Source organism: Streptomyces sp. NPDC005435 (genome assembly GCF_040703155.1).
In the GTDB taxonomy this organism is placed as follows: domain Bacteria; phylum Actinomycetota; class Actinomycetes; order Streptomycetales; family Streptomycetaceae; genus Streptomyces.
In genome coordinates, this window is record NZ_JBEXEQ010000002.1 from 228,534 (window position 1) to 285,255 (window position 56,722).

Here is a 56,722-nt window from a genome sequence, read left to right on the forward strand (position 1 = left end):
GACTGGGAGCTGGTCAGGGCCGAACTCCTCGGCGTGGACGAGACGACCGAGAGCGCGGTGGAACAGCTCGCGCTCGACTTCGTCAAGAGCCACGCCGAGTCCACCTCGGACGCCGCCCACGTCCTGGCCACCGCGTACGAGGTGTACGCGTACCTCTTCCGCGACGAGCACCTCGCCGGCCTCGGCCTGCCGCAGATCACCGCCGACCACCTGCGGATGCTCCGCGAGGCGGCCACGCTCATGGCGCTCAACAAGGTCGAGCTGGACGGGCACATCTCCAACGTCGGCCCGTGCTGGTTCTTCCCCGCAGCCACCTCGGTCGTCTTCGACCTGGACGACGAGATGGGCGGGATGCTCGACGAGGTCTACCACGGTGGCTGGTTCAACGAGCACCGCCGGATCGAGTCCATCAAGGCCCATGCCGCGCTCGGCGGACGCCTGGTGCACGGCTGCCAGTCCGTGCCGGACCAGACCGGCGGCGTCGTCGCGCCCTACGGCGCCTCGATGGCCAACTTCCGCGACGACCTCGCCGCGTTCAAGGCGGGCTGGATCGAGCGTGTCTACGCCCACCGTGTGAGCCCCGCCGCGTAACCCACCACCCGATCAGGCTCCGGGGCGGGCCGGTATCCCTCGCCCGCCCCGGACGCCACCGTCTCTCCGGAGCCCTCCCGTGACCACGAACCCCAGCGCCGAACTCTTCGAGAACCTGCTCGCCGTGACCGGCCAGACCACCGCCGTACGAGAGGAGGTACGCGTGTGGGCGATGTCCGGAGTCGAGCGCGTGGCCTTCCCCGACGGCTCGACGGCCATCTTCAAGTACGCCAAGAAGCCCTTCGACGGCGAGGACCGGGCCCTCCGCCTGGCCCACGTCGTCGGCGTCCCCGTCCCCCAGGTACACGCCTCCGTCGCCCTGGACGGCTGGCTCGGCATGCTCATGGACGACCTCGGCCCCACGGACCGCGCGGCCGACGACCTCGACGGCGTCGCCGCGGCTGTGGTCCTGCACGGCACCGGTACGGCTTCCGCCCTGCCCGTCCTCGACCAGGACCGGCTGCGGACACTCCCGGTCCGGGCGCTGGAGCACCTGGAACGGCTGCGCAAGGCCGACCGGTGGCAGGAGGCCGATGACGTCGAGGACGCACTCGACCGTATCGTCCGGGCCGCCGGGGCCCGCTCGTCCGGAGCGACGCTGGAACCGTTCGGCTGGGTGCACTCCGAGTTCCACCCCACCAGCCTCCACATCGCTGAGCGCGGCTGGCGGCTGCTCGACTTCGCCCGCACCTTCACCGGCCCCGGCCTGCTCGATCTCGCCAGCTGGCACGGCACCATCGAACCCCCGCACCCCGTGCGCCTGCGCGTCTTCCTGGAGCAGTACGTCACCGCCGGCGGCACCCCCGACACCCTCGTCCCACGCGGCGGGCTCGCCGCCGAGAACTGGGCCCTGGGCTGGCACCGCATGTGGGCGGTCGAGTGGTTCATGGAGCAGTCCGTCCGCTGGATCAACGACCCGGCCACTGATCCCGCCTACGTCAAGGTCGTCCGCCGCCACCTCACCGACGTCCTCCACCTCCTGGAGATCTGACGTGCTCGCCCCGGCATCCCCATGGCACGCGCACGCCCTCCAGCGCACCGCCGCCGGACTCGCCGAACCCCTCGCCGTACCCGCGCGGATGGAGTGGACCACGAGACCCGGCCAAGGGCCGGGCGCCGATGTCCTCGGGGCCGACCTGCGCGGCAAGCGGCTCCTGGAACTCGGCTGCGGCCCCGGCCACAACGCCGCCCACCTCGCCACCCGGCACGGTGCTCACGTCATCGGCGTCGACCTGGTCGGGCTCCAGGTCCGCCGCGCCCGTTCCCACTACGGACGGCTGAACAACCTCACCTTCGTCGCCGGCCACGCCCTGCAGTATCTGCGAGCCTCCGACGAGCAGTTCGACGCGATCTACTCCGTCTTCGGCGCCGTAGGACTCGTCGCCCCCGGGCTCCTGCTGCCTACCGTCGCCCAGCACCTCACACCCGGACGAGTACTCGCCTTCTCCGTCCCCCACCCGCAGCGCGGTGGGCGATCCCCGTCCGGTGATGACCGGCCCCGCCGCGACTTCGTCAGCCTCCCGGACCGGACACGGCTTCCCGTCGCCCGCTGGGAGTTCGCCACCGACCGATGGGAGCGGCACCTCGGCCAGGCGGGTTTCCGGCTCACCTGGGCCCAGGAGTTTCACGACTCCCGCATGGGCCACTGGCCCACCACCCTGCTGATCCGCGCTCGCAGACTCTGACAGTCATCCGCCCGGCTTCCCTTGGAGGAACCGATGCGTCCGCCCTACCTGCTCCTCGACATCGACGGCGTCCTCATACCGTTTCCCGACGCGGACGGCTCGACCCCGGCCACCCACAATCGCCACGACGTCGTCCCCACCGGTCGGAGCGCCGACAACCCGGTCACTGTCTGGCTCGACGCCGCTCATGGCCCGCTGCTCATGGACGTGATCCGGAGCGGCCTTGTGACCCCTGTCTGGTGCACCAGTTGGCGCCAGGACGCCGCCACCCTCATCGGGCCGCTCCTCGGCCTGCCGCCCCTGCCGTATGTCCACTTGCCGCGCCCGCAGATCGCGACCAGCCACCCCGATGGCTACCTGTGGAAGCGCGATCACGTCAACACCTGGCTCGGCGATGCGGACGTCGTCTGGATCGACGACGACTTCACCGCCCTTGACCACGAGTGGGCGCACATGCGCGACGCCCGAGGTGAGGCGACCTTGCTGATACAGCCCGATCCGTATGTCGGGCTGCGGGCGGAACACCTGGCCGAGGTCCGGGCGTGGACCGAGCGTCGGGCCGGTGCGCCTGCCGCGGTGAGTGGAATCCGGGCGGAGTGACATGAGAAAAGACCGCACCCGGACCGCCGGAACGTCCGCCGTGGGCGGACTCTGGCGGGCCGGGTGCGGCCTGGGGGAGACGCTGCAACCAAGGGAATCGCAGGTCAAGCGGCATGACCGGACGTCACGCCTTCTTGGTCTCCCAGAAGATCTTGGCGACCTGGTCGATGTAGTCCAGCGCCTTCTGGCCCGTCGCCGGGTCGGTGGAGGCCTTGGCGGCGGACAGCGACTTCACGGCCTCGTTCAGGAGGTTCTGCAGCTCGGGGTAGCTGTCGAAGTGCGGCGGCTTGAAGTAGTCGCTCCAGAGCACGTCCAGGTGGTGCTTCGCGAGCTCGGCGCGCTGCTCCTTGATCACCGTCGCGCGGATCTGGAAGTGGGGGTCGTCGTTGGCGGCCATCTTGTCCTGGATGGCCTTCACCGACTCCGCCTCGATGCGGGCCTGAGCCGGGTCGTACACGCCGCAGGGCAGGTCGCAGTGAGCGCTCACCGTGACCGTGGGGGCAAACAGGCGGGAAAGCATGGAGCGTTCCTTCCTCGTGATCGTCTTCTCAGGTGGGACATTACTCCCTGAGGGACTGGTTTTCCCGAGTGCCCCCCAGGGCTTAGGACAAAAGTCCGGGGTCAGACTGAGACTGTGGAGGAACGGACCGGGGAGGTGCCGGGGATGCCGGAGCTGTCGCAGGAGAGCGAGCGGGGCAGGGTGTTGCCGCCGTTCGGGCTGGCCGAGGTCACGGGGCCGTCCATGGTGCCCACGCTGCACCACGGGGACCGGCTGCTGCTGCGGTACGGCGTTCAGGTCAGGCCCGGGGACGTGGTCGTGCTGCGGCACCCCTTCCAGCAGGACCTGCTGGTGGTGAAGCGGGCCGCCGAGCGGCGTGAGGGCGGCTGGTGGGTGCTCGGCGACAACCCGTACGCGGGCGGCGACAGCACCGATTACGGCGTCGTACCCGAGGAACTGATCCTGGGCCGGGCCTGGCTGCGCTACCGCCCGCTCGGTACTCAGCGTTCGCCGCTCGCGCTGGCGCGCTGGCTGTTCTCGGCCGCCAGGCCGCTGCTGTCGGACCGGTCGGCGGCCAGGCGCTTGCGGGCGCGGTAGGCGGCGACGTTGGCGCGGGTGGCGCAGCGGTCGGAGCAGTAGCGCCGGGAGCGGTTGGTCGAGGTGTCCAGGTAGGCGTTGCGGCAGGGCGCGGCCTGGCACAGGCCGAGGCGGTCCACGCCGTACTCGGTGAGGTGGAAGGCGAGGCCCATCGCGGCGATGGCGGCGTAGCCCGCGGTCGCGTTGGAGGGGTGGTCGGCCAGGTGCATGTGCCACAGGGGGCGGCCGTCGTCGTCGCGCTGGTCGTGGCCGGAGATCTGCGGGCTGACCGGGAACTCCAGGAGCAGGGAGTTCAGCAGGTCGACGGCGAGGGTCTCGTCGTTCTGGTCGGCCGCCTCGAAGACCCCGCGCAGCCGGGCCCGTACCGAGCGGAAGCGGGTGACGTCGGCGTCGGTGGCGCGCCGGGCCGCCTGGGCGCCCGCGCCGAAGAGGTCGCGGACGGCCTCGACGGAGGTCAGGGAGTCCTTGCCCCGCGCCGGCTCCTCGCTGTTGACGAGGCGTACGGCGTAGTCCGAGTAATAGGCCAGTTCCACTAGTAATCCTTACGCGGGCGCTCTATGGTCATGTCGGCGGGCGGGTAACAGACGATCGCCCGTCCAGGGTATTACGTCTGATGCGGGAGGGACGGGGAATCATGACCAGTGGCATCGGCACGGACTGGGCGGCCTGGCAGGAGAGCTGGGACCGGCAGCAGGAGTGGTACCTGCCGGACCGCGAGGAGCGGTTCCGCGTCATGCTCGACATGGTCGAGGCGTTCGCCGGACCCGCCCCGCGCGTGCTCGACCTCGCGTGCGGCACGGGCACCATCACCGCCCGGCTGCTCGACCGCCTCCCCGGCGCCACCAGCACCGGCGTCGACCTCGACCCGGCCCTGCTCACCATCGCCCGCGGCACCTTCGCGGGCGACGACCGGGTCACGCTCGTGGAGGCCGACCTCAAGGACCCCGAGTGGACGTCGGCGCTGCCGTACGACTCCTACGACGCGGTCCTGACCGCCACCGCGCTGCACTGGCTGCGCCTCGACGACCTCACCACCCTCTACGGCCGGCTCGCGCAGCTGACCCGGGACGGCGGGGTCTTCATGAACGCCGACCACATGCCCGACGCGACCACGCCCCGCATCAACGCGGCCGAACGCGCCCAGCGGCACGCCCGGATGGAGGAGGCACGGCGGGCGGGTGCCCTGGACTGGGCGAACTGGTGGCGGTTCGCCGCCGAGGACCCGGTGCTCGCGGCCCCGACCGCCCGCCGCTTCGAGATCTACGGCGAACACGCCGACGGCGAGACCCCGTCCGCCGCCTGGCATGCGTCCGCCCTGCGCGAAAAGGGGTTCGCGGAGGCCCGGCCGGTGTGGTGCTCGCCGTCGGACACCCTGCTCCTCGCGCTGAAATAGTCAGACTTAATTGCCGGAGGAATTCCCGGAGACGCCGGAAACGGCGGACGGTGCCCCCTTTCGCGCGCATCGCGTGAATTCGGGAGCACCGTCCGCCGTTTTTCAAGGAACCTTCGTCAGAGGACCTTCGAAAGGAATGACTTCGTCCGGTCGTGCTGCGGATTCGTCAGTACCTCGCGCGGGTGACCCGCCTCGACCACGACGCCGTCGTCCATGAAGACCAGCGAATCGCCGACCTCACGGGCGAAGCCCATCTCGTGCGTGACGACGATCATCGTCATGCCGTCCTCCGCGAGGTCGCGCATCACGTCGAGGACCTCGCCGACCAGCTCCGGGTCGAGCGCCGAGGTGGGCTCGTCGAAGAGCATCAGCTTGGGCTGCATCGCCAGGGCGCGGGCGATGGCGACGCGCTGCTGCTGGCCGCCGGAGAGCTGGGCCGGGTAGTGGCCCTTGCGGCTGCCGAGCCCCACGCGGTCCAGGAGCTGCTCGGCGCGCTCGCGGGCCACGGCCTTGCTCTCGCGCTTGACCTGGAGCGGCGCCTCCATGACGTTCTCCAGTGCCGTCATGTGCGGGAAGAGGTTGAAGCGCTGGAAGACCATGCCTATCTCCCGCCGCTGCGCCGCGACCTCCTTCTCCTTCAGCTCGTAGAGCTTGTCGCCCTTCTGGCGGTAGCCGACCAGCTGGCCGTCGACGGAGAGCCGTCCGGCGGTGATCTTCTCCAGGTGGTTGATGCACCGCAGGAAGGTGGACTTGCCGGAGCCGGACGGGCCGATCAGGCAGAACACCTCGCGCGGGTTCACCTCCAGGTCGATGCCCTTGAGGATGTGCGCGGGCCCGAACGACTTGTGCACGCCCTCGGCCCTGACCATCGGACCGCCGCTCGTGCTCGGCGCGAAGTCCTTGGAGAGCTTGCTCATCGGGCCACCTCCGGGCGGCGGAAGGAGACGAACAGGCGGAGGTTCTTCCGCAGCCGCTCCAGCGGCGTCGGCGGCAGGGTCCGCGTCGAGCCCCGGGCGAAGCGCCGTTCGACGTAGTACTGCACGATGCTGAAGATCGTGGTCAGGAACAGGTACCAGATGCAGGCGACGAAGTACATCTCGACGACCGCCAGCGAGGTGCTGGAGATGTCCGTGGAGTTCTTGATCAGCTCCGGCAGCTGTACCGCGTAGGCCAGCGACGAGGTCTTCAGCATGTTGATGAACTCGTTGCCGGTCGGCGGCACGATGACGCGCATGGCCTGCGGCAGGATCACCCGGCGCAGCGTCTTGCCCTGGGTCATGCCCAGCGCGTGCGACGCCTCGGTCTGGCCCTCGTCGACGGACTGGATGCCGGCGCGGACGATCTCCGACATGTACGCGGCCTCGTTCAGACCGAGCCCCAGCAGGGCGGTCAGGATCGGCGTCATGACGTCGTTCATCTCGTTCTTGTAGAACCCGAGGTTGAGCACCGGGAAGACGAGCGAGATGTTGTACCAGAGCAGCAGCTGGACCAGGACCGGCGTGCCGCGGAAGAGCCAGATGTAGCACCAGGCCACGGTGCTGGTGACCGGGTTCGACGACAGCCGCATGACGGCGAGCACCACGCCGAGGACGACGCCGAGCACCATGGCCAGCACGGATATGTACAGCGTCGTCCAGGCGCCCGAGACGATGTCCGGGTCGAAGATGTAGTCCGGGATGACGCCGTAGTTGATCTTCGCGTTGGAGAAGGCGATCCCGATCATCGCCAGGACGGCGAGGACCAGGACGCCGGAGACCCAGCGCCCCCAGTGGCGTACGGGGATGGCCTTGATCTGCTCCGGCGGCACCGAGGGCGCCGGAGACTTGTCGACCGTGTCAGTCACAGCGACTGCCTTTCGTGATGCGCGAGGTTCAGGAGCCGCCGTTGATCTTCGCCTCGGTCACCGCACCGGCCGTGACATTCCACTTCTGCAGGATCTTCGTGTAGTCGCCGTTCTTGATGATGGCGTCCAGTGCGGCCTGCAGGGCGTCGCGCAGCTGGGTGTCGTCCTTCGCCACGGCGATGCCGTACGGACCGGCCTCGATCTGGTCGCCGACGACCTCGAAGTCCTTGCCGCCGCCGGAGGTCTTCGCGTTGTACGCGGCCACCGGGAAGTCGTTGAGGTCGGCGGCGGACGCCCCCTGCTTCAGGCGCAGCAGGGCCTCGGGGTCGGTGCCGAAGGTCTGCAGTTCGATCGGCTTCTTGCCGTCCTTCTTACACTTCTTGATCTGCTCGCGGGCGATGCCCTCGGACGTGGTGCCCTTCTGCAGGGCCACGACCTTGCCGCACAGGTCGTCCAGCGACTTGATGCCCTTCGGGTTGCCCTTCTGGACCAGGATCGAGGTGCCGGCGGTGAAGTAGTCGACGAAGTCGACGCCCTTGCCGACCTTCTTGCCGTTGCTGGAGTCGACACCGTTCTGGCGGTCCTTGGTGTCGTTCATCGCCGACATGATCACCTGGTAGCGCTTGGCCTGCTGGCCCACGATCAGGTTGTCGAACTTGTTGTTCTGGAACTCGAAGGTGACGCCGAGCTGCTTGCCGAGGGCGGCCGCGATGTCCGGGTCGATGCCGGCGGGCTTGCCGCTCTGCATGAACTCGACCGGCGAGTACGCGATGTCGGAGCCGACCTTGATGACGCCCGCCTTGCGGATGTCGGCGGGGAGCTTGCCGGCGAGCGGGGCGGAGGCGTTCGACGTGTCGGTGCCGCTGCCGGTCTTGTCCGTGTGGTCACCGCAGCCGGTGAGCAGCAGGGTGCCCGCGACCGCGATCGCACCGCCCGCTGCGATCCGGGTGCGAGTGGTCGTGCGACGGGTGGAGCTTGCGGTCATCGTGGGTTCCTCCGGCGGATGGGAAGAGGTCCGATGGGACGACGACAACACACACCTTCGTGTGTCGCGACCTCATGGGTTTACGGCATCCTGCCATTCGGACTGGGCCATTCAGGGCCGTCACAATGTCAAAATCGGATAACGGGTGATCCCGAACCGCATCAGGTCGGTACAACCCCGCTGCACCCCCGCCGGAGAATCTGCGGAAATTCGCTCACCAGGCCGGAAAATCGTCGACATGTCTCACGATTCGGATGGCCGGACCGCGTGCATTCGGGGCATTCGCGCACCGGGGGAAGTGGAGGCCGGGGCGCCGCTTCCGGGCAGTTGCCGGGGGCCGTCACGGCGGCGTGGAGCGGTTCGGCGGCGCTTCGGTGGCGGTTCGGCGGCGGTTCAAGGGTGGCTGGTTGGCGCGGCCACGCCATGTGACCTTGCGCCCAATGGACTCGTGGTCGGACCGTCCGTCCGGTAAGAAGGTTCTTTACACCCCTCATCCGGGGCTCAGGGCGCGTGTGCGGCGCGCCCGTCGCGTATGTGCTCCCGCTTCACCTTCGACGAGCCGTACGCGGTGCCCGCCCGCTCCTCACCCGGAGCGGCCGACCCTCAAACCATGCATACCTAAGGGGTAAGACAAAGTGGCAGCGGAGATCGTCAATCCTCGCAGCGACAGCGGTACCGGACCGGAGGGCGGGGCCGAGCCCCTGGACTCCTTCGATCCGGCGTTCGCGCTGCATCGTGGCGGCAAGATGGCCGTGCGGGCCACCGTGCCGATCCGCGACAAGGACGACCTTTCCCTCGCGTACACGCCCGGTGTGGCGCGCGTGTGCACCGCGATCGCTCAACAGCCCGAGCTCGTCAACGACTACACCTGGAAGTCCTCGGTCGTCGCCGTCGTCACCGACGGCACCGCCGTGCTCGGCCTCGGGGACATCGGTCCCGAGGCGTCCCTGCCCGTCATGGAGGGCAAGGCGATCCTGTTCAAGCAGTTCGGCGGGGTCGACGCGGTGCCGATCGCGCTCGCCTGCACCGACGTGGACGAGATCGTCGAGACCGTCGTCCGGCTCGCCCCCTCCTTCGGCGGGGTGAACCTGGAGGACATCTCGGCCCCCCGGTGCTTCGAGATCGAACGGCGCCTCCAGGAACGGCTGGACATCCCGGTCTTCCACGACGACCAGCACGGCACGGCCGTCGTGACCCTCGCGGCGCTCAGGAACGCGGCCCGGCTCAGCGGCCGGGAGATCGGGCAGCTGCGCGCCGTCATCTCCGGCGCCGGAGCGGCCGGGGTCGCCATCGCCCGGATGCTGGTCGAGGCCGGCATCGGGGACGTGGCGGTCGCCGACCGCAAGGGCGTCGTCTCGGCGGAGCGCACCGATCTGACCGACGTCAAGCGGGAGGTGGCCGGCTTCACCAACAAGGCGGGCATCAACGGCTCGCTGGAGGACGCGCTCGTCGGCGCCGACGTCTTCATCGGCGTCTCCGGCGGTACGGTCCCCGAGGAGGCCGTCGCCTCCATGGCCGAGGGAGCCTTCGTGTTCGCGATGGCCAACCCGAACCCGGAGGTGCACCCGGAGGTGGCGCACAAGTACGCGGCGGTCGTCGCGACCGGGCGCTCGGACTTCCCCAACCAGATCAACAACGTGCTCGCCTTCCCGGGCATCTTCGCCGGGGCGCTCCAGGTGCGGGCGAGCCGGATCACCGAGGGCATGAAGATCGCCGCCGCGGAGGCGCTGGCCGCCGTCGTCGGCGACGACCTCGCCCCCGACTACGTGGTCCCCTCGCCCTTCGACGAGCGGGTCGCCCCCGCCGTGACGGCGGCCGTCGCGGCGGCCGCCCGCGCGGAGGGCGTGGCCCGGCGCTGACGTCCACGGGCGCGGCGGCGATGTCTGCGGGCGCGGCGACGATGCCTGTGGGTCTGATGCCGAGCGGCTTGGTGCCGAGCGGCCCTGTGCCGTAGCGCATGTGTGCCGTGCTGAACGGCCTCGCCCTTTCCGGGCGGGGCCGTTCAGTCGTTCTGGCGCCTTGGTGCGCGGGGCGCGTTGCGCCGCACGGGTGCCGGAGGCAAGAGGGCGTGTGTCACACCGTCCGCCGGTTCCGCCCGGGGCGGGACGGAACCTATCGTCGGGCCCATGTTCGCTGTCTACGCCGCCCGGATCGACCGTGACCAGCCGCTGTCCGGCCTTGAGTTGGGGGAGCGCCCGGCTCCCGGGGCCCGGCCCGGCTGGAGCACCGTCGACGTCCGCGCCGCCTCCCTCAACCACCATGACCTCTGGTCCCTGCGGGGCGTCGGGCTCCCCGAGGAACGGCTGCCGATGATCCTCGGCTGCGACGCCGCCGGGGTCGACGCGGACGGCAACGAGGTCGTCCTGCACTCCGTCATCGGGCAGACCGGCCATGGAGTCGGCCCCCGCGAACCCCGCTCCATCCTCACCGAGCGCTACCCGGGCACCTTCGCCGAGCAGGTCGCCGTGCCCACCTGGAATCTGCTGCCCAAGCCGGAGGGCATGTCCTTCGCCGAGGCCGCCTGTCTGCCGACGGCCTGGCTGACCGCGTACCGGATGCTGTTCACCAACGCCGGGGTACGGCCCGGCGACTCGGTCCTCGTACAGGGCGCGGGCGGCGGGGTCGCCACCGCCGCGATCATGCTCGGCAAGGCGGCCGGGCTGCGCGTCTTCGCCACGAGCCGGGACGAGGCGAAGCGCAAGCGGGCCCTGGAACTCGGTGCCGTCGAGGCGGTGGAGCCGGGGGCGCGGCTGCCGCAGCGGGTCGACGCCGTGATCGAGACCGTGGGCGCGGCCACCTGGTCCCACTCGGTGAAGTCGCTACGGCCCGGCGGCACGCTGGTCATCTCCGGCGCGACCAGCGGCGACCGGCCCTCGCACGCCGAACTGACCCGCATCTTCTTCCTGGAGCTGAAGGTCGTCGGCTCCACCATGGGCACCAAGGACGAGCTGGAGGACCTGCTCTCCTTCTGCGCCGTCACCGGTCTGCGGCCCGTCATCGACGAGGTGCTGCCGCTGGACCGCGCCCGCGAGGGCTTCGAACGGCTGGAGTCCGGCGAGCAGTTCGGGAAGATCGTGCTCACCAACTCCTGAACTCCCCACCGATGACGGTGGCGGTGGCGGTGGCGTCAGGGGTGACGCAGGGGTGACGCAGGGGCGGGTCCGGTGGCGGGCCCGCCCTTTTTCCGCGCCGCATGTCAACTTGGGTTGACATTCGAATCGGTGTCAACCTAAGTTGACGTCATGACGGATGCAACGGATCTCGCCCAGCGGGCCGGCGACCGCGATCCGCGGGTCGGGCTGCGCGCTGTGGCCGCGCTCCGCAGGCTGCTGGAGCAGCTGGAGGCGGTACAGGTGCGTGCCGCGCGCCAGCAGGGCTGGTCGTGGCAGGAGATCGCCGCCGAGCTGGGTGTCAGCCGGCAGGCCGTGCACAAGAAGTACGGGAGGCAGTGATGTTCGAACGCTTCACCAAGGACGCCCGCGAAGTCGTCACCGGCGCGGTCGAGCACGGGGAGCGGGCGGGGGCGCGGTCCATCGGTGCCGAGCATCTGCTGCTCGCCCTCCTGGACCGCGAGGGAACCCGGGCGTCCTTCGCGCTGGCCGCGCTCGGCCTGGGCGAACGGAAGGCCTCGCTGCGCGAGGCGCTCGACCAGGCGCGGCGGCGGGCGGGGCTGTCCCGCGCCGAGGCGGACGCGCTCGCCGGACTCGGCATCGACGTCACCGAGATCGTCTCCCGCGTCGAGGAGGCGCACGGCGCCGGGGCGCTGACCGGCGACCACCGGAAGCCGGGCGGCCGGCCCGGCCGCCAGCCCTTCGACCGGGACGCCAAGAGCGTCATGGAGGGGGCACTGCGCGCCGCCGTCGCCCGCCGCGACCGGCACATCGGTGACGAGCACCTCCTGCTCGCCCTGACCACGCGCCCCGGAGTCCCCGCCGAGGTGCTCGCCGACCACGGGGTCACCCACGAGGCGCTGCTGCGCGTCCTGTACGGCGAAGGCACCGCCCAGGCGGGCTGAACCGGTTGTTCCCGGCCGGTTTCCGGGACGGGGGCGGCCGCTGATCGCGACACCGACTGGCGCGGGCGCCCCTGACCCCGGCACCAGGCCGGCCGCGACCCTCGCGACGCGCCAGGCCGGCCGCGACCTCCGCGACGCGCCAGGCCGGCCGCGACCTCCGCGACGCGCCAGGCCCGCCGCGACCCCTGCGACGCACCAGGCCCGCCGCGACCTCCGCGACGCGCCGGGCCGGCCGCGACCCCCGCGACGTACCAGGCCGGCCGCGACCCCCGCGACGCACCAGGCCCGCCGCCCCTCTCGCGACGCGCCAGGCCAACCGTCCCCCCCTCGCGACGCGCCAGGCCAACCGTCCCCCCTCGCGACGTACCAGGCCAACCCCTCTCCGCCGCCACGCCCGTGACCCCGGCCGAAGCCCCGCAGGGGACCCGCCGGGATCGCGGGCGGTTCAGCCTCTCGGCCCGCGCAGCGTCGCGCCGACATGGGCCGCGGCCGTGGAGAGGCGGTGGCGGATGTCGTGGAGCTGGGCCTCGGTGACGCCGTGGTCGCGGGCCGCGTCCCGGATGTCGTCCCGGAAGCGGTCGAGGAGGCGGTCCAGGTCGCGGGCCGGGTCGCCGGAGGGCTCCTCGTGGGCCCAGGACGGCTCGTACTCCGCGGGGAAGTCCTCCGGGACGGTGCCGTACTCCGGTGTCGTCCTCGGGTCGGCGCCCTTGGCGGAGGCCGCCGGGCGGGCGTACTCCTTGCCGAACTCGCCGAATTCCCGGGCCAGTTCCGAGATGCCCTCGCGCACTCCGGTCGGCCAGTCGCCCCGGCCGAAGGCGTCCTGCACCCGCTCCTGGACCCGGCGGGCGACGCGCTGCATCTCCTCCTGCGCCTGGGCCCGCGCCCTCGACTGCGCCTCCTGGGCCTGGCGGCGGGCCCGCTGGGCCTCCTCGCGGGCCCGGCGGCTCTCGTCCTTGGCCCGCCTGGCCTGCTCCTTCCACTCCTGCTTGGCCCGGCGCAGCTCCTCCTTCGCGGCCCGCCACGACTCCGGGTCGCCGCCCTGGTCGCCGTAGGCGTGGGACGACTGGGCGGAGCCGGTCCGGGCGCCCTGGCGGGCCTCGGTCGCGGCCGCGCGCATCTCGCGGCGCAGATCGCCCGCCGCGCCGCGCACATCGGCCTTGATCTCGGCGGCCAGTTCCGCGACCGAGTCGCGGATCTCCAGCTCCAGGTCGGCCAGTTCACCGCTGCGGTCGGCCAGTTCGGCGCGGCCCGCGTCGGTGATCGCGTACACCTTGCGGCCGCCCTCGGTGGTGTGGGTGACCAGGCCCTCCGCCTCCAGCTTGGCCAGGCGGGGGTAGACCGTGCCCGCCGAGGGGGCGTAGAGGCCCTGGAAGCGTTCTTCGAGGAGCCGGATCACCTCGTAGCCGTGGCGGGGCGCCTCGTCGAGCAGCTTCAGCAAATACAGGCGCAGGCGGCCGTGGGCGAAGACGGGAGGCATGTCAGAGCACCTTCTTGTCGGTCGTGAAGGAATTGTCCCCCGGAGCGGCGCCGGGCCCCGCCGGCCCGCCCGCGTCCTCGCCGGCCGGGCGGCGCAGCAGGGCGATGGAGCCGGAGACCGTGGTGGCCTTGAGCCTGCCGCTGCCCGTGCCCAGCCGGCCCGTGACCTTGTGGGCGCCCCACTGGCCGTGCACCCGCAGTCCGTCGAAGGCGTTGGAGATCTGCCCGCTCGCGGTGTTCGCCTCCACCTCCGTGTCCGCCGGGTGCGGCAGACGGATGGCGATCTCGCCGGACACGCTGGTCAGGCGGACGTCGGTGGGGCCCGCCGGATCCAGGTCCACGATCATCGAGCCGCTGACGGAGTCGGCGCGGACGGCGGGGCCCGAGCCGTCCATCACGGTCAGGTCGCCCGAGACGGAGTTGAAGCGCAGGTCGCCGGTGACGGTCTGGGCCTCCAGATTGCCGGAGACGGTGTCCGCGCGGACCGGACCGGAGAGCCCGACCAGCGTCGCGTCCCCGGTGACGCCCTTGACCACCGCCGGGCCGCGCAGCCCCGAGACGACCGCCCCGGCGCCCACCACGCCCACCTCCACACGGGTGTCCGCCGGAACGGCGAGGGAGACCACCGCGCTGCGGCGCCAGCCCTTGCGGTCGAGCCACTTCAGGAAGCCCTTCCAGGGCAGGTCCTCGTACGCCACCGTGAGCGTGCCGCCCTGCTGGGTGACGATCAGGGGCGGGCCCTCGATCTCGGAGACCTCCAGGCGGGCGGAACTCTCCTCCGTGCCCACCACGTTCACCAGACCGTTGACGATGCGCACGTGCAGTTCGCTCACGGGAGCGTCGAAGGTGAGCTTCTGGGGCTCGGCGACGGACCACTCGGACATGGGGCCTCCTCGGCAAGGGCGGGACGTGACACGCCATATCGCGTCTTCCGGGAAACACGATATATCGTGGCTCCGGGAAGTCAAGACACTCTTTCGTGAGCGCCCGCGGGCCCACCGCCCGGACACTTGCGCGACCACCGCCCGGACAAACGACAGCAGGCCCGCGACGGAAGCCGAAGCTCTCCGTCGTGGGCCTGCCGAAAGCAGCCGGGGGTCTCCCCGAGGGGTCCTACTCGTCGTCCTCGTCGTCCAGCCGCGCCAGCCACGTCGCCAGCCGCTCCACCGGGACCTCGAAGTCCGGGTTCAGGTCGACGAACGTCCGCAGCTGCTCGGCGAGCCACTCGAAGGTGACCTCCTCCTCGCCGCGCCGCTTCTCCAGTTCCTCGATGCCTCGGTCGGTGAAGTACATGGCTGGAGCTCCGTCGGTGGGTGTGCGAAGGGACATCGAAATCATAGGCAGCCGCGAGCCCGAACGGGAAAGGGCCCGGCCCCCGGACGCATCCGGAAGCCGAGCCCTCTCGCCGAAACGCGGCCCGTGCGGGGCTACGCCTCGAACACCTCACGCACCAGCTGCTCCTGCTCCGCCTGGTGGCGCTTGGCGGAGCCGACCGCCGGGGAGGAGCCGTGCGACCGCGAGATGCGGCGCAGGCGCTCGCCCGCCGGGACGTCGGCTCCGACGGCCAGGTCCAGGTGGTCGATCAGGTTGAGGGCGATGAAGGGCCACGCGCCCTGGTTGGCCGGCTCCTCCTGGGCCCAGATGTACTTCTCGGCGTTGGGGTACTTGTTGACCTCCGCCTGGACCTCCGCACCCGGCAGCGGGTACAGACGCTCGAGGCGGATGATCGCCGTGTCCGTGATGCCGCGCTTCTGCCGCCCGGCCTCCAGGTCGTAGTACACCTTGCCCGAGCAGAACACGACCTTGCGGACGGCGGCCGGGTCGACCGTGCTGTCGCCGATGACCGGACGGAACTCGCCGGAGGTGAACTCCTCCGCCGTCGACGCCGCCGCCTTCAGACGCAGCATCGACTTCGGGGTGAAGACGATCAGCGGCTTGTGGTCCGGGTTGTGGACCTGCCACCGCAGGAGGTGGAAGTAGTTCGACGGGAGCGTGGGCATCGCGACCGTCATGTTGTTCTGCGCGCAGAGCTGCAGGAACCGCTCCGGGCGGGCCGAGGAGTGGTCCGGGCCCTGGCCCTCGTAGCCGTGCGGGAGGAGCAGGACCACACCGGAGGTCTGGTTCCACTTCTGCTCGGCCGAGGAGATGAACTCGTCCACGACGGTCTGCGCGCCGTTGACGAAGTCACCGAACTGGGCCTCCCACATCACGAGCGCGTCCGGGCGGGCCAGCGAGTAGCCGTACTCGAAGCCCATGGCCGCGTACTCGGACAGCAGGGAGTTGTAGACGTTCAGCCGCGCCTGGTCCTCGGAGAGGTACTGCAGCGGGGTGTACTCCTCGCCGGTCTCCCGGTCGATGAGCACCGCGTGGCGCTGGCCGAAGGTGCCGCGCTGGGAGTCCTGGCCCGCGAGGCGGACCGGGGTGCCCTCCAGGAGCAGCGAGCCGATGGCCAGGGTCTCGCCCATGCCCCAGTCGATCGTGCCGTCCTCGACCATGGACGCCCGGCGCTGCAGCTGCGGCAGCAGCCGCGGGTGGGCGGTGATGTGGTCGGGGATGTCGATCTGGGACTCGACGATCCGCTTCACGGTCTCCGCGGAGATCGCGGTCGGCACCGCCACCGGGAAGTTGTCGCTCGGCGCCTGGGACTCGCCCTGGGCCGGCTGCGCGGTGGCCTCGCGGACCTCCGTGAAGACCTTCTCCAGCTGGCCCTGGTAGTCCTGGAGCGCCTGCTCGGCCTCTTCCAGGGTGATGTCGCCGCGACCGATGAGGGACTCGGTGTAGAGCTTGCGCACCGAGCGCTTCTTGTCGATCAGGTCGTACATCAGCGGCTGGGTGAAGGCCGGGTTGTCCGACTCGTTGTGACCGCGGCGGCGGTAGCAGATGAGGTCGATCACCACGTCCTTGTTGAACGCCTGGCGGAACTCGAAGGCGAGCCGCGCGACGCGGACCACGGCCTCCGGGTCGTCGCCGTTCACGTGGAAGATCGGGGCCTCGATCATGCGGGCCACGTCGGTGGCGTACATGGACGAGCGGGAGGACTCCGGGGCGGCGGTGAAGCCGACCTGGTTGTTGATGACGATGTGGACCGTGCCGCCGGTGCGGTAACCCCGCAGCTGCGACATGTTCAGGGTCTCGGCCACCACGCCCTGGCCCGCGAAGGCCGCGTCGCCATGGATCGCCACCGGCAGGACGGTGAAGTCCGTGCCGCCCTTGTTGATGATGTCCTGCTTGGCGCGGGCGACGCCCTCCAGGACCGGGTCGACCGCCTCCAGGTGCGAGGGGTTCGCGACCAGGGAGACCGCGATCTGCTCGCCGTCCAGGCCGGTGAAGGTGCCCTTGGCGCCCAGGTGGTACTTCACGTCGCCGGAGCCGTGCATCGACTTCGGGTCGAGGTTGCCCTCGAACTCCCGGAAGATCTGCGCGTACGACTTGCCGACGATGTTGGCGAGGATGTTCAGGCGGCCGCGGTGGGCCATGCCGATGACGACCTCGTCCAGGCGCGACTCGGCGGCGGAGTCGATGACCGCGTCGAGCAGCGGGATGACGGACTCGCCGCCCTCAAGCGAGAAGCGCTTCTGGCCGACGTACTTCGTCTGCAGGAAGGTCTCGAACGCCTCGGCGGCGTTCAGACGGCGCAGGATGCGCAGCTGCTCCTCGCGCTCCGGCTTGGAGTGCGGGCGCTCGACGCGGTCCTGGATCCACTTGCGCTGCTTGGGGTCCTGGATGTGCATGAACTCGATGCCGATGGTGCGGCAGTACGAGTCGCGCAGCACGCCGAGGATGTCGCGCAGCTTCATGAGGGACTTGCCGGCGAAGCCGCCGACGGCGAACTCGCGCTCCAGGTCCCACAGGGTGAGCCCGTGCTCGGTGATGTCGAGGTCGGGGTGCTTGCGCTGCTGGTACTCCAGCGGGTCGGTGTCGGCCATGACGTGGCCGCGGACCCGGTAGGAGTGGATCAGCTCGAAGACGCGGGCGGCCTTGGTGACGTCGTCGTCGTGGCTGGCGTCGATGTCCTTGAGCCAGCGGACCGGCTCGTAGGGGATGCGCAGCGCCTCGAAGATGTCGTCGTAGAAGCCGTTCTCGCCGAGGAGAAGGTTCGCGACCTGGCGCAGGAACTCGCCGGAGGCGGCGCCCTGGATCGTCCGGTGGTCGTAGGTCGACGTGAGCGTCATGACCTTCGAGATGCCGAGCTTGTTCAGGGTGTCCTGGCTGGTGCCCTGGAACTCCGCCGGGTAGTCCATGGAGCCGACGCCCATGATGACCGACTGGCCGGGCATCAGACGCGGGACCGAGTGGACGGTGCCGAGGCCGCCGGGGTTGGTCAGGGAGACCGTGACGCCGGTGAAGTCGTCCATGGTCAGCTTGCCCTCGCGGGCGCGGCGGACGATGTCCTCGTAGGCCTGCCAGAACTCGAAGAAGTTCAGCGTCTCGGCCTTCTTGATCGCCGCGACGACCAGCTGGCGGTCGCCGTTGGGCTTGACCAGGTCGATGGCGAGACCGAGGTTGACGTGCGGCGGCTTGACGAGGGTGGGCTTCCCGTCCTTCTCGCCGAACGACCAGTTCATGGACGGCATGGCCTTGATGGCCTGCACCATGGCGAAGCCGATCAGGTGCGTGAAGGAGATCTTCCCGCCCCGGGCGCGCTTCAGGTGGTTGTTGATGACGATGCGGTTGTCGAACAGCAGCTTCACCGGGACCGCGCGGACCGAGGTGGCCGTCGGCAGCTCCAGCGAGGCGTTCATGTTCTTGACCACGGCGGCGGCCGGGCCGCGCAGGGTGATCAGCTCGGGGCCTTCGGCGGCCGGCGCGGCGGCCTTCGGCTGAGCGGCGGCCGGGGCCTGCGCGGGCCTGGCGGGGGCCGGGGCGGCCTTCGCCGCCGGGGCCGGAGCCGGGGCCTGGGCCGGAGCGGCGGGCTTCACGGCGGCCGGGGCCTGCGCGGCGGGCGCGGCCTGGGCCGGTGCGGCCGAGGTGGTCCCCGCGGCCCCCGCGGCCGTGGCGCTCACCGGAGCCGAGGCGGCAGGAGCCCCCGGCTTGTAGTCGGCGAAGAAGTCCCACCAGGCGCGATCAACCGAATTCGGGTCCTGGAGGTACTGCTGATAGATCTCGTCGACGAGCCACTCGTTCGGGCCGAACGCCGCGGCGGGGTTCTTCCCGGCTTGGTCGTCGGTCGAAAGGTTCGAGTTACTGGGGGACTGTGGCGACACGGCGGCAACCGCCCTCTTCCGCTTCACAAGGTGATGGACAGCGGGAATAAAGGCTACGCCTCCCGGAGCGCGATGGTCAGGTCGGGCCCGTTCATCGTCGTGTAAGTCACATCGGGAACCGCGTTTCGGGGCCTGAAATGGCGGGAAACAAGCGTGGTTCCGCACGTCAGAGCGAGGGTGAGGGTGCGAGGAACCAGGCCCTTGAAACGCCGTCGTTCGTCGACCGGCGCGGGCCCGGACCTGATCACACGGTTCCGGCGGCGCGGATCTTCGGTGATCTTGGTCTTCCGGAGTGAACTCTACGTCAACTCGGCTACGAGGAAAGCCCCGGAAGAGTGACGATGATCCGGCAGCCGCGCTCGGATTCGGCCACGCCGATCCGTCCGCCGTGCAGATCCACCGCCCAGCGGGCGATCGCGAGACCGAGTCCCGTGCCCCCGTCGCTGCCCGGACCGTGCGGACGGGTCACCGAGCCCCGGTTGAACCGCTCGAACACCCGGTGCCACTCCGACCTGGGGATGCCCGGACCCTCGTCCTGGACCTCCAGCTCCAGCGACTCCGGCTGTGCCCCGCGCCGCGCCCGCACGGTCACCCGGCCGTAGGCGGGGCTGTGCTTGACGGCGTTGTCGATCAGGTTGGCGACGACCTGGTGGATGCGCTCGGGGTCCGCGTGCGCGGTCAGCTCCGGCGGGGAGACGTCCAGGTGCAGATGCACATCGGTACGGGTGTGGGTGCCCGAGCCCGAGGCGATGCCCGCGCGCGCGGAGGCGACCATGTTGGCCTCCTTCAGCACCCCGGACAGATACGGCCACACCTCGAAGCGGCGCAGCTTCAGCGGGACGACGCCGTTGTCGAGCCGGGAGAGGTCGAGCAGGGTCTCCACGAGCCGGCCCAGGCGCTCGGTCTGCTGGAGCGCGGTGCGCATGGTCTCGGGGTCGGCCTCGGTGACGCCGTCGACGATGTTCTCCAGCACCGCGCGCAGGCCCGCGATCGGGGTGCGCAGCTCGTGCGAGACGTTCGCCACCAGCTCCTTGCGCTGGCGGTCCTGGGCCTCCAGCTCGTCGGCCATGACGTTGATCGTCACGGCCAGGTCGCCCAGTTCGTCGCGGCGGCCCTCGCTCACCCGGCGGGTGTAGTCGCCGTGCGAGATGGAGCGGGCCACCGCGTTCATCTCGTCCAGCGGGGCGGTGAGCGAGTGCGCCACGAACTGGGTGATCAGCAGCGTGGCGATCATCGAGAAGACCGTGATGAAGCGCAGCTCGGTCTTGGTGTGCACCGCGATCATGGACAGACCGGTGGTGATCAGCACCGAGATGACGACCAGGGCGCCCAGCTTGGTCTTGATCGAGAACGGGCGTACGCCGCCCCAGGGCTGATTCCTCCCGGAGCCATTCCGTGCGGCTTCCCGTCCCCCGCTCACGGCGTCGGCGTCTCCAGCGCGTACCCGACACCGTGCACCGTGCGGATGCGTTCGGCGCCGATCTTCCGCCGCAGGGCCTTGATGTGGCTGTCCACCGTCCGGGTGCCGGAGGCGTCCGCCCAGTCCCACACCTCGGCGAGGAGCTGCTCACGGGAGAGCACCGCGCGCGGGGTGTTGGCCAGGCACACCAGCAGGTCGAACTCGGTGGGCGTCAGATGCACGTCCTCGGCCTTGACCCGCACCCGGCGCTGGGCGTGGTCGATCTCCAGCTCGCCGAGGCGCAGTATCCCGGAGCGGGGCGTGGTGGCCGCGATGGCGGCGCGCTCCATGCGGCGCAGCAGCACGTGCACACGGGCCGCCAGTTCCCGCATGGAGAACGGCTTGGTCATGTAGTCGTCGGCGCCGACGCCCAGGCCGACCAGCATGTCGGTCTCGTCGTCGCGCGCGGTGAGCATCAGCACCGGCACCGGGCGGGCGGCCTGCACGCGGCGGCAGACCTCCAGGCCGTCGAAGCCGGGGAGCATGATGTCGAGGATCAGCAGGTCGGGCTGCCATGCCTCGGCGGTGTCGACGGCTGCCGGGCCGTCGCCGGCGGTCTGCACGAGGAATCCCTCCGCGCGCAGCCGGGCCGCGATGGCGTCGACGATCGTGGGGTCGTCCTCGACGACCAGCACCCGGCGCTGGGCGCCCTGGGTCGTGGTCGCCGCACCGGTCTGGGAGGTCTGTGTCTGCTCCATCGCCCGCCCCTGCTGCTTTCCGGAATCCGTGGGGTGATCCCATGACTGCGTTCGACGCCTGATGATCGGTGTCAGGGCAGCACATTACGGGGACACGCCGGGCCGTCGCTATCCAGGGCGGACGGCGAGATGCACCACGTCGGGAACGCCACGGGCAACGGGCACCTCTTCGGTACGCACCTGCCGGAACCCGGCATTCCGCAAGGTTCCTTCAAATTCCGGAGAGGGCTGGGCCGACCACACCGCCAGTACCCCGCCCGGCCTCAACACCCTTGCGCAGGCGGCGAGTCCGGCCTTCGTGTACAGCCCGTCGTTGTCCTCGGTGACGGTCCATCCAGGGCCGTTGTCGATGTCGAGGCACAGTGCGTCGAACGTGTCCGATGTCTCATTGACGTAAGAGACGAGATCGTCCTCGACCACGGCGGTGCGCGGGTCCGCGAGCGCGTCCGCCGACAGGTCCCCGAGCGGTCCGGACCGGTGCCAGCCGATCACGGCGGGCTCGCGCTCCACCACGACGATCCGGCCCCAGTACGGATCGGCCGCCGCGTGGGCGAGCGAGAAGCCGACCCCCAGGCCGCCGATCAGCACGTCCGGCGCCGGGCGGCCGTCGAGCGCGGTCCGCGCGGCGTCCACGAGCAGCCGCTCCGAGCGCCCGTCCGAGGTGTCCATCAGGAAGCATCCGTTGGCGATGATCTGGAGCAGGCCGCCGTGCCGGCGCAGGACCACCTCGCCGTACGGCCCGTCGCGCCGGTCCAGGACAACGGGGCTGTCGTGCGTCGTGGTCATGCGGGTCATCCTGCTGGACCCGGCGGGACCGGGCCACGCGTTTTGCGGAACCCGCCCCGGCCCGCCCTCGCCCGCCCCCGGCCCGCCCTCGCCCGTCCCCCTCCCGACCCGCTTCCGGCTGCGGCGACGCATCCGCTCCCGCCTGTTCGCTCAGAGTGAACAAGCGGTGGGGAACATTCAAGGGCTCACGAGCATTGAGTCAGTGTTGCTCAAGTTGACTGTCAAAGGGGAGATCATGGCTGATGAGTCCACGGCGTTCACGCTCGTCCTGCCCGTGCTGCCGCTCGACGGTGAAGTCGTGCTGCCGGGGATGGTCGTACCGCTGGACCTGAGTGACGCCGAGGTGCGGGCGGCCGTTGAAGCCGCGCAGGCCGCGCAGGCCGCCGCCCGCTCGGAGTCGGGCAAGCCCAAGGTGCTGCTGGTGCCGCGCATCGACGGCACGTATGCCAGGACCGGCGTCCTCGGCACCGTCGAACAGGTCGGCCGGCTGGCCGACGGCGACCCCGGTGCGCTGATCCGGGGCCGCGACCGCGTGCGCATCGGCGCCGGTACGACCGGTCCGGGTGCCGCGCTGTGGGTCGAGGGTGTCCGGGTCGAGGAGACCCTGCCCGACCCGCTGCCCGGTCAGGTGACCGAGCTGGTGAAGGAGTACAAGGCGCTGGCCAGCACCTGGCTGAAGAAGCGCGGTGCCTGGCAGGTCGTGGACCGGGTCCAGGCCATCGACGGCGTCTCCGCGCTCGCCGACAACTCCGGTTACTCACCCTTCCTCACCGCCGAACAGAAGATCCAGCTCCTGGAGACCACCGACCCGGTGGCCCGGCTGAAGCTCGCCACCCAGCAGCTCCGCGACCACCTCGCCGAGCAGGAGGTGGCCGAGACCATCGCCAAGGACGTCCAGGAGGGCGTCGACAAGCAGCAGCGCGAGTTCCTGCTCCGGCGCCAGCTGGAGGCGGTCCGCAAGGAGCTGCGCCAGCTGAACGGCGACGGCGACGACACGGCCGAGGAGTCCGACGACTACCGCGCCCGTGTGGAGGCCGCCGACCTGCCGGAGAAGGTCCGCGAGGCCGCCCTCAAGGAGGTCGACAAGCTGGAGCGCGCCTCCGACCAGTCGCCCGAGGGCTCCTGGATCCGCACCTGGCTGGACACCGTCCTGGAGATGCCGTGGAACGAGCGGACCGAGGACGCGTACGACATCCAGGGCGCCAAGGAGATCCTGGACGCCGAGCACGCCGGTCTGGAGGACGTGAAGGAGCGCATCACCGAGTACCTCGCGGTGCGCAAGCGGCGCGGTGAGCGCGGTCTCGGTGTGATCGGCGGGCGGCGCGGCGGTGCCGTGCTCGCGCTGGTCGGGCCGCCCGGCGTCGGCAAGACCAGCCTGGGCGAGTCCGTCGCGCACGCGATGGGGCGGAAGTTCGTCCGGGTCGCGCTCGGCGGTGTCCGGGACGAGGCGGAGATCCGGGGCCACCGGCGCACCTACGTCGGCGCGCTGCCCGGCCGTGTCGTCCGTGCGATCAAGGAGGCCGGGTCGATGAACCCGGTCGTGCTCCTGGACGAGATCGACAAGGTGGGCTCGGACTTCCGGGGCGACCCGGCCGCCGCCCTCCTCGAAGTCCTCGACCCCGCGCAGAACCACACCTTCCGGGACCACTACCTGGAGGTCGAACTCGACCTGTCCGACGTGGTGTTCCTCGCCACCGCCAACGTCCTGGAGGCGATCCCGGAGGCGCTGGCCGACCGGATGGAGATCGTCCGGCTCGACGGCTACACCGAGGACGAGAAGGTCGTCATCGCCCGCGACCACCTGCTCCCGCGCCAGCTGGAGCGCGCCGGTCTGACCGGCGAGGAGGTCGTGATCGACGAGGGCGCGCTGCGCAGGCTCGCCGGGGAGTACACCCGCGAGGCGGGCGTGCGCACCCTGGAGCGGACCATCGCGCGGCTGCTGCGCAAGGTCGCGGCCCAGCACGAACTGGGCGAGCGGGAGCTGCCGTTCACGGTCCGCGACGAGGACCTGCGCGGCCTGGTCGGGCGTCCGCACCACGTGCCCGAGTCCGCCCAGGACCCGGCCGAGCGCCGTACCGCCGTACCCGGTGTCGCCACCGGACTCGCGGTCACCGGCGCGGGCGGCGACGTCCTCTATGTCGAGGCGTCCCTCGCGGACCCCGAGACGGGCGCGGCGGGGCTCACCCTCACCGGTCAGCTCGGGGACGTGATGAAGGAGTCGGCGCAGATCGCGCTGAGCTTCCTGCGCGGTCACGGCGCGGAGCTGGAGCTGCCGGTGGCCGACCTGAAGGACCGGGGCGTGCACATCCACTTCCCGGCGGGCGCGGTGCCGAAGGACGGGCCGAGCGCGGGCATCACCATGACGACCGCGCTCGCGTCGCTGCTCTCCGGCCGGCTGGTCCGCACGGATGTCGCGATGACCGGCGAGGTGTCGCTGACCGGGCGCGTCCTGCCGATCGGCGGTGTGAAGCAGAAGCTGCTCGCCGCCCACCGCGCCGGGGTGAGCACCGTGATCATCCCCAAGCGCAACGAGGCCGACCTGGACGACGTCCCGGCCGAGGTGCTGGACAAGCTCGACGTCCACGCGGTGACCGACGTGCGCCAGGTGCTGGAGCTGGCGCTCGCCCCGGCCGCGCAGGGCGTGGAGGCGGAGGTTCCGGTGGCGGCGTGACGGACGTCACTGGAAGAGGGAAAGGCCCGGGTCCCGCGAGGGAAACCGGGCCTTTCCCGTGCCCGAAGGCCGGAAATGTCCCTTACTGAACAGGGCGTGAACATTTCTTGAAGGCAAGGTGCACAACTCTTTGCCCCCTTCCTTGGTCGAACAGTTGAACAGGCAGCATTTAGCTCGCCGTGCGACCTTGTGAAGTCCTTTGGGGGAGAAGTCTTGTCCATGATCATTCGTCGGCTGTGCGGCGTTGTACGTGTGCGCGGGGTGACCGACTTGCTGCTCGTATTCCTGCTCGCCGCGACGTTCGTGGCACTTCCCGTCTTCGCCCTCATGCCCTCGGTCCGCTGGTTCGCGGTGGCCTCCGTCGTGAGCTACGCCGTGGACGAGGCGCTGCACAGCCGGGCCCCCGGCTTCATCCGCCGGCTGACCGCGCTGCAGCTCAACCGCACCATGCGGTTCGCACTCCGGACGACGATGCTGCTCGCCCTGGCCGGCCGTATCGGTGTGTCGCACCGGGTGCTGGCCGTCGCGGTGGCCGTCTTCGGCGCGCACTTCGCCCTGGTGATGCTGTACTCGGCGGTGCACCACGCCATCCGGCGCCGCCGCGTGCTGCCGCTGGTGGTGCGCAACCTCGACCTCTCCGCGCTGGACGTGCCGCGGCAGCCCCCGGCGATCCTCTTCCGGCGCTACCTGCGCAAGCTGCTCCACTTCGACATACCGGCGCACGCCGGTCTGCTCGTCGCGCTGGCGACCGGCACGCGGTACCCGGCGTACGCCGGCTTCGCGGTGACGGCGGCGCTGTCCGTGACGGCGATGCTGGCCCTGCTGGACCAGTACCGCCGGGTGCGGCGGATGCCCGGCAAGGAGGAGGTCTTCGCCGAGGTCAACCGCCAGCTGGCGGCCTACCGGCCCGAGGTCGCGCTGTACTTCAGCTTCGCCTCGGTCTCCCGGAACTTCATGTACCAGGTCAACATGTGGATCGAGACGCTGGAGCAGCTCGACCTGCGCCCGGTGATCGTGCTGCGCGAGCGGGCCTCGTTCCGCTATCTGAGCCGCACCCGTCTCCCGGTGATCTGCGTGCCCAGGGCCGACGACCTGGCCGAGCTGGAGCTGTCCGACGTCCGCGTGGTGCTGTACCCCGGCAACGCGGGCAAGAACGTGCACATGCTGCGCGTGGCCGAGGCCAAGCACGTCTTCATCGGCCACGGCGACAGCGACAAGCTCGCCAGCAGCAACCGCGTCAGCAAGGTGTACGACGAGATCTGGGTGGCCGGACGGGCCGGCCGCGACCGCTACCAGCGGGTGCGGCACGCCATCAGCGACTCCTCCATCGTCGAGGTGGGCCGCCCGCAGCTGGCGCCGATCCGGCTGCACGCCGACCACGTGCCGGGCCCGCTGCCGACCGTCCTGTACGCCCCCACCTGGGAGGGCTGGAGCGACGACGACTGCCACACCTCCCTGATCCCGATGGGCGTCGCGCTGATCGAGCGCCTCCTCGCGGAGAACGTCCGCGTCATCTACAAGCCGCATCCGCTCACCGGCAAGCGCTCGGCCGAGGCGGCCGAGGCGGACCGGACCATCCGCCAGCTGCTGCGCGACGACAACGAGCAGCGCGGGGCGGCGGAGGCGGAGGCCGCCGCGGCCGCCGTCGAGCCGAGGCTGAAGGAGATCAGCGAGCGCATCGGCGAACTGGCCGGAAGCCAGGCGGGCGACGACGCCGAGCAGATCCGTGAGGCGCGGCTGCCCGAACTCGACGGCTCCGCCGAGTGGCAGGAACTGCACGACGAGTGGCACCGCCTGTTCTGGGAGAGCAGCGGCCAGATCCGCCACCACGTCGTCGTGAAGCAGCTGCCGACGCTGTACGAGTGCTTCAACCAGGCGGACATGCTCATCAGCGACGTCTCCTCCGTGGTCGCCGACTTCGTCGCGAGCCTCAAGCCGTACGTCCTGACCAACGCGCACGACCTGCCCGACGAGGAGTTCCGCGCCGCGTACACCACCGCCGGCGGCGCCTACCTGCTCGACCGGGCGTGCACGCGGCTGCCGGAGATCCTGCGCTCGATCCGCGAGCCGCTGCACGACCCGATGGCCGCGCAGCGCCGCACCCTCAAGGAGTACGTGCTCGGCCCGGACCGGCCGAGCTCCATGGAGCGCTTCAACACCGCCGTCAACGCGCTCGCCGACCTGGCCGCGGCGGAGCGGGCGGAGGACCTGGCGGCGGCCTCCCAGAGCCTCGTCATCCCGCAGCAGCGGGTCCCCTCGGCGGCCGTCGAGCTCTCCCTGGAGCCGGAGGGGATGGCCGGCTGAGCGGTCTCCCTCCGTCCGCACGCACGGGACCCCCGGCGGCACACAGGTGCCGCCGGGGGTCCGGCGTTTTCGCGGGGCGCTCACCCGTTGCCGGGAGGCGGCGTGCTCACCCGTTGCCGAGGCGCGGGGTGCTCACCCGTTGGCCAGCGCGACCACCCGGTCCAGGGCGCCGTTGAACCGGTCGTGGTCGCCGACGGTCGGTCCCGACGAGGTGTACTGCCACATCGTCTGGTAGCCCCAGCCCGCCGGGAGGGTGCCCGGGTCGGCGGCGTAGCGGGCGATCCACAGCGGGTTGTTCGCGGCGAACGCGGCGGAGTTCCCGGTGCACTGGGTCCACCAGCTGGTCGCCGTGTAGATCACGGCGTCGCGGCCGGTGCGGGCCCGGTAGGTGTTCAGGAAGTCCGCGATCCAGGAGACCATCGCCGCCGGGGTCTTGCCGTAGCAGGCGTCGCCGTACGGGTTCCACTCGATGTCGAGGGTGCCGGGCAGGGTCTTCCCGTCACGCGACCAGCCGCCGCCGTGGTCCACGAAGTAGTTCGCCTGGGCGGCGCCGGTCGTGGTGTCCGGGGTGGCGAAGTGGTACGCGCCGCGGATCATGCCGACGTTGTACGAGCCGTTGTACTGCTGCGCGAAGGACGGGTTGGTGTAGTAGGTGCCCTCGGTGGCCTTCGTGTAGGCCCAGCGGACGCCGCTGTTCCAGAGGGTGGCCCAGTCGACGCCGCCCTGGTGGCCGGAGACGTCGACGCCCTCGGTCTGGACGGCGGCGGCGACGGTGGGGGGAGTGCCGGAGCGGCCGTCGTGGGCGGCGACGCCGATGCCGAGCCAGGCGGAGCCCCGGGCGGGCGCCGCGGCGGTGCGGGCGGCGGCGGGTACGGCGGTCAGGGCGGCGAGCGCGAGCGCCGTCAGCAGGGCCGGGACGAGCCGCGTGCGGGGACGCGGACGGGGGGAGCGGGGTCTGTGCACGGGCATGACGTACCTCCTGGGCGGTTCCGAGGAGAAGTGGGGGATCGTGGCCATGTCACGGGAACTGTCGGGCCTGTCTGGCATGTCGGGCCCGGTCATCGAAGCTACGCACGTAGATGAGCGGGTGGAAGAGGGCTTCGATGCCGCCGTTGGTCTACGCCTGCGAAATACTGACGGAGCTGCGGTGATGACCGGGTTCGGCAGAAAATTTCAGGACGCGAAACCGATTCAGGGGTGCTGACGTGCACGAGGACGGAAAGTGCGGCGCGCACGGCGCCGGCGGCCAGGAGGTGCCGCGCTGCGCGGACCAGGAGTTCCTGGCGCTGGAACGCGAGCTGACCGTGCTGCTGCGGCGCGCCCGCGCCAACCAGGGGGAGATGGCCCGTGAGGTCCACCCCGACCTGGAGTCCTCCGCGTACGGCCTGCTCATCCGGCTCGACGAGTGCGGGGGGCAGCGGGCCACCGAGCTGGCCGCGTACATCGGCGTCGGCAAGGCCACCATGTCCCGCCAGCTGCGGGCCCTGGAGGAGCTGGGGCTGATCGCCCGCGAGCCCGATCCGGCCGACGGCCGCGCCTGGCTCGTCACGCTCACCGACGAGGGCCGCTGCCGGGTGGGCACGGTCCGCGAGGCCCGCCGCGCCCGCTACGTCAGCCAGCTCGCCCACTGGGACCGCCAGGAGGTCGCCGAACTGGCGCGGCTGCTGCACCAGTTGAACGGCATCGCGGAGAAGTAGCCCGGCTCGGACGGAGAAGTGGCCCCGCTCAGAAGGCGACGTGGATCACCGACGCGTCGTCGTGCGTCTTGCTCCGGCTCAGGAAGGTCCGCTCCTCGCGGTCCTTGTCCTCCAGTTCGCGCACCCGGGCCACCAGGGCGTCGGCGCCCTGTTCGGCGATCAGGTCGAACAGGGCCGTCCAGTCGCCCTCGTGGAACTTCTCGGTCCAGCGTGTGGCGCCGTCGGTCAGCGCGGCCAGCGCGCGCACGCGGTGGCGCGGCACGCTGCCGGTGACCGCGCGGGCGGCGACCGAGGGATCGGCGGCGGCCGTGAAGAAGCCGCCCTCCTTGTTGCGCAGGTTCGCGTCGATCAGCGCGTCGGTGGTGAGCGCCGCGCGGGGGAGCCGGGCCAGGCGGTCGTCCAGGACCGGGGTGACCGTCCCGTCCGGTGCGCGCAGCAGCAGCGCCGAGTCGGACAGGACCAGGTACTCCAGCAGGTCGGCCGACCAGCGGGCCAGAACGACCGTGGCCTGGGGTGTTCGCGGGTGAGAAAGGTCACAGGTTTGAGAGTGCGCGGAACGGGTTCGGTCGATCGCGCGCGCGAGAATCTCCGGCAGCGTCAGATGTCGGTCGGAAACGGTCAGTTCGGTCAGTGCGCCGCCGAGCCGCGCGGTGAACCAGGGGACCGGGTGGGCGCATCCCGTCTCCGTCCGGGGCGGTGTCACCCCGTCCAGCAAGATCACGCAACCGCCCTGACCGCAGACGGGTAGTCCGACACTCGCGAAGTCCTCGTTGGGGCGGTCCGGGTCGCCGGGTTCCGAGACGAGTTCAGTGCGCACCGGGCCAGTCTGCACGAACCCTCCACGGAAATCGCCAAACATCGTCGACCATGGCGCAATTGAGCCGTCGGGCCCGCATGGCCGCCTGGTTTGCGGGCAATTGGCGTACTACGGCAAGACGTGGCGGCGAATACTGCCAAAGGCTGCCCCGCGCGTCCAACCGGCCCGCCGCACGCGGGTGTCGGACCGGCCGGCGGAACTTGCCCGCCAACTCCCCTCCGATGTTCACTCCTTCGGGTGGCGGGTCAGGTGATGCGCGGCCACTGCCCACCGGCGCTGGGAGGGTCGGGAACCGTACGAACCGGGTGTACGCACCACTTGGCACCGAGACGACGGGGCGCCACCCGGGCCCTTCGGTAGACGAGTTCAGGATTGCGAGCACCGGTGCAGAAGAAGCGGCCTCGGCGCACAGGCAGGCAGACGGCCCCCGAGGGGGCCGCCGAGCAGACCCCCGTGGGCGCCGGACGCCCCACTCATGTGCGCACCCGGCTGATCGTCGCGGTGGCGGTTGTGGCCGCGGCCATCGCCGGAGCAGGCGCGCCCGCGCTGCTCGGCGCGTCCCGGGACCTCAGCGAGTCCCAGGAGCTGGCGACCCTGTCGGCCCGTACCCAGGACGCCCTCGCGCTGGCGCACTCCCTGGCGGACGAGCGCGACGAGGTGACCGCCTACGTGGCGGCGGGGCGCCCCCAGTCCAAGGCACCCTCCGAGGAGCGCGGCGCCCGGGTGGACCGCCAGGTCGAGGACCTGCGCGCCGACACCGGCATCCCGGCCCGGCTGCGGGCCGACCTCGACGGGATAGCGGCCGTCCGCCGTACCGCCCTCACGGGCAAGACGGACGCGCTCCAGACCCACCAGGCGTACTCCGCCACCATCACGGACCTGCACCGGCTCGCCACGGAACTGGCCGAGAAGATGCCTCCGCGCGCCGGTACCGGCGGCTACGCGCTCGCCGAGCTGGACACCGCCGTCCAGCAGTCCGCCGCCGCCCGCGGCCTGCTGCTGGCCGCGCTCAGCGTGCCGTCCACCCCGAACACGGTGGTCAGCCCCGTCACCGGTCTGCCGGTCACCACCCGCACCACCAGCGAGGCCGACCGCAAGCAGCGCGACGCGCTCACCGCCGCCGCCCAGCAGGCCCGGCTGCGCGCCGACTCCTCCCTCGCGGACTTCCGCGCCACCGGCACCAAGCAGGCCGTCACCTCCTTCGACTCGACGGTCACCGGCACCGAGGTCAACTCCGCCGACAAGTACCTCGCCGCCCTCACCGACCAGCCGGCCCTCGGCGACAGCGAGCTGAACACCAGCCCCAAGAAGCTGGACGCCACGCTCTCCGCCCGCGTCGACCTGATGCGCGGCGCCGAGCAGGCCCTCTACGACCGGCGCACCAAGGACCTCGCCCAGCTGCGGGACGACGACGTCACCGCGCTGGAGATCCGCGTCGCCGCGCTCGGCGTGCTGATGCTGGTCGCCGTCGGCATCGCCACCGGCATGGCCCGCACGCTCACCCGCCCGCTGTCCGTGCTGCGCCGCGGCTCGGCCCGGCTGGCCGGCGCCGAGGACCCGACGGCCGAGCAGCCGATCGCCTTCACCGGGCGCAACGACGAGTTCGCCCAGGTCGTCCGCTCCGTCAACGCCCTGCACGCGCACGCCGTCGCGCTGCACGAGCGGATCGCCACGCTGGAGGCCGACCGCAAGCACCTGGTCGGCCAGCGGCAGAAGATGGCCGACGCGCGCGAGCAGCTGCGTACCGAACTGTCCGAGTCCGCCGCCCAGTTGGAGCGGCTGCGGACCAGCATCGGCGGCACCTTCGTCAACCTCGCGCTGCGCACCCTCGGCCTCGTCGAGCGCCAGCTCTCGGTCATCGAGGGGCTGGAGGAGCGCGAGCAGGACCCGGAGCGGCTGGCCACGCTGTTCAAGCTGGACCACTTCGCCACGGTCATGCGCCGCCACAGCGAGAACCTGCTCGTCCTCTCCGGCACCGAGCACGTCCTGCCGCACCCCGGGCCCGTCCCGCTGGTCGACGTGGTCCGGGCGGCCGTCAGCGAGATCGAGCGGTACGAGCGCGTGCGCATCGCCGCGCTGCCGCCGCACGCGCACGTGGCCGGGTTCGCCGCCGACGACCTCTCCCATCTGCTCGCCGAACTCATGGAGAACGCCAGCTCGTTCTCCCCGCCGGACCTGCCCGTCGAGGTCTCCGGCTGGATGCTGGAGTCCGGCGAGGTCATGCTCTCCGTCCAGGACGAGGGCATCGGCATGACCACCGAGCGCATGGACCGGCTCAACTCCCGCCTCGCGGAGTTCGACCCGGAGTCGCCGTACGAGCAGGAGGGCGCCGACGGGCTCGGGCTCGGTCTGTACGTGGTGGCCCGGCTCGCCCACCGGCACGGCATCCGCGTGAAGCTGCGCGAGCAGAAGCAGGGGGGTGTGGCGGCGGTCGTCGTCCTGCCCGAGGCGCTGCTCGCCGAGACCCCGGTCGCCGCGATCCCGCACCCGGCCACCCGCCGGGACACCACCCAGTCCTTCTCCCTCCCCGGCGCCGACGCGGAGGCCAACTCCAACGTCCTGCGCGGCCGCGACAAGGGCACCGACCCACTGGTCGCCCTCGCGGAGAAGGCGGTACGAGACGAAGCCGCCGGCCGCGTACCGCCACTGGTCACCGAGACCACGATGGAGCTGCTGCTCCCGGAGACGGACGCGGACGCCGGGACGAAGGCGGGGGCCAAGTCCGCCAAGGTCAAGGTTGAGGCCAAGGCCAAGGCTGAGGCTGAGGCCAAGTCCGCCGACGCCGGGACCGAGCGGCCCGCCGCCGAGCCCCAGCGCACCGACGCCGGCGCCAGGCGTGCCGATGCCGAAGCGGCCGAGCCGTCGGACGAGGGCACCAGCCGTATCGCCGCCCGCTCCCAGCGCCTGGCCGCCCGCGCGGCCCGCGCCGACGACTGGCCCGGCGAGGCCGACGACGCTGCCGCTGCGGACGACCGGTCCGACGCGGAGGCCGCGCCCTCCGCCGGGGACGCCGCCCGCGCCGCCCGGCGAGCTCAGGGCGACGACTGGCCCGGCAAGGCTGCGGCTCCCGCCGACACCACCGCCCGCCGTGCCCAGGCCGACGACGCTGCCGCTGCGGACGACCGGTCCGACGCGGAGGCGGCGCCCTCGGCCGCAGGTGCTCAGGCTGACGACTGGCCCGGTGCTACGGCCGACCGCGCCGACGACGAGCCCGGCGAAGCCGCTGCCCGCGCCACTCGCCGTGCCCAGTCGGACGATTGGCCCGACGCGGAGGCCGCGTCCCCCGCCGGGGACGCCGCGCGTGCCGCCCGGCGTACTCGGGGCGACGACTGGCCCGGCGGAGCCGCCGACAACGCCGACGACCGGCCGGGCACGGCGGACGACCGCTCCGACGCGTCGGCCGAACCCGCCCGTCGCGCTCAGGCTGACGACTGGCCCGGGGCTGTAGCCGGCCACGCCGACGGCGAGCCTGGCGACGCCGCCGGTTCGTCCGATGCCGCTGCCCGCGCCAAGCGCCGGGCCCAGGCCGATGACTGGCCTGGGGCTGTGGCCGACCGCGCCGACGGCGAGCCTGGCGACGCCGCCGGTTCGTCCGATGGCGCTGCCCGCCGCAGCCACGCTGACGACTGGCCGGACGCGGAGACCGCGTCCTCCGCCGACGCCGTCGCCCGCCCCGCCCGTCGCGCTCAGGCCGATGACTGGCCTGGGGCTGCCGTCGGCCGCGCCGACGATGAGCCCGGCGAAGCCGCCGACTCGTCCGACGCCTCCGCCCGCAGCGCGCGCCGCGCTCAGGCTGACGACTGGCCCGGGGCTGTGGCCGGCCGCGTCGACGATGAGCCCGGCGACGCCGCCGACTCGTCCGACGCCGCCGCCCGCAGCGCGCGCCGCGCTCAGGCCGATGACTGGCCTGGGGCTGCGGCCGACCGTGCTGACGATGAGCCCGGCGAAGCCGCCGACTCGTCCGACGCCGCCGCCCGCAGCGCGCGCCGCGCTCAGGCTGACGACTGGCCTGGGGCTGCGGCCGGCCGCGCCGACGATGAGCCCGGCGAAGCCGCCGACTCCTCCGACGCCTTCGCCCGCCCCGCGCGCCGCGCTCAGGCCGACGACTGGCCCGGGGCTGCCGCCGACCGTGCCGGCGACGACGCCGACTCGTCCGACGCCGCCGCCCGCCGGGACCAGGATGACGACTGGCCCGTTGGAACCGACGGAGTCTCCGCGCCCGTTGGAACCGACGGAGTCCCCGCGTCCGCCGAGCGCGAGTGGTTCGTCGGTGAGGGCGCGTCGCGGGGCGGTCGGGAAGAGTTCGTGCCGCAGGCTCGTATTCCCGCGCCCAGGTCCGGGGACGCCCCTGGGGAGGGGGCCGTTCACGGGCGGGCCGCGGAGGAGACGGAGGCGGAGGACCGGCTCACCGCCAAGGGCCTCCCCAAGCGCACACCCAAGATCACCGCACCCGAGGCGCCGGCGGCCCCTCGCGGCGGAAGCGTCGACGCCGAGGCCCTGCGCCGCAGGCTCGGCGGATTCCGCCGCGGAGCCCAGGCCGGCTACCGGGATGTGGAAGCGGAGATCGCCGACAAGACGGGCCGGAACGAGCGGCCCGCCACCGGCGAACACGTCGAAGAAGCCACGGGGGGCCCAGCCGAGGAGGCAAGCAGTTGACCACGCCCAGTACTTACGGACTGAGCAGTGAAGCCCGCAACCTGCACTGGCTGCTGACAAACCTGGTCGAGGAAGTACCCGGCATCCAGTCCGTGGCGGTCGTCTCCTCCGACGGCCTGCTGCTCCTGTCCTCCGACCCCGAGCGGGCGGAGGAGTCCCGGCAGGCACGCCCTGCCAAGGGGCCGCGCGGCAGCGCCGCCGACCTCGCCACCATCGTCTCCGGCATCGGCAGCCTCACCGTCGGCGCCGCCAAGCTGATGGACTCCGGCGCGGTCAAGCACACGATGGTCGCGATGGACGAGGGAAGCCTGTTCGTCATGTCGATCAGCGACGGTTCGCTGCTCGGCGTGCACGGCTCCGCCGAGTGCGACATGAGCGTCGTGGCGTACCACATGGCCCTGTTCGTCGGCCGTGCCGGACACGTGCTCACGCCCGAACTCCGCAGCGAGCTGAGGAAATCGCTGGAGTCCGAGACGACGGGGAGCGGCCGATGAGCAGGACGGGGACGAGGAACAAGTCCAAGAAGGGGCAGCTTCCCGTACGCGGCGGCGACCGCAAGGCCGCCCGCGTCCGCCCCTACTCGCTCACCGGCGGGCGCACCCGCTTCGGCCACGTCCTCCTGGTGGAGACGTTCGTGGCCACCACGGCGGCCATCGACGCCCCCGAGGAGCGCAGGGAACTCACCGACGGTGGTGCCGGCGCCCGGGTCATGCCCGAGATGCTGGCCATCGTCGAACTGTGCCGCCGTATGCGCACGGTGGCCGAGATCGCCGCGCTGCTGAGCATGCCGCTCGGCGTGGTCCGGGTGCTCCTGAGCGACCTCGCGGACCAGGGAAAGATCCGTGTGTACGGCACCGGAACCGGTCACGGCACCGGCCGTCCGGACCGCGCTCTGCTGGAAAGGGTGCTGAGTGGACTCCGTCGTCTCTGACGCCACCGCCTCCGTCGGGAACGTCTCCACCGTCTCCGCCCTCGTCGGGACCGCCGATCCCGACGAGAACCTCAAGTCCTGGCAGCAGGACCGCAGCCGCGCCCCCGTCGCCACCAAGATCGTGGTGGCGGGCGGCTTCGGCGTGGGCAAAACCACTCTGGTCACAGCGGTCTCGGAGATCACCCCGCTGCAGACCGAGGCCCTGATGACCCAGGCGAGCGAGGAGACCGACGACCTCACCGCCACCCCGGGCAAGACGTCCACCACCGTGGCGATGGACTTCGGCCGCATCACGCTCGACGACGATCTGGTGCTCTACCTGTTCGGCACGCCGGGCCAGCAGCGGTTCTGGTTCATGTGGGACGACCTGACGCGCGGTGCGATAGGCGCCGTGGTCCTGGCCGACACCCGGCGGCTCAAGGACTGCTTCCCGGCGCTGGACTACTTCGAGAGCTGCGGCCTGCCCTACGTGGTCGCGGTCAACCACTTCGACGGCACGGAGAACTTCGAGCCGGAGGACGTGCGGGAAGCGCTGACCATCCCGGCGCACGTCCCTGTCATGATCATGGACGCCCGGCGCCGGATCTCGGTCATCGAGACCCTGCTGGCCCTGGTGGGCCACGCGCTGGACGTCACCCCCGAGTAGTCCCAGCCCCCGTAGGAGACACCCCCGTATGCGGAAGATACTCGTCGTCGGGGCCGGTCAGTCCGGCCTCCAGCTCGCCCTCGGCCTCCAGTCGAACGGCTACGAGGTCACCCTGATGTCCAACCGGACGGCGGACGAGATCCGCTCCGGCCGCGTCATGTCGACGCAGTGCATGTTCGACACGGCGCTGGGGCACGAGCGGGACCTGAAGCTGAACTTCTGGGAGTCCCAGGCCCCGAAGATCGAGGGCCTCGGCGTGTCCGTCGCGGCCCCCGGCTCCTTCGATCCCGGCCCCTCCCAGCGGGCCATCGACTGGGTCGGCAAGCTGGACGGCTTCGCCCAGTCGGTCGACCAGCGGGTGAAGATGGCCGGCTGGATGGAGACCTTCGCCCAGCGCGGCGGCCAGCTGGTCATCCACGGCGCGGCCGTCGGCGACCTGGACTACTTCTCCCGCACCTACGACCTCGTCCTGGTCTCGGCGGGCAAGGGCGAGCTGGTCTCGATGTTCGCCCGGGACCCGGAGCGCTCCCCGTACACCGAGCCGCAGCGCGCGCTCGCGGTGGCGTACGTGCACGGGCTCGGTCCGCGCCCCGAGCACCCGGACTTCGAGGCCGTGCGCTGCAACCTGGTGCCCGGGGTCGGCGAGCTGTTCGTCATGCCGACCCTGACCACCTCCGGCCGCGCCGACATCCTGTTCTGGGAGGGCATACCCGGCGGGCCCCTCGACGTCTTCAACGGCGTCAAGGACCCGGCCGAGCACCTCTCCCTCACGCTGGAGCTGATGGAGAAGTTCCTGCCCTGGGAGTACGCGCGCGCCACCAAGGTCGAGCTGACCGACGCGGGTGCCACCCTCGCGGGCCGTTACGCGCCGACCGTGCGCAACCCCATCGGCCGGCTCCCCGGCGGCGGTCTGGTCCTCGGCGTGGCCGACGTGGTCGTGGCCAACGACCCGATCACCGGCCAGGGCTCCAACTCCGCGTCCAAGTGCGCCGCTTCGTACCTCGCCTCCATCCTGGAGCGGGGCGAGGAGCCCTTCGACGAGGAGTGGATGAAGGCCACCTTCGACCGCTACTGGGACACCGCCCAGCACGTCACCAAGTGGACCAACGCGATGCTGGCCCCGCCGCCGGAGCACATCCTCAACCTCATCGGCGCCGCAGGCCAGCTCCAGCCGGTCGCCGACCGCTTCGCCAACGGCTTCAACGACCCCGCCGACTTCGAGAACTTCTTCTACGAGCCGGAGAAGACGGCGGCGTACCTGGCGGAGGTCACGGGCGGCTGACGCCCCTCGTTGCGCAGAGGCCGCCGCGACCCCGTGTCGCGGCGGCCTTCGGCGTGTTCAGAGGCGGCGCGGGGGCGCGTCCGGGCGTACGGCGCCCAGGATGGGGTTGGCGGCGATGGGGGAGATCTTGACGTGGTCGCCGGTGCGCGGGGCCTGGACCACCTTGCCGTCGCCGATGTACATCGCCACGTGGGTGGCCTCGGGGAAGTAGATCACCAGGTCGCCGGGGCGGAGCCGGGTCAGCGGGATACGGCGCAGGGTGGCCCACTGCTCCTGGCTGGTACGGGGGATCGGGGTGCCCGCGCGGGCCCAGGCGCGGGAGGTCAGGCCCGAGCAGTCGTACGCGGACGGGCCCTCGGCGCCCCACACGTACGGCTTGCCGATCTGGTCCATCGCGAAGCTGAGCGCGCGGGTGCCGGCGGTGGACGCCGGCCGGTCGGGGCCCAGTGCGCCGGAGGTGGCGAGACGATTCTGCGCGGCGGTCACCCCGTCCTGCTCCAGCTGGTTCACCTCGGTCAGCTGCGCCGGGGTGAGGGCGGCGAGCATCCGCTCCACGTCCCGCAGCCGGGCCGTCACACCGTCCCGGTCCCGCTTCTGCTTGTCCGCCAGGGTCTCCTGGGTGTCCAGCGCCTTGCGCGCGGCCCGTGCCACCGCGTCCGCCCGCTGCTCGGCGCCGGTCAGCCGGTCCAGCGTCCGGGCGCGCGCGCTCGCCAGGCGGCCGATGACGTGCCCCTCGTCCAGCGCCTGCTGGGGATCGCGCGCGAGGAGCAGGCGGACGTAGGGGGAGAAGTCCGAGCTGTTCTGGTACTGCTCGCGGGCCAGTCGTCCGGCGTCGCCCCGGCTGTCGTTCAACTCCAGCCTCGCCCGCGTCAGTTCACCGTCCAGGCGGCGCACCTCGGCGCGCTGCCGGGTCAGCTTCTCCGAGGTGCCGTTGTAGGTCTCGGCGGCCTGTTCGGTCTGCCGGTACAGCCGCTGAAGATCCGTCAGCAGCTGGGACGCCGAGCGCGGGGGCGCCGGTTCGGCCGCCGCCGGCACGGGCGCGAGGGCGGCCTGAGCGGCCACCGCGGCCGTACAGGCCAGACGCAGAAGCGGTACTGACACGCCATCACCTCCGGTGCGGAGCTGCGGACCTCCCGCCTCCTCCGTACCGCGAGCATCGGGTGCCTGTCGCGGGACGCGCGCGCCGAGCGTGCGCGGTCCGGCGCAACCCTGTCACCCGGTCGGGTCGTCCGGCTTGCCGTCCGGCGTGTTGTCCGGGGTGCCGTCCTGTGCGGGCCGCGCGGCCGGCCGGGACCACGGCCACCGCAGCCGGTCCCCGCTCCGCTCGCCCGCCGGGTCGTACACGTACTTCCACCCCCGCACCAGGCCCAGCCTCCTGGTGTGCCCGAGCGGTTCGCGGCGGTAGTACAGCACGGTGGGCGGGCCGCCGGCCGCGTCGGGGACGGGGATGCGGTACGTCTTCGGGGGGTGCCCGGTGGGGCCGAGCAGTACGGGCAGCACCCGGCCGTCCATGGGGCCGCCCTCGAAGGGGGTGTCCTGACTCTTCACGCGCCCCAGTCTCGGTCATCGCCGCCGAGGTCACCGAGGAGCGCCGCCGTCTGCGGGTCGCGGGCGGCGGTCACCGCGAGGACGGCCGTGAACTGCTCCACCAGCCAGTCGCGCAGCTCGTCCGCCGGGGGCAGCTTGCCGTCGTCCAGCCACATCAGGGACGACGCCTCCACCGCCGCGATCCACATCCGCACGGTCATCCGCAGCCGGGGTCCCGGCTCGGCCACGCCGAGGTGGCGGAAGAGATGGTCGGCGGCGGCCCGGCGCACCCCGTCCACGATGGCGGTCGTCCGGGAGGTCTCCACCACGCTGCCGCCCTGGAGCAGCGCGCTGAACCCGGTGTCGTGCTGGTCGACGAAGGCCAGGTACCGGTCGAGCGCGCGGCCCAGCCGGGGCACGAGCGGGCCTTCGCGGGGCTCGTCGAAGCACTGGCGCAGCGCGTCCGCCGCCGAGGTGAGCGCGGCCTCGTACAGCTGCTGCTTGCCGCCGGGGAAGTAGCGGTACACCAGCGGACGCGAGACTCCGGCCGCCTCCGCCACGTCGTCCAGCGAGACGTCCTCCGGCGCGCGGTGCGCGAAGAGGGACAGCGCCGCGTCGAGAAGCTGACGGCGACGCTGCTCCACGCTCAGGCGTCGGTAGGCGGGGGAGGGGGCCTGCGGGGTCATGCCCGGCAGCGTAATCGCTCCGCGCCGGGCGTCCCGCCGGACCGGGGGGTTCCGGTGTACGGAGGTGCCGTGTGCCCGGTCGGCGACTTCGGCTTGCCCGGTGCCGGCGGTTCCGGCGCGCCCGGTGATGACGACCTCGGCGCGCCCCGCCCATGACCGCGCCGACGCCGCCTGCTCGCGGCGGCTCCGGCGCGCTCGCTCGTGACGTTCCTGGCTTGTGTGCCGGCGGCGGCTCGGGACTGCCCGGTCACGGCCGTGTCCGCCCTGCCCGTGCGCGGCGGCGGAGGTGCGCCGGCTCGCCGCGTTCCCGGCCTGCCCGTTCGCGGACGCTCTTGGTCCCCCCGGCTCACGCCGCTTCAGCGCGCCCGCTCCGGCGGCTCGGCTGTCGCCGGGTCGGTCTGTCGGGGTTCGGGGGCCTGGGTGTGTCCGCTTCTGGCGGCTCGGCTGTCGCCGGGTCGGTCTGTCGGGGTTCGGGGGCCTGGGTGTGCTCGCTTCTGGCGGCTCGGCTGTCGTCGGGTCGGTCTGTCGGGGTTCGGGGGCCCGGGTGTGCCCGTTGCCGGTGGCTCGGCTGCCATCGGTCCGGCCTGCCCGGGCCCGGGGTGCGGGGTGTGCCCGCTTGTGGCGGCATCGGGCTGTCCGCTTGCGGCCGTTCCGGGCCGGCCCCCGCGCTCCCGGCCGCCCCTCGGCTCGCCGCAGCGCGGGCTCCAGGCCGAGGGGCCGTTCCCCGCCTTCCCGGTCGCCCGCTACGCCAGCAGTCCCGACGCCTTCCACAGGCGCCGGCCCGCTCCGCGCAGGACGCCGATCTCGTCCAGGAAGTCGGTCAGCCGCTTCGCTCCGGTCTGCATCACCTCGCGGCGGTGGCCGCTGGCCTTGACCTGGGCCATCGCCTCGCGCCGGTCGAGGCCGACGTTGGTGTAGACCTCGGGGTTGACGAAGGCGACGGAGAAGACGCGCGCGAACTCGCCGGAGGTGACGCGGGTGAACTCCTGGGACCACTTGGGCGCGGTCACCATCTGGCGCCGCAGCTCCTCGCGGGCGTACCGCACATGCCGGGCCTCCTCCACCACGTGGATGCGCGTGACGCCCCGGATCAGCGGCTGGACCCGCTCGTCCGGGAAGGTCAGCCGCTGCATCCAGTCGAGAACCTCTTCACCGAGCAGGGTCGCCGTGAAGGAACCCGGGGTCGTGGAGATGGTCTTGAAGAGCCGGCCGAGGTTCTGGTGGGCCCGGCTGACGGGGTACCAGGGCGTCCCGCCGCGCGAGATCACCCGGGCGAACATCTTCGAGTGCCGGCACTCGTCCTCGATCTCGGTGAGCGCGTACCGCACGTGCGCGCTCGTCGCCGCCTTGTCGTAGATGTGCCGGACCAGCAGCTGCATGAGGATCAGCTCGAACCAGATGCCCAGCGAGGCCAGCGCGGCGGCCTCGTGCCGGGAGAGGTCGATGCGCTGCTCCTCGCTCATCTTCTCCCACAGCGGCGTGCCGTAGAGCGAGACCAGCTCCGGCGGCCAGAACCACTTGCCCTCCTCGAAGGGGGCCTCCCAGTCCAGCTCCTTGTCCGGGTCGAACGAGTGCTTGGCGGACGATACGAGCAGCCGCTCGGCCACCTCCTCACGGTCCTTGAGCAGGCCCAGCGCGTCGCGCAGCCCTTCGAGCGCGTCCGCTTCGGTCAGGGTCGTCATGGCTCACTCACCTCGTCACCCGGGGGTACGTCGTCGTCCGCCTCTTATGAGACTGCGTGTCAGCAAGGGCGTCAATCCCTCCTGCGCGACTTGTTGACGGGGCGTCGGCCGGCTTGACGGGATGTCGGCACCGAGGACCGGGATGTCCGAATGGAGTACCGTGCTGGCGTGTCCATGCCTCCGCAGCCCCCGTCCCAGCCGCCGGCCCAGCCTCCGTACGGCACCCCCGGCCCCCAGGACGCCCCTGGTCCCCAGGGTGCCCCCGGCCCTCAGGGTGCCCCTGGCCCTCAGGGTGCCCCCGGCCCGTACGCCGCTCCCGGCCCCCAGGGCGCACCGGGCCCGTACGGCGCCCCCGCTCCCCAGGGCGCGCCGGGCCCGTACGGCTACCCCGGGCCGCAGCCCTACGGCAGCCCCTACGCCCAGCAGCCGGGCGCGCCCTACCCGCCGCAGCCGTACCCCGCCTGGGGCGCGCCGGTCGCGCCCCCGCCCCGCAAGCGGCGGACCGGGCTCATCCTCGGCATCGTCGGCGGCGTCCTCGCGCTCGGCATCGCCGGCGTCACCGGCCTGGTCCTGCTCGGCAAGGCCGTCGACAGCGGACTCCCGCAGGCCCGGCACAAGCTGACGCTTCCCCAGCAGCTGCTCGACGGCAAGTACGACATAGCCCAGGACCTCTCCAGGACCGAGGGCAAGAAGGTAGAGGAAGAGGCGAACGGCGCCTGGGGCGCGAAGGACATCCACGCCGTCGTCGGCCAGTACAACCAGGGCGGCGACGCCTCCAAGGGCGTGCTGGTGGTCTCCGGCATGTACGGCCGCTTCAGCCACCAGGCCGCGGTACGGCGCGGCATGCTCGACGGCGCCGGCAAGGCCCCGGGCGCGTCGGTGGCCCAGCCCGCCAAGGACGTCACCCCGCCCGGCTCAGCGGTCACCATCAGCTGCGAGGTGCTCCGGCAGAGCCAGTCCGGGGTCCGGCTCGTCTACCCCGTCTGCGCCTGGGCGGACGGCAACACGGGCGCCGTGGTCGTCACGGCCGACCTGACCGCGACCGACCCCTCCGACGTGGACCTCGACGTCGCCGCCCACAACACCCTGAGGGTGCGCGGCGACATGCTCCAGCCGGTGGGCTGAGCCGCCGTCAGCCCTCCAGCACCGCCCGCATCACCTCGCGGGCGATCGGCGCCGCGTCCCCGCCGCCGCTGACCTCGCCCCGGTCGGCGGCCGCGTCCTCCACCACCACGGCGACCGCGACCTCGGCCTGCGGGGAGCGGCCGCCCTGGGCCCAGGAGACGAACCAGGCGTACGGGACACCGGAGTTGTCCACGCCGTGCTGGGCGGTGCCGGTCTTGCCGCCCACCGTGGCGCCCGGGATCGCGCCGTTGCCGCCGGTGCCCCGCTCCACGGCGTCCGTCATCAGCCCGCGCAGCAGGACGGCCGTGGAGGGGCGCATCACCTGGATCAGCGAATGCGTGTCCGCGCCCCGGACCGTCTCGCCGCCCGCCCGCGTGGTGCGCTCCACCAGGTAAGGGGCCCGCGTCTGGCCGCCGTTCGCCACGGCCGCCGCGACCATCGCCATCTGGAGCGGGGTGGCCCGCGTGTTGTACTGCCCGATCGAGGACAGCGCGAGCTGCGCCCGGTCCACCACCGTGTCGAAGGTGGACTGCGACACGGCGAACGGGATACGCAGCCCGGTGTCGTTGAAGCCGAACGCCCGCGCCGTCGCCGCCATGTTCCCGAGCCCCACGTCCACGCCCAGCTTGGCGAAGACCGTGTTGCAGGACCACGCGAACGCCTGCCGCAGCGAGGCGTCCCGGCAGCCGTCGATCTCGTTCGTCAGCCGGGTCGTGGTGCCGGGCAGCCGGTACGGGTCGGGGGAGTCGGTCGGGGCGTCCACATCGGTGATCACCCCGGAGTCCAGCGCGGCCGCCGCCGTCACCACCTTGAACGTCGAACCCGGCGGATAGGTCTGCCGCACCGCCCGGTTGAGCATCGGCTTGTCCGGGTCGCCGTTCAGCCGCGCCCAGGCCGCCGTCGCCGCCTTCCCGTTGCCCGACAGCTCGGCCGGGTCGTACGACGGGGTGGACACCAGCGCCAGCACCCGCCCGGTCGCCGGGTCGATCGCGGCCACCGCGCCCTTGCGCCCGGCCAGGCCCCGGTACGCCGCCTGCTGCGCCTTCTCGTTCAGCGTGGTGACGACATCGCCGCCGGGGGCGGGCTCGCGGGCCACGTCCCGCCACAGCGTGAACGACGACAGCGCCGGGTCGGTGCCCGAGAGCAGCGCGTCCTCGGAGTGCTCCAGGAAGGTGCTGCCGTACAGCTGCGAGGCGAAGCCGGTCACCGGGGCGTACAACGGGCCGTCCCGGTAGGTGCGTTCGTAGCGCAGCTGCTCCCCGGTGTCCGCCGAACCGGTCACCGGCGCGCCGCCCACCAGGATGTCGCCGCGCGGCTGCTGGTAACGGGCGATGGAGGCGCGGCGGTTGGCCGGATTGTCGTTGTACGACCCCGCCTGGACCACCTGCACCCGGGCCGCGTTGGCCAGCAGCGCGGTGAGCAGCAGCCCGCACAGCGCCGAGGCGCGCCGGATGTACTTGGCCATCGGCAGCCCGCCGCCGTACTCGCGCCCCTCCTGGCTCACGGCGCCTCCTCGCCGTCGTACGTCGTCCGCTCCGCCCGGCTCACGGCGCCTCCTTGCCGTCGTACTGGCTGCGGGCGGAGTCGCTGATCCGGATCAGCAGCGCCACGATCGCCCAGTTGGTGACGACCGACGAGCCGCCCTGGGCCAGGAACGGCATCGCCATGCCGGTCAGCGGAATCAGCCCGGTCACCCCGCCGGCGATCACGAACACCTGGAGCGCCAGGATCGAGGCGAGCCCCACCGCGAGGAGCCGTCCGAACGGCTCGCGCAGCGCGAGGCCCGCCCGGTAGCCGCGCTCCACCAGCAGCGCGTACAGCAGGAAGAGCGCGGCGAGCCCGGCCAGGCCCAGTTCCTCACCGGCCGTCGCCAGGATGAAGTCCGACTTGGTGGCGAACCCGATCAGCGTGGAGTGGCCGAGCCCGAGCCCGGTGCCGAGCATCCCGCCCGCCGCGAAGGCGAACAGCGACTGGGCGAGCTGGTTGGGGCCCTGGCCGGCCTCGATGGTGGCGAAGGGGTGCAGCCAGTCCTCGATCCGGCCGCCCACGTGCGGCTCCAGGCGGCCGACCGCCATCGCGCCGAGCACCGCGAGCAGCAGCCCGACCGCGATCCAGCCGGTTCGCCCGGTGGCGACGTACAGCAGCACCACGAACAGCCCGAAGAACAGCAGCGAGGTGCCCAGGTCCCGCTCCAGGACCAGCACCCCGACGCTCAGCAGCCAGATCGTCACGATGGGCCCGAGCACCCGCCCGGTCGGCAGCTGGATCCGCCACAGCCGCCGCCCGGTGTACGCGAGCGCGTTGCGGTTGGCGGCCAGATACGCGGCGAAGAACACCGCGAGCAGCACCTTGGCGAACTCGCCCGGCTGGATGGAGAACCCCGCGAACCTGATCCAGATCCGGGCGCCGTTGACCGCCGGGAACAGGATCGGGGCGAGCAGCAGCACCAGGGCGGCGGCGACGCAGACGTAGGAGTAGCGCTGGAGCACCCGGTGGTCGCGCAGCAGCAGGACCACCCCGATGAACAGCGCCACCCCGAGCGTGGACCACACCAGCTGGGCCGGGGCCGCCCGGTCGCCCGGGGTCTGGAGGTCGAGCCGGTAGATCAGCACCAGGCCGAGCCCGTTCAGCAGCACCGCGATGGGCAGCGGCAGCGGATCGGCGTACGGCGCCCGCAGCCGCACCGCCAGATGGGCGGCCAGGGCGAGACCGCCGAGCCCGGCGCCGTAGCCGAGCACACCGGGCGGTACGGCGCCGGTGCGCGCGAGGCCCACCGCGCAGTAGCCGTACACGCACAGCGGGACGGCCAGCACCAGCAGGGCGAGTTCCACGCCGCGCCGCCGGGCGAGCGGCACGGCGGAAGCCGGTGTCCGCGAGGCGGCCACCGTGATTCCGGCCTTGGTCATGACCGGAACCTACACATATGTGAGGTAATACGCCCGCTCTGTCGGCAGGTCAGCACCAGCGTGGCGCGGGCCCGACATTGCTGATGTACCGCGCGGAACCCCAGGCCCAGGTGCCGTCCGTGAGCAGGTACCACAGGGGGTTGCCGCCCACCGTGGAGCCCTTGACCTTGCAGTAGATGGAGACCTTCGCGCCGTGCGCCGCGAAGCGGACCTTGCGGGTGCTCCGGTCCGGCCGGTCGTGCAACCAGAGGCCGTCCTTGGCCGTGACGACGCCCTGGTAGCGGCGCGGGTCGCGGTCGCCCCGGCCGTAGCCCGGACCGTCGGGGCCGCCGTTCGCCGGCGTGGCGGCGGAGGTGCCGGCGCCCTTGCCGTCGGCGGCACCGGCCGGGACGGCCGCGGCACCGGCGAGCAGGGCACCCGTCGCGGCCGCCAGGGCGACACCGCGGGTGAGGGCGGAACGCAGGGACATGGAACACCTCCGGGGCGGGCGGAACTGACTAATCGCCACATTAGGAGCGGCTTTCGACGGCTGCGCGCCGCAGTGGGCCATCGGGGAGGGGGCGTCCGGGGGCGCCCGGGCGCGGGGTGGACGTGCGCTCGGCCGTACGGGGCCGGGGTGCCCCGGGGTGTTCGCAGTGCCCGGGGTGTCCACGGCGCCCGCGTGTCCGGGGTGCCCGGGGTGTCCACGGCGCCCGCCTGCCCGGGATGCCCACGGCGCCCGCCTGCCCGAGGTGCCCGCGTGCCCACGGCGCCCGGCCGGTGCCGTCCCGCTACGCGTCGTCCCCCGCCAGCCGCAGCGTCGCCACCGCGCCCCCGTCCGCCGCGTTCGCGAACGTCAGCCGCGCGCCCAGCACCTCGGCCTGGCCCAGCGCGATGGTCAGCCCCAGTCCGTGCCCCTTCGAGCCGCCCTCGGTGCGGAAGCGCTGCGGGCCGTGGTCCACCAGGTACGCCGGATAGCCGTCCCCGTGGTCCCGGACCGTCACCACCGGCCCGTCCACCGTCAGCCGTACCGGCGCCCGCCCGTGCCGGTGCGCGTTGGCGACCAGGTTGCCGAGCACCCGCTCCAGGCGCCGCCGGTCGGTCTCCACCCGGGCGTCCCGTACGACCGTCACCCCGGTGTCCGTCCCCGAGGCCCGCACCACGCGCCGTACCAGCGCCCCCAGTTCCTCGGTGTCCGCCTCAAGCCGCTCGCGCCCGCTGTCCAGCCGGGAGATCTCAAGCAGGTCCTCGGTCAGCGTGCGCAGCGCGGCCACCCGGTCGCGGACCAGCTCCGTCGGCCGCCCCGGCGGCAGCAGCTCGGCCGCCGCGTGCAGCCCGGTCAGCGGGGTGCGCAGCTCGTGCGCCACGTCCGCGGTGAACCGCTGCTCGCTCAGCAGCTTGCCCTGCAGGCTCGCCGCCATGGAGTCCAGCGCGGCCGCCACCGCCGCCACCTCGTCCCGCCGGCCCGCCGGGCCCCGCGTACGGGGGTCGTCCACCCGCGCGTCCAGGTCGCCCGCGCTGATCCGCCGGGCCACCCACGCGGTCGTGTGCAGCCGCCGGGTCACCCGGGTCACCGCGAACGCCCCGACCAGCGCCGTCGCGCCGATGGCCAGCGCCGAGGACCACAGGATCGAGCGGTCGAGCGCCGCGATGGTCCGGGCCTGCTGCGAGTGGTCGACCTCCACCGCGATCGCCCGGCCGCCGTCGGCCGGCGCCGCCGCCCACATCGCGGGCCGCGCCTGGTACTCCGCCACCATCGTGCCCCGCTTCCCGGACACCGCCAGCTCGCGCAGCGGCGCGGGCAGCCCGGCCGGGTCGAGTCCGGCGCCGGGCGGCAGCGCGTCCCCGGCCCGGTAGGCGCGCACCGCGTCGTCCAGCCGGTCCAGCGCCTGGCCGCGCGCCTGCCCGACCGTCTGATCCGTCACCGAGACGTGCACCAGCACGCCGAGCAGCGCGGCCAGCGCGCAGCACATCACCGTGATGAACGCGGCGGCCTTCGCGGCGAGCGTCCCGGCCCAGCGGGGGAGCGGGCGCCTCACGGGGCACCCGGGGGCGTGTTCGGGTTGGTGCCCGTCGAGGGCACGGGGGACGGCCCCGGAGCCGCCGTACCGCCGCCCGTGCGCAGGAACTCGTCCCGCGTGAACACCATCGCCCGCTGCTCCGCGTCCCACTCCCAGGTGGTGCGGTACTCGAACCCCGAGATCTCCGCCGGGGAGCGCACGATCACCGAGCGCCCGGCCAGCTCCACACCGGTGATGGCGTCGTTGTCCGACAGCACCCGCACCAGCGCGTGCCCCTCGACCGTGTACACCCGGACCGCCGTCTGATTGGTCGGCCGGAGCCGGAAGCCGAGCGTGAGGTCGTCCCGGCCGTCACCGGTCAGATCCCGGTAATAGGCCTTCAGCACCGGGCACTTGGGGTTCCCGGTGCCCTCCGCGCAGTCCTTCATCCGGTCCACCGTCGCGTGGTACGCCCCCTTCGAGCCGTAGTCGTCGGGGTGCGCGGCCAGCTCCGCCGTCACGACGGCCACCGGATCGACCGCGCGTATGTCCGCCCCCGGCACCCGTATCCCCTCGACCGTCTCCCGGCTGGCCACGTCGTACGGGTACGCCGGGCTCGACGCGGGCCGCAGATCCGGCCACAGCGTCGCGGGGCCGACCGCCGCGGAGGCGGGCCCGGCCGGGACGAGTCCCCCGGAATCACCGCATCCGGCGAGCCCCGCCGCCAGCACCGCGACGAGCCCGGCGACGCGAACACGCCGCGCGGACCTGGGACGACGGTCGGACACGGGGCTCCTGGGCTGCCGGGTGAACGGGGCCCGTCCACCATACGCGGGACGGCTGTGCCGCCGACGGGGCCCGTTCGCCGGGCGGTACTCCTTGCACGGGCCGCCCCCGGCTGGTCCCATGGTCGAGGGGTGATGGCATGAGCGGACTGCGCGTGGTGCCGGCCCGGCTCCGCGGCCGCGAACGGCTGTACGTCCGCGGCACGGACGGGAAGAACGTCGCCTGGTACGACCGAGGGACGGGCCGGGTCAGCCTCCTGGCCGAGGACGCCCGGCAGGCCGTCCTCACCGCCCTGCACCCCTTCCTCACCGGCCCCGTCACCGTGGGCCCGCCGCCGGCCCCCACCCCCGCCGAACTCGCCCGCCTCACCCTCCACCCCGACGACGACCTCGCCCCCAACCGCCCCGGCGAGGCCCTGCTCGTCGCCCTCGACCGCGAGCCCGCCCCGGCCCGCCGGCTCCGCCCCGACCCGCGCCGGCACGCCCTGGCCGCCGAGGAGACGGTGGGCGCCGCCCTGGACGGCCTGGAGGGCGCGGGCTGGCACACCCTGCACTCGGTCCCGCTGCCCGGCGGCGACCGCATCCACCACCTGCTCATCGGCCCCGCCGGCCTCTTCGCCGTCCGCGCGCTGTACGCCCGCAGACAGCGGGTCCTGGTCGCCGACCCGATGGTCGCGGTGGGCCGCCGCGCCCCCGAGCCGCTGCTGCGGCGGCTGCGCGCGGACGCCGACCGGGCCGCGTACGTCCTGACCGCCGAGGTGCGCCCCGTCCTCGCGGTCGCGGGGCAGGCCGAGGTGCTGATCACGGCCGCGCCCCGGACCGTACGGATTCTGCGGGAGGGGGAGCTGGCGGGGCTCGCGCGGCTGGGCGGGGTGCTGAAGCCGGGGGACGTGGAGGCGCTGCACGCGAGGGCGCGGGACCGGAGGACGTGGCTGGTGCTGTAGGGCTTTGCGGGGCGGGGTTCCGGCGCGGGGGTCTGGGGGAGCCCGGTTTCATGGCAGCGCTGCGGCCCGGTTCTACGGCAGTGCTGCGGCCCGCTCCGGGTCCAGCAGCCCCGCCATCAGGTCGCCGTGCTCCGCCACCCGGGGTGCGATGTCACCGGCCAGGAACTCCAGGTCCGCCGGGGCGCGGCACGCCTCGACCTCGTCCCAGGTGACCGGCGCGGAGACGAGCGGGGCGTGGCGGGCGCGCAGGGTGTACGGGGTCGCGGTGGTCTTGCGGGCGGCGTTCTGGCTCCAGTCCACGAAGACCTTGCCGGGCCTGAGGCTCTTGGTCATGCGGTGGGTGACGAGCCCCGGCAGCGCCTCCTCCGCCTCCACCGCGAGCGCCTTCGCGTACTCGCTCGTGGCCTCCGGCGACGCCCCGCGTACGGCCGCCAGCAGATGAAGCCCCTTCGACCCGGCGGTCTTGGCGTACGCCTCGATCCCGTCGGCCGCGAGCCGCTCGCGCAGCCACAGGGCGACCTCGCCGCAGTGGACGACCGTCGCGGGTGCCCCGGGATCGAGGTCGAACACGAGCCGGTCGGCCTCGCCGGGCGCCTGGACCCGCCACTGGTGGGTGTGGAACTCGGTGACGAGGTTCGCCGCCCAGACCAGCGAGGGGAGGTCCTGCACGACCACCATCCGGGCGGGACCCTCCGAGCGGGGCACCTCGGCGGTCGTGACCCAGTCGGGCGTACCGGGCGGCACGTTCTTGGTGAAGAAGACCTGGCCGCCGGGGCCGTCCGGGTAGCGCAGGAAGGAGACCGCGCGGTCGCGCAGGTGCGGCAGCAGGACGCCGGCGGTGGTCGCGTAGTAGTGCAGCAGCTCGCCCTTGGTGAAGCCGCTCTCCGGGTACAGCACCTTGTCCAGGTTGCTGAGCGTGACCCGCCGCCCCGCCACCTCCGTCACCGGCGTCATAGGATGACAATCCCAGAAGCGGGGCGAAAGGGATAAATCGACACCATGCGGAAGGGGCACGGCACGTGCGATCCATATGGAACGGCGCGATCTCGTTCGGCCTGGTCAGTATCCCGATCAAGCTGGTGAACGCCACCGAGAGCCACGCGGTCTCCTTCCGCCAGGTCCACACCGAGGACAACGGCCGCATCCGCTACCGCAAGGTGTGCGAGCTGGAGGACCGCGAGGTCGGCCAGGGCGAGATCGGCAAGGCGTACGAGGCCCCGGACGGCGAGATGATCCCGATCACCGAGGACGACCTCTCGCATCTGCCGCTGCCCACCGCCCGCACCATCGACATCGTCGCGTTCGTCCCCGCCGACCGCATCGACCCGCTCCAGATGGACGCCGCCTACTACCTCGCCGCCGCCGGAGCCTCCGCCGCCAAGCCGTACACCCTGCTGCGCGAGGCCCTCAAGCGCAGCAACAAGGTCGCCGTCGCCAAGTTCGCCCTGCGCGGGCGCGAACGGCTCGGGATGCTGCGCGTGGTGGGTGACGTCATCGTCATGCACGGGCTGCTGTGGCCCGACGAGGTGCGCGTGCCCGAGGGTGTGGCCCCGGACGTGGACGTCACCGTCCGCGACAAGGAGCTCGACCTCGCGGACGCCCTGATGGACACCCTCGGCGAGGTCGATCTCGACGACCTGCACGACGAGTACCGCGAGGCGCTTGAGGAGGTCATCGCGGCCAAGGCGGCCGGCGAGGCCCCGCCCGAGTCCCCCGCCCCGGCCACCGGCGGCAAGGTGCTCGACCTGATGGCGGCGCTGGAGAAGAGCGTGCGGGAGGCGCGGGAGTCGCGGGGGGCGGGGGAACCGGGGGAGTCGGAGGAAGCGGGGGAGTCGGGGGAGGCGGCGGAGGTCCGTACGCTGCCGCGTGGCCGCAGTACCCCGAAGGAGACGGGCGGCAAGAAGTCCACGGCGTCGGCCGCCGCGGCTGCGAAGAAGGCCCCGGCGAAGAAGACGGCCGCGGCGCGGAAGTCCACGTCCAAGTCGGCGGAGCCGTCCGGGAAGCGGGGGGCTGCGAAGAGTACGGCGAAGAAGGCGGCGGCGAAGAAGGCACCCGCGAAGAAGGCGGGGGCGCGGAAGCGGTCGGCGTGACCTCCACCGGGGCGGACTCCCCCCGATTCCACTTCGTCCCAGGCTCCCCTCATGCACGATGAACGTGTGACATACGTGGTGACCGTGACCATGACGCCGCCCGAGGGCACGCCGGACCTCGACGCGCTGCAACGGGAGGGCGTCCTCTTCCTGCTGCGCAAGGGCTTCGACTCCCTGGAGGCCATCGAGGGACCGGACGGCATGGAGGTCGATCTGATGGACGACCTCATCGCCGTCCATCCCGGCGGCGCCCTCCTGAAACTCTTCGTGGACGCGCCCGCGCTGGAATTCGCCGAGGAGGCGGCCCGCGAGGTGGTGACCGAACTCCTCGACGCCACCGAACCCTTGGCGGACTGGCAGATAACCCGCTGCGCCGTCGAGCTCAACTCCGAACTCCTCCAGGAGAGCCTGGACGCCGCCGACGGCCCCGACGCCCCACCCGCCGACCCGGCCGAACGCGCCCGCCGCCACGCGGCCGGCGACCACCCCCAGTCGTCCCCCGGCGGCACCCCGCCCCCCTCGGAAACGCAGGCGATGCGCACCCGCCTGCGCGAACTGGCCCCGTTGCTCGCGTCGTTCCCTCTGACGGCCTTCGGGTACGAGGGGGAGGGGAGCGGCGAGGTGGCCGATACGGGGGCCGGCGAGCCGGTCGGGAGCGGGAGCGGTGAGCGGGCCGGGACCGGCAACGCGACCGGCGAACCGGTCGGCCTCGTGAAGGGCGAGGCGACCCGGACGGTGGGCAAGGAGGCGGCGGAGATCGCCGCGGGCGCCCTGATCTACGCCATCGACCTGCTGGTGGACGAACTCTTCACCGACCTCGCCGCCCTGGAGGAGGACGGCCCCACGGTCGCCCGCAGCAACGCCACCTTCATGATCCTCGACGACCTCCCCCCACACCTGGCCGACGAGTACACGGTCCTCTTCACCCGCCGCCTCACGGTCACCGCCATCACCCTCACCTCCCGCCTGACCCGTCCCCCCTTCGGCCCCCCGACCTGCGTGGCGGAGAAACTCCTCCTCGGCTCCCTCCTCACCCAGGCGGAAGTGACGGCCGACCTCTACGGCCTCCTCACGGACGAGGTCGCCAAAGCCCTCGAAAACTTCGCCGCCTCCCTGAACACGGCAGCCTCCCGCCCCACTCCCGAAGCCCCGGACTCCTGGTTCACCCCCTTCTCCGGGGAATGCCGGGTCCACCCGTACGCGGCGAACGAGGAACCGGAGGAAACACTCCACGAGCTGCCGGACTGACGTAACCGGCCGACGTAACCGGCTGACGTGACAGGGCTGTTGGAACCGGATCGGCGGAACCATCGCATCCCGCCGATACCCGCTGTTACTGTCCGCCTGTGGGTACGCAGCTGCACGTCCAGGTCCCCGAAGATCTCTGGCAGTGCCTCGACGAGGCCGACTTCGACTCGCTGGACTCCTTCCGGGGAGCCGAGCAGTGGGCCGACGCCGCGCACGCCGTCGTCGCCGCGACCGGTCAAGGCCTCGGCATGGGAGCCAATCTCGTCACCGTGCTCCTCGGGCGGGACGCCATCGCCTCCTTCGTCGAGCAGGTGCGGCGCTGGACCGGCAGGCGCCAGGCGGAGGCCAACTCCGGTGAGACGGTGGTGAATCTGACCGTGCGCACCGGCGAGGACGTGACCACCGTGGCGATCACCCGCAGCGGAACGGCGGACCTGGACGCCGAGTTGCTGACCCGGCTCCTGACCTCCGCGATGAACTCCCCTCAGGGGCAGGGAAGATGAAGCTTTTCGGCCGCTCGCCCGCCGGCCGGTATCGCGAGGCGGCGCGCACGTACAAGGACATCCAGGACCGCTTCCACGCCGCGGGCCGGGCCGGGACCGGTCTGGAGAGCGTCCGGGACGATGTGTGGGACCTCCAGCTGAAGCTGTTCGACGACGTGGTCAAGGGCCACACGTCGGTCGCCGGTCCGCTCTTCTCGGCCGCCCGTCTGTCGTTCTTCATCGAGTTCGGCACGGGGAAGGACTGGGTCCGCGCGACCATGTCCGCCCTGTGCCTCTCCACCGCGTGCTGCGTCATCGACCTCCTCAGCAGCTTGCGCGACGCGCCCATGCCCGCGCCCCTGCTGCGCGAGATGCGGGGCATGGCGCTCGGGTCGGCGTACGTGGCCCACCGGTGCGGAGTCCCCCTCGCCGGCGTCATGAACGCCGAAGCCATCACCTCCCTGGCGCTCGGCGAACGCATGCTGACCCGCGAGACGACGGCCGTCCTCACCGCCGACGACGGCACGGCCACCCTCCGCCGGCAACTGTCCGGCATGCGCGACACGGCCGCCTCCGAACTCCGCGCGGCACGCGGCATGGTGGGCCGGCCGGCAGCCCCGGGCGCGAACCTGAGGGAAGCCATGAAACAGCGCTTCCTCGAGGACCTGGCGACGTACGACACCCCGGAAGGAGCCGCGCGACTGGCGACCTCGCCCAACGCCGTAAGTGCCGCCCGGGCGGCCCTGCTCAGCGGCCGCACCCTCGTCTACATCGCCCCCGCACTCCGCAGCGGCGCGGCCCTCAGGGTCAACTCCCCTGGCGGGGAAGGGGAGATATGCGAAAGCGTGGAACTCCCCGGCCTGGATCTCCCTTCGGTACGCGCCCTGGTCGAGCGCGTCCGGGACGGTTACGCCGCGGCCCAGCGCGGTGAACTCGGCCGCAAGGCCCTGAACCGCCTGATCCGCGAGGCCCTCGACCAGGTGACCGCGGCGTTCTGGGACCCGTTGCTGGCCGAATGGCCCGAACTCCGCGACACGCCCCTCGCGTTGATCCCCCTCGGCGAAGCGGCCCTGCTCCCCTTCTCCACCGCCCTCGTGGACGACACCCCCGCCTGCGCGACCCTGGACCTGACCCTCGCCCCTTCCGCCCGCGCCCTCCTGCTGTCCGCCGGCTGGCAACCGGCAGCGGACCGGAAGGTCCTGGTCGCCGCGGACCCCTGGTACGACGGAGACGGCTTCCGGTCGATTCCGCGTACGGTGCCGGAGGCGCGGGCGGTCGCGGCGGTCCACGGCGTGGAACCGAGACTGTTCCGGGCGCCCGATACGGCCGAGGAGCTGACCTCGACGGAAGCCCCCGACCCCTTGCGGACGATCAGCGGCACGCTCCCCGACGACGAACCCGCCCCCGACATCGCCGCCCACCTCACCGGCGCCTCCCTCATCCACCTCGCCTGCCACGGCGAACTCCGCTCCGACGCCCCCCTGTCCTCCTCCCTCCTCCTGGGCGGCCGCCTCCCCCTCACCGGCCTCCTCCGGGACAACCTCCACCCCGGCACGACGGTCATCCTCTCCGCCTGCGAACTGGGCAGCATCACGGGAGACCTCCCGGACGAACAACTGGGCTTCCCCGCCGCCCTGCTGGCAGTCGGCGCCCGCTCGGTCATCGGCGCCCTGTGGCCCGTACCGGACACCCCGGCCACGGTGACCCTGATGACGGACCTCCACCACGCACTGACCGACTCACCGGCCCCGAAAGCCCTGGGCCAAGCGATCGCCAACGCCCACGCGAACGGGGTCCCGCCGTCGGTGTGGGCGTCTTTCGCGTGCTTCGGGGCGTGAGCGGAAGGTCCCCCATCACCCTCCCGGGGCGGACATCCGCCACCGCCCCGACACGGAAGCCCACCCCAACACAACTCGTCCTCGCATCCGGCGCGGCCCTGCCGCTGGTCGCCGCCGCCGGAGTCGCCTACGCGTTCACCCTGCCACCCTTCGAGAAGCAGGGCACCGCAACCCCCTCCGCACCGACCCCTCGGACGACACCTACGAGATCTCGTGCTTCGTCAACGGCGACGGCAAGCAACTGATGTCCGTCACAGCGGAGATGGCCGAGTACGAGAACTCCGGCGCTTGGCTGGAGGAGGCGGTGGGCCGGCTCGTGTCGACTTCCGACCTCACGCCGTTCAACGCCGGTGACAAGGCTGTCACCTCCGCTTCCGCGGCGGCGATCTACGTTCCGTGCGTCTCGAAGCGGATGACCCGGTACCTGAGCGTCGTGGTGCACCTCACGAAGCACGGGGACGCGAAGGGGGAGTAGTCGCGGCGGGACCTGATCACTTTGGCGAGGAGCGCAGCCGTGTACGCCCATGGGAAGGCGAAGTGCGAGGTGCCTTCCAGGGTTTCGGCCGATTGATCGTCCTCGGCCTCAGTCGAGAAGGATCTCTTCGGGACGTCGGCTGGTGATCGGTACGCCCTGTGCGTGGAGGATGTGCTTCAGACAGGCCGTGAGGTCGTTGCCGTGGTCATCGCGGGCCATGTTGCGCAATTCGCGGGCCAGATCCAGTCCGTTGACAAGGAGGATGGGGTACTGGTCTTCCACCATTTCGAGCTGAGCCGGCTCCGAGAAGGATCCGGTGGTGACGTATACGCCGATCCAGCCGCGGCGCAGGCGCGCGACCACTCGGGCGATCTGCTCGGCGGACACGAGGCTGTCGGGGCGTATGCACTTGGCTTGGCCCAGAACGACGAGGCTTGTACCGGCCAGTCCCGATCCGAGGTCGATGCGCCCGACGAAGTCCGCTCCGCCGTCTCCCGAGCGCCGAGTGATCCAGCCCTCACGGTAGTTGTGACCGGACCCCCTCAGCACACGAGCGGCGACCGCGGAGGCGACGGCCTCGAAATCGTGCTTGCGCCCGTCGAACTGCTCGTAGACGAACTTGAGGTCTACCTCTCGCGGGCTCCCCGGTGCAGGACGCTGATCACGCACCTTCGTCACCCGTGCCCGAGCGACCCGCCTGCGAACCCGCGGTAGCGCGGAGTGTCCTCGCTTGACCCACTCCCGCCAGGCGCGAGGCGCCTTGGCCAGGGCTGCCTGATCGGAGACTGCCGGATTGCGCCGTGCGGTGATCCAGTCCCAGTCGACCTGGTCGTTCTCGGCGGCCAGATCGATGAGGGCGATGTCGTACACATAGTTGGTGAACGTGGTGTGCTCGTGTCCGGCCCACTGGACGACGCGTTCGGCCCGCTCTATGACCCCGAGCCCGCAGAACTCGACGAAGCCCTTGACCCTGCCGTTGCGCGACACGGCGCGGAACAGCAGGAGAGGGGCTGCACCGGCGCGCTCCTCCGGGGTCGGAGCCTGGTGTTCCGTGAACGCGTCGAGCAGGGCGGCGTTTCCGGTCGTGGTCCCGGGGAGCTTGGTGAGCCCGGCCTTGTGGTCGCCGAAGTAGCGCACGTGGCCGTTGTCCATGTCGAACACGTCGTGCCACGGTGTCTGCTCGCTGCCGGCCTTCCACGGGCTGGAGCGGATCAGGATCGCCGGCCGTCGCTGCCGCCCGTCCACCGCGACCTTGGCCATGCCGTTGATGCCGGATTCGAGAAGCGCCTTCTTGTGTCCGGGAGCGTGCGTCACATGGTGGAAGTTCGGGTACCCGTCGAGCTCGGCTTCGGCCGGATCCTTGGCACTCGCGTACCGCAGCACCTGCCCGACACGAAGCTTCTCTCCCATGACAACCCTTCTTCAGCACCGAGATCAACGACGTCAAGCGCGACGAGGCCCATGCCGTCGCGATGTTCGCGAGTTGCTGCTCCGGACGGCACCCGGCCGTACATACGCAAAGACCCCGGCCTCAGCGTTTCCGCTGGTGACGGGGTCTTGGACACACTTGCACAGTGTGCCCCCGGCAGGATTCGAACCTGCGCACACGGCTCCGGAGGCCGTTGCTCTATCCCCTGAGCTACGGGGGCGTGTCGGGCGTTGCGCTGGGCGCTTGCGGCGACGGGTAGAACCCTAGCAGGTCTTTCGGGGTGATCAGGAACGGGTTTGGGGGCGGTGTCCCCCGGGAGGCTGGAAGTGGGGAAAAGCCGGACGCGGCGGCCCGGGCCGACCTACTCTCGAGTTGTGTCAGGCGCCACTGGCCGGGTGCTCGTTGTGGACGACAGCAACGTCATCCGGCAGCTGATCAGGGTCAACCTTGAGCTGGAAGGGCTGGAGGTCGTGACCGCGGTCGACGGTGCCGAGTGTCTGGACGTGGTGCACCAGGTGCGCCCCGACGTGGTGACACTCGACGTCGTCATGCCCCGGCTCGACGGGCTCAGTACCGCCGCCCGCCTCCGGGCCGACCCCCGTACGCGTGATCTCCCGCTCGCCATCATCAGCGCGTGCACCCAGTACGAGGTCGAGAGCGGTCTCGGTGCCGGCGTCGACGCCTTCCTCCC

General features: G+C 72.0%; 52 protein-coding genes and 1 tRNA gene (2 of these 53 only partly in view). 27 read left to right on the forward strand and 26 right to left on the reverse strand.

Going from position 1 to position 56,722, the window contains the following annotated elements:
- From AB0898_RS04080 to AB0898_RS04095, 4 genes are all read left to right on the forward strand, one after another.
- A protein-coding gene (locus tag AB0898_RS04080; RefSeq protein WP_366801234.1) for a hypothetical protein crosses the window boundary here: on the forward strand, positions 1-591 show its 3' portion. It extends 159 nt beyond the left edge of the window; only the last 591 of its 750 coding nucleotides appear in the window; its start codon lies off the left edge, out of view; the stop codon is at positions 589-591.
- A 79-nt stretch (positions 592-670) separates the two neighbouring features.
- On the forward strand, positions 671-1,582 hold the full coding sequence (locus tag AB0898_RS04085) for an aminoglycoside phosphotransferase family protein (protein WP_366801235.1): 912 nt from the start codon (positions 671-673) through the stop codon (positions 1,580-1,582).
- A gap of 1 nt (position 1,583) precedes the next feature.
- Positions 1,584-2,276: a class I SAM-dependent methyltransferase gene (locus AB0898_RS04090; protein WP_366801236.1), complete on the forward strand. Its 693-nt coding sequence runs from the start codon at positions 1,584-1,586 to the stop codon at positions 2,274-2,276.
- Between the two features lie 33 nt (positions 2,277-2,309).
- Positions 2,310-2,876, forward strand: a complete 567-nt coding sequence (locus AB0898_RS04095; protein ID WP_366801237.1) for an HAD domain-containing protein — start codon at positions 2,310-2,312, stop codon at positions 2,874-2,876.
- A 124-nt stretch (positions 2,877-3,000) separates the two neighbouring features.
- Here the strand turns inward: AB0898_RS04095 and sodN are convergent, their stop codons facing one another.
- The gene (gene sodN / locus AB0898_RS04100) at positions 3,001-3,396 is read right to left on the reverse strand and encodes a superoxide dismutase, Ni (protein WP_018544452.1); all 396 of its coding nucleotides are present in this window, start codon (positions 3,394-3,396) and stop codon (positions 3,001-3,003) included.
- Between the two features lie 144 nt (positions 3,397-3,540).
- Between sodN and sodX the strand changes: the two genes are divergently transcribed.
- On the forward strand, positions 3,541-3,972 hold the full coding sequence (gene sodX, locus AB0898_RS04105; protein ID WP_366801376.1) for a nickel-type superoxide dismutase maturation protease: 432 nt from the start codon (positions 3,541-3,543) through the stop codon (positions 3,970-3,972).
- On the opposite strand, the gene AB0898_RS04110 is transcribed toward sodX, so the two are convergent.
- Positions 3,876-4,505 (reverse strand): CGNR zinc finger domain-containing protein, encoded by a 630-nt coding sequence (locus AB0898_RS04110; protein ID WP_366801238.1) that lies wholly within the window; start codon positions 4,503-4,505, stop codon positions 3,876-3,878. The two genes, sodX and AB0898_RS04110, sit on opposite strands and share 97 nt — an antisense overlap.
- A 101-nt stretch (positions 4,506-4,606) precedes the next feature.
- On the opposite strand from AB0898_RS04110, the gene AB0898_RS04115 reads away from it, so the two are divergent.
- On the forward strand, positions 4,607-5,365 hold the full coding sequence (locus tag AB0898_RS04115) for a class I SAM-dependent methyltransferase (RefSeq protein ID WP_366801239.1): 759 nt from the start codon (positions 4,607-4,609) through the stop codon (positions 5,363-5,365).
- Between the two features lie 116 nt (positions 5,366-5,481).
- On the opposite strand, the gene AB0898_RS04120 is transcribed toward AB0898_RS04115, so the two are convergent.
- The 3 genes from AB0898_RS04120 to AB0898_RS04130 are packed head-to-tail and all read right to left on the reverse strand — an operon-like array spanning position 5,482 to position 8,193.
- Complete coding sequence (locus AB0898_RS04120; protein ID WP_366801240.1) at positions 5,482-6,282, reverse strand: amino acid ABC transporter ATP-binding protein; 801 nt, start codon at positions 6,280-6,282, stop codon at positions 5,482-5,484.
- Entirely contained in the window at positions 6,279-7,208 is a 930-nt protein-coding gene (locus AB0898_RS04125; protein ID WP_366801241.1) for an amino acid ABC transporter permease, read from the reverse strand. Before AB0898_RS04125 ends, AB0898_RS04120 begins: the two co-directional genes overlap by 4 nt.
- 28 nt (positions 7,209-7,236) lie before the next feature.
- Positions 7,237-8,193, reverse strand: a complete 957-nt coding sequence (locus AB0898_RS04130) for an ABC transporter substrate-binding protein (RefSeq protein WP_366801242.1) — start codon at positions 8,191-8,193, stop codon at positions 7,237-7,239.
- Positions 8,194-8,828: 635 nt separating this feature from the next.
- Between AB0898_RS04130 and AB0898_RS04135 the strand changes: the two genes are divergently transcribed.
- The 4 genes from AB0898_RS04135 (at position 8,829) to AB0898_RS04150 (ending at position 12,208) form a co-directional block, all read left to right on the forward strand.
- Entirely contained in the window at positions 8,829-10,052 is a 1,224-nt protein-coding gene (locus AB0898_RS04135; RefSeq protein ID WP_366801243.1) for an NADP-dependent malic enzyme, read from the forward strand.
- Positions 10,053-10,319: 267 nt separating this feature from the next.
- On the forward strand, positions 10,320-11,285 hold the full coding sequence (locus AB0898_RS04140; RefSeq protein WP_366801244.1) for a zinc-binding dehydrogenase: 966 nt from the start codon (positions 10,320-10,322) through the stop codon (positions 11,283-11,285).
- Between the two features lie 150 nt (positions 11,286-11,435).
- Positions 11,436-11,645, forward strand: coding sequence for a helix-turn-helix domain-containing protein (locus AB0898_RS04145; RefSeq protein WP_366801245.1), 210 nt, complete (start codon positions 11,436-11,438; stop codon positions 11,643-11,645).
- Positions 11,645-12,208, forward strand: a complete 564-nt coding sequence (locus AB0898_RS04150; protein ID WP_366801246.1) for a Clp protease N-terminal domain-containing protein — start codon at positions 11,645-11,647, stop codon at positions 12,206-12,208. The genes AB0898_RS04145 and AB0898_RS04150 overlap by 1 nt, the downstream gene beginning before the upstream one ends.
- A 445-nt stretch (positions 12,209-12,653) precedes the next feature.
- Here the strand turns inward: AB0898_RS04150 and AB0898_RS04155 are convergent, their stop codons facing one another.
- The 7 genes from AB0898_RS04155 to AB0898_RS04185 all read right to left on the reverse strand — a co-directional run bounded on the left by AB0898_RS04155 (position 12,654) and on the right by AB0898_RS04185 (position 21,831).
- Positions 12,654-13,685: a helix-turn-helix transcriptional regulator gene (locus AB0898_RS04155; protein WP_366801247.1), complete on the reverse strand. Its 1,032-nt coding sequence runs from the start codon at positions 13,683-13,685 to the stop codon at positions 12,654-12,656.
- A gap of 1 nt (position 13,686) precedes the next feature.
- The gene (locus AB0898_RS04160) at positions 13,687-14,568 is read right to left on the reverse strand and encodes a DUF4097 family beta strand repeat-containing protein (RefSeq protein ID WP_366801248.1); all 882 of its coding nucleotides are present in this window, start codon (positions 14,566-14,568) and stop codon (positions 13,687-13,689) included.
- Positions 14,569-14,797: 229 nt separating this feature from the next.
- Complete coding sequence (locus AB0898_RS04165; RefSeq protein ID WP_003992906.1) at positions 14,798-14,977, reverse strand: DUF6104 family protein; 180 nt, start codon at positions 14,975-14,977, stop codon at positions 14,798-14,800.
- A 134-nt stretch (positions 14,978-15,111) separates the two neighbouring features.
- Positions 15,112-18,888: a multifunctional oxoglutarate decarboxylase/oxoglutarate dehydrogenase thiamine pyrophosphate-binding subunit/dihydrolipoyllysine-residue succinyltransferase subunit gene (locus tag AB0898_RS04170; RefSeq protein ID WP_366801249.1), complete on the reverse strand. Its 3,777-nt coding sequence runs from the start codon at positions 18,886-18,888 to the stop codon at positions 15,112-15,114.
- A gap of 313 nt (positions 18,889-19,201) precedes the next feature.
- Complete coding sequence (locus AB0898_RS04175; RefSeq protein ID WP_366801250.1) at positions 19,202-20,308, reverse strand: ATP-binding protein; 1,107 nt, start codon at positions 20,306-20,308, stop codon at positions 19,202-19,204.
- Positions 20,305-21,045, reverse strand: a complete 741-nt coding sequence (locus AB0898_RS04180; protein WP_361775487.1) for a response regulator transcription factor — start codon at positions 21,043-21,045, stop codon at positions 20,305-20,307. The genes AB0898_RS04175 and AB0898_RS04180 overlap by 4 nt, the downstream gene beginning before the upstream one ends.
- 108 nt (positions 21,046-21,153) lie before the next feature.
- Positions 21,154-21,831, reverse strand: a complete 678-nt coding sequence (locus tag AB0898_RS04185; protein ID WP_366801251.1) for a spermidine synthase — start codon at positions 21,829-21,831, stop codon at positions 21,154-21,156.
- A 235-nt stretch (positions 21,832-22,066) separates the two neighbouring features.
- Between AB0898_RS04185 and lon the strand changes: the two genes are divergently transcribed.
- Positions 22,067-24,502 carry an endopeptidase La gene (gene lon, locus AB0898_RS04190; protein WP_366801252.1) on the forward strand — a complete coding sequence of 812 codons (2,436 nt, stop codon included), beginning with the start codon at positions 22,067-22,069 and terminating at the stop codon, positions 24,500-24,502.
- A 261-nt stretch (positions 24,503-24,763) separates the two neighbouring features.
- The gene (locus AB0898_RS04195; RefSeq protein ID WP_366801377.1) at positions 24,764-26,806 is read left to right on the forward strand and encodes a hypothetical protein; all 2,043 of its coding nucleotides are present in this window, start codon (positions 24,764-24,766) and stop codon (positions 26,804-26,806) included.
- 132 nt (positions 26,807-26,938) lie between these two features.
- Here AB0898_RS04195 and AB0898_RS04200 read toward each other — a convergent pair whose 3' ends face one another.
- On the reverse strand, positions 26,939-27,775 hold the full coding sequence (locus AB0898_RS04200) for a lysozyme (protein ID WP_366801253.1): 837 nt from the start codon (positions 27,773-27,775) through the stop codon (positions 26,939-26,941).
- On the opposite strand from AB0898_RS04200, the gene AB0898_RS04205 reads away from it, so the two are divergent.
- Together AB0898_RS04205 and AB0898_RS04210 are read left to right on the forward strand one after the other, a co-directional pair.
- A complete protein-coding gene (locus AB0898_RS04205; protein ID WP_366801254.1) occupies positions 27,774-28,010 on the forward strand; it encodes a hypothetical protein in 237 nt (78 codons plus the stop codon). The genes AB0898_RS04200 and AB0898_RS04205 overlap by 2 nt on opposite strands.
- Before the next feature lies 1 nt (position 28,011).
- The gene (locus tag AB0898_RS04210) at positions 28,012-28,503 is read left to right on the forward strand and encodes a MarR family transcriptional regulator (RefSeq protein WP_366801255.1); all 492 of its coding nucleotides are present in this window, start codon (positions 28,012-28,014) and stop codon (positions 28,501-28,503) included.
- A gap of 28 nt (positions 28,504-28,531) precedes the next feature.
- Here AB0898_RS04210 and AB0898_RS04215 read toward each other — a convergent pair whose 3' ends face one another.
- Positions 28,532-29,320 (reverse strand): hypothetical protein, encoded by a 789-nt coding sequence (locus tag AB0898_RS04215; protein ID WP_366801256.1) that lies wholly within the window; start codon positions 29,318-29,320, stop codon positions 28,532-28,534.
- 384 nt (positions 29,321-29,704) lie between these two features.
- On the opposite strand from AB0898_RS04215, the gene AB0898_RS04220 reads away from it, so the two are divergent.
- From AB0898_RS04220 to AB0898_RS04240, 5 genes are read left to right on the forward strand one after another with little or no spacing between them, the layout of a single operon-like run.
- Positions 29,705-33,976: a nitrate- and nitrite sensing domain-containing protein gene (locus AB0898_RS04220; protein ID WP_366801257.1), complete on the forward strand. Its 4,272-nt coding sequence runs from the start codon at positions 29,705-29,707 to the stop codon at positions 33,974-33,976.
- Entirely contained in the window at positions 33,973-34,470 is a 498-nt protein-coding gene (locus tag AB0898_RS04225) for a roadblock/LC7 domain-containing protein (RefSeq protein ID WP_361775469.1), read from the forward strand. Before AB0898_RS04220 ends, AB0898_RS04225 begins: the two co-directional genes overlap by 4 nt.
- Complete coding sequence (locus tag AB0898_RS04230; RefSeq protein ID WP_366801258.1) at positions 34,467-34,907, forward strand: DUF742 domain-containing protein; 441 nt, start codon at positions 34,467-34,469, stop codon at positions 34,905-34,907. Before AB0898_RS04225 ends, AB0898_RS04230 begins: the two co-directional genes overlap by 4 nt.
- Positions 34,888-35,553 carry an ATP/GTP-binding protein gene (locus AB0898_RS04235; RefSeq protein WP_366801259.1) on the forward strand — a complete coding sequence of 222 codons (666 nt, stop codon included), beginning with the start codon at positions 34,888-34,890 and terminating at the stop codon, positions 35,551-35,553. The genes AB0898_RS04230 and AB0898_RS04235 overlap by 20 nt, the downstream gene beginning before the upstream one ends.
- Positions 35,554-35,581: 28 nt before the next feature.
- A complete protein-coding gene (locus AB0898_RS04240; RefSeq protein ID WP_366801260.1) occupies positions 35,582-36,835 on the forward strand; it encodes a styrene monooxygenase/indole monooxygenase family protein in 1,254 nt (417 codons plus the stop codon).
- A gap of 57 nt (positions 36,836-36,892) precedes the next feature.
- Here AB0898_RS04240 and AB0898_RS04245 read toward each other — a convergent pair whose 3' ends face one another.
- The 4 genes from AB0898_RS04245 to AB0898_RS04260 all read right to left on the reverse strand — a co-directional run bounded on the left by AB0898_RS04245 (position 36,893) and on the right by AB0898_RS04260 (position 40,730).
- Positions 36,893-37,936, reverse strand: a complete 1,044-nt coding sequence (locus tag AB0898_RS04245; RefSeq protein WP_366801261.1) for a C40 family peptidase — start codon at positions 37,934-37,936, stop codon at positions 36,893-36,895.
- Positions 37,937-38,047: 111 nt separating this feature from the next.
- On the reverse strand, positions 38,048-38,383 hold the full coding sequence (locus AB0898_RS04250; protein ID WP_366801263.1) for a hypothetical protein: 336 nt from the start codon (positions 38,381-38,383) through the stop codon (positions 38,048-38,050).
- On the reverse strand, positions 38,380-39,048 hold the full coding sequence (locus tag AB0898_RS04255; RefSeq protein ID WP_366801264.1) for a helix-turn-helix domain-containing protein: 669 nt from the start codon (positions 39,046-39,048) through the stop codon (positions 38,380-38,382). The genes AB0898_RS04250 and AB0898_RS04255 overlap by 4 nt, the downstream gene beginning before the upstream one ends.
- A 743-nt stretch (positions 39,049-39,791) precedes the next feature.
- Entirely contained in the window at positions 39,792-40,730 is a 939-nt protein-coding gene (locus tag AB0898_RS04260; RefSeq protein ID WP_366801265.1) for a diiron oxygenase, read from the reverse strand.
- A gap of 174 nt (positions 40,731-40,904) precedes the next feature.
- Between AB0898_RS04260 and AB0898_RS04265 the strand changes: the two genes are divergently transcribed.
- Positions 40,905-41,855, forward strand: coding sequence for a hypothetical protein (locus AB0898_RS04265; protein ID WP_366801378.1), 951 nt, complete (start codon positions 40,905-40,907; stop codon positions 41,853-41,855).
- A gap of 7 nt (positions 41,856-41,862) precedes the next feature.
- On the opposite strand, the gene AB0898_RS04270 is transcribed toward AB0898_RS04265, so the two are convergent.
- The 5 genes from AB0898_RS04270 to AB0898_RS04290 all read right to left on the reverse strand — a co-directional run bounded on the left by AB0898_RS04270 (position 41,863) and on the right by AB0898_RS04290 (position 47,528).
- Complete coding sequence (locus AB0898_RS04270) at positions 41,863-43,320, reverse strand: penicillin-binding transpeptidase domain-containing protein (RefSeq protein ID WP_366801379.1); 1,458 nt, start codon at positions 43,318-43,320, stop codon at positions 41,863-41,865.
- Between the two features lie 79 nt (positions 43,321-43,399).
- A complete protein-coding gene (locus tag AB0898_RS04275) occupies positions 43,400-44,761 on the reverse strand; it encodes an FtsW/RodA/SpoVE family cell cycle protein (RefSeq protein ID WP_366801266.1) in 1,362 nt (453 codons plus the stop codon).
- Between the two features lie 49 nt (positions 44,762-44,810).
- Positions 44,811-45,230, reverse strand: coding sequence for an SH3 domain-containing protein (locus AB0898_RS04280; protein WP_366801267.1), 420 nt, complete (start codon positions 45,228-45,230; stop codon positions 44,811-44,813).
- A 301-nt stretch (positions 45,231-45,531) separates the two neighbouring features.
- A complete protein-coding gene (locus tag AB0898_RS04285; protein ID WP_366801268.1) occupies positions 45,532-46,779 on the reverse strand; it encodes an ATP-binding protein in 1,248 nt (415 codons plus the stop codon).
- Complete coding sequence (locus AB0898_RS04290) at positions 46,776-47,528, reverse strand: hypothetical protein (protein ID WP_366801269.1); 753 nt, start codon at positions 47,526-47,528, stop codon at positions 46,776-46,778. The genes AB0898_RS04285 and AB0898_RS04290 overlap by 4 nt, the downstream gene beginning before the upstream one ends.
- A gap of 137 nt (positions 47,529-47,665) precedes the next feature.
- On the opposite strand from AB0898_RS04290, the gene AB0898_RS04295 reads away from it, so the two are divergent.
- Positions 47,666-48,469 (forward strand): nuclease-related domain-containing protein, encoded by an 804-nt coding sequence (locus AB0898_RS04295; protein WP_366801270.1) that lies wholly within the window; start codon positions 47,666-47,668, stop codon positions 48,467-48,469.
- A gap of 72 nt (positions 48,470-48,541) precedes the next feature.
- Here AB0898_RS04295 and ligD read toward each other — a convergent pair whose 3' ends face one another.
- The gene (gene ligD, locus AB0898_RS04300; RefSeq protein WP_366801271.1) at positions 48,542-49,423 is read right to left on the reverse strand and encodes a non-homologous end-joining DNA ligase; all 882 of its coding nucleotides are present in this window, start codon (positions 49,421-49,423) and stop codon (positions 48,542-48,544) included.
- Positions 49,424-49,488: 65 nt separating this feature from the next.
- On the opposite strand from ligD, the gene AB0898_RS04305 reads away from it, so the two are divergent.
- The 5 genes from AB0898_RS04305 to AB0898_RS04325 all read left to right on the forward strand — a co-directional run bounded on the left by AB0898_RS04305 (position 49,489) and on the right by AB0898_RS04325 (position 54,602).
- A complete protein-coding gene (locus AB0898_RS04305) occupies positions 49,489-50,559 on the forward strand; it encodes a Ku protein (RefSeq protein WP_366801272.1) in 1,071 nt (356 codons plus the stop codon).
- A 51-nt stretch (positions 50,560-50,610) separates the two neighbouring features.
- On the forward strand, positions 50,611-51,807 hold the full coding sequence (locus AB0898_RS04310; RefSeq protein WP_366801273.1) for a hypothetical protein: 1,197 nt from the start codon (positions 50,611-50,613) through the stop codon (positions 51,805-51,807).
- A gap of 98 nt (positions 51,808-51,905) precedes the next feature.
- On the forward strand, positions 51,906-52,310 hold the full coding sequence (locus tag AB0898_RS04315; protein ID WP_366801274.1) for a hypothetical protein: 405 nt from the start codon (positions 51,906-51,908) through the stop codon (positions 52,308-52,310).
- A complete protein-coding gene (locus AB0898_RS04320; RefSeq protein ID WP_366801275.1) occupies positions 52,307-54,127 on the forward strand; it encodes a CHAT domain-containing protein in 1,821 nt (606 codons plus the stop codon). The genes AB0898_RS04315 and AB0898_RS04320 overlap by 4 nt, the downstream gene beginning before the upstream one ends.
- A gap of 244 nt (positions 54,128-54,371) precedes the next feature.
- A complete protein-coding gene (locus tag AB0898_RS04325) occupies positions 54,372-54,602 on the forward strand; it encodes a hypothetical protein (RefSeq protein WP_366801276.1) in 231 nt (76 codons plus the stop codon).
- Between the two features lie 108 nt (positions 54,603-54,710).
- Here AB0898_RS04325 and AB0898_RS04330 read toward each other — a convergent pair whose 3' ends face one another.
- A complete protein-coding gene (locus tag AB0898_RS04330) occupies positions 54,711-56,012 on the reverse strand; it encodes a restriction endonuclease (RefSeq protein ID WP_366801277.1) in 1,302 nt (433 codons plus the stop codon).
- Between the two features lie 167 nt (positions 56,013-56,179).
- Positions 56,180-56,251, reverse strand: a tRNA-Arg gene (locus tag AB0898_RS04335).
- Positions 56,252-56,357: 106 nt separating this feature from the next.
- On the opposite strand from AB0898_RS04335, the gene AB0898_RS04340 reads away from it, so the two are divergent.
- On the forward strand, positions 56,358-56,722 hold the 5' portion of the coding sequence (locus tag AB0898_RS04340) for a response regulator (RefSeq protein WP_366801380.1). 148 nt of this gene lie beyond the right edge of the window; 365 of the gene's 513 nt are visible here — the first part of the coding sequence; it begins with the start codon at positions 56,358-56,360; the stop codon falls past the right edge of the window.

Excerpts from the sequence above, each read along its gene's own strand:
- AB0898_RS04095 (WP_366801237.1), top strand. The coding sequence starts at position 2,310 with ATGCGTCCGCCCTACCTGCTCCTCGACATCGACGGCGTCCTCATACCG.
- sodN (WP_018544452.1), bottom strand. The coding sequence starts at position 3,396 with ATGCTTTCCCGCCTGTTTGCCCCCACGGTCACGGTGAGCGCTCACTGC.
- sodX (WP_366801376.1), top strand. The coding sequence starts at position 3,541 with ATGCCGGAGCTGTCGCAGGAGAGCGAGCGGGGCAGGGTGTTGCCGCCG.
- AB0898_RS04115 (WP_366801239.1), top strand. The coding sequence starts at position 4,607 with ATGACCAGTGGCATCGGCACGGACTGGGCGGCCTGGCAGGAGAGCTGG.
- AB0898_RS04120 (WP_366801240.1), bottom strand. The coding sequence starts at position 6,282 with ATGAGCAAGCTCTCCAAGGACTTCGCGCCGAGCACGAGCGGCGGTCCG.
- AB0898_RS04130 (WP_366801242.1), bottom strand. The coding sequence starts at position 8,193 with ATGACCGCAAGCTCCACCCGTCGCACGACCACTCGCACCCGGATCGCA.
- AB0898_RS04140 (WP_366801244.1), top strand. The coding sequence starts at position 10,320 with ATGTTCGCTGTCTACGCCGCCCGGATCGACCGTGACCAGCCGCTGTCC.
- AB0898_RS04145 (WP_366801245.1), top strand. The coding sequence starts at position 11,436 with ATGACGGATGCAACGGATCTCGCCCAGCGGGCCGGCGACCGCGATCCG.
- AB0898_RS04150 (WP_366801246.1), top strand. The coding sequence starts at position 11,645 with ATGTTCGAACGCTTCACCAAGGACGCCCGCGAAGTCGTCACCGGCGCG.
- AB0898_RS04155 (WP_366801247.1), bottom strand. The coding sequence starts at position 13,685 with ATGCCTCCCGTCTTCGCCCACGGCCGCCTGCGCCTGTATTTGCTGAAG.
- AB0898_RS04160 (WP_366801248.1), bottom strand. The coding sequence starts at position 14,568 with ATGTCCGAGTGGTCCGTCGCCGAGCCCCAGAAGCTCACCTTCGACGCT.
- AB0898_RS04165 (WP_003992906.1), bottom strand. The coding sequence starts at position 14,977 with ATGTACTTCACCGACCGAGGCATCGAGGAACTGGAGAAGCGGCGCGGC.
- AB0898_RS04180 (WP_361775487.1), bottom strand. The coding sequence starts at position 21,045 with ATGGAGCAGACACAGACCTCCCAGACCGGTGCGGCGACCACGACCCAG.
- AB0898_RS04185 (WP_366801251.1), bottom strand. The coding sequence starts at position 21,831 with ATGACCACGACGCACGACAGCCCCGTTGTCCTGGACCGGCGCGACGGG.
- lon (WP_366801252.1), top strand. The coding sequence starts at position 22,067 with ATGGCTGATGAGTCCACGGCGTTCACGCTCGTCCTGCCCGTGCTGCCG.
- AB0898_RS04205 (WP_366801254.1), top strand. The coding sequence starts at position 27,774 with ATGACGTACCTCCTGGGCGGTTCCGAGGAGAAGTGGGGGATCGTGGCC.
- AB0898_RS04200 (WP_366801253.1), bottom strand. The coding sequence starts at position 27,775 with ATGCCCGTGCACAGACCCCGCTCCCCCCGTCCGCGTCCCCGCACGCGG.
- AB0898_RS04230 (WP_366801258.1), top strand. The coding sequence starts at position 34,467 with ATGAGCAGGACGGGGACGAGGAACAAGTCCAAGAAGGGGCAGCTTCCC.
- AB0898_RS04240 (WP_366801260.1), top strand. The coding sequence starts at position 35,582 with ATGCGGAAGATACTCGTCGTCGGGGCCGGTCAGTCCGGCCTCCAGCTC.
- AB0898_RS04255 (WP_366801264.1), bottom strand. The coding sequence starts at position 39,048 with ATGACCCCGCAGGCCCCCTCCCCCGCCTACCGACGCCTGAGCGTGGAG.
- AB0898_RS04260 (WP_366801265.1), bottom strand. The coding sequence starts at position 40,730 with ATGACGACCCTGACCGAAGCGGACGCGCTCGAAGGGCTGCGCGACGCG.
- AB0898_RS04265 (WP_366801378.1), top strand. The coding sequence starts at position 40,905 with ATGCCTCCGCAGCCCCCGTCCCAGCCGCCGGCCCAGCCTCCGTACGGC.
- AB0898_RS04270 (WP_366801379.1), bottom strand. The coding sequence starts at position 43,320 with ATGGCCAAGTACATCCGGCGCGCCTCGGCGCTGTGCGGGCTGCTGCTC.
- AB0898_RS04275 (WP_366801266.1), bottom strand. The coding sequence starts at position 44,761 with ATGACCAAGGCCGGAATCACGGTGGCCGCCTCGCGGACACCGGCTTCC.
- AB0898_RS04280 (WP_366801267.1), bottom strand. The coding sequence starts at position 45,230 with ATGTCCCTGCGTTCCGCCCTCACCCGCGGTGTCGCCCTGGCGGCCGCG.
- AB0898_RS04295 (WP_366801270.1), top strand. The coding sequence starts at position 47,666 with ATGAGCGGACTGCGCGTGGTGCCGGCCCGGCTCCGCGGCCGCGAACGG.
- ligD (WP_366801271.1), bottom strand. The coding sequence starts at position 49,423 with ATGACGCCGGTGACGGAGGTGGCGGGGCGGCGGGTCACGCTCAGCAAC.
- AB0898_RS04310 (WP_366801273.1), top strand. The coding sequence starts at position 50,611 with ATGCACGATGAACGTGTGACATACGTGGTGACCGTGACCATGACGCCG.
- AB0898_RS04320 (WP_366801275.1), top strand. The coding sequence starts at position 52,307 with ATGAAGCTTTTCGGCCGCTCGCCCGCCGGCCGGTATCGCGAGGCGGCG.
- AB0898_RS04325 (WP_366801276.1), top strand. The coding sequence starts at position 54,372 with ATGTCCGTCACAGCGGAGATGGCCGAGTACGAGAACTCCGGCGCTTGG.
- AB0898_RS04330 (WP_366801277.1), bottom strand. The coding sequence starts at position 56,012 with ATGGGAGAGAAGCTTCGTGTCGGGCAGGTGCTGCGGTACGCGAGTGCC.